Source organism: Singulisphaera rosea, from assembly GCF_054877945.1.
The window spans coordinates 1-53,998 of sequence record NZ_JBTYIP020000032.1; the positions used below are offsets into that span (position 1 = coordinate 1).

The 53,998-nt window shown below is 63.7% G+C and carries 64 protein-coding genes, 1 tRNA gene and 1 pseudogene; 39 read left to right on the plus strand and 27 right to left on the minus strand.

What is annotated here, in order from left to right; all coding sequences use genetic code 11:
- Positions 1-82: 82 nt before the first annotated feature.
- Positions 83-421, minus strand: a complete 339-nt coding sequence (locus tag ACYOEI_RS34165; protein WP_462854830.1) for a pentapeptide repeat-containing protein — start codon at positions 419-421, stop codon at positions 83-85.
- Positions 422-772: 351 nt separating this feature from the next.
- On the opposite strand from ACYOEI_RS34165, the gene ACYOEI_RS34170 reads away from it, so the two are divergent.
- Both ACYOEI_RS34170 and ACYOEI_RS34175 read left to right on the plus strand, forming a co-directional pair.
- Entirely contained in the window at positions 773-1,078 is a 306-nt protein-coding gene (locus ACYOEI_RS34170; RefSeq protein WP_462854633.1) for a toxin-antitoxin system protein, read from the plus strand.
- Positions 1,035-1,397, plus strand: coding sequence for a type II toxin-antitoxin system PemK/MazF family toxin (locus ACYOEI_RS34175; RefSeq protein WP_462854635.1), 363 nt, complete (start codon positions 1,035-1,037; stop codon positions 1,395-1,397). Before ACYOEI_RS34170 ends, ACYOEI_RS34175 begins: the two co-directional genes overlap by 44 nt.
- A 237-nt stretch (positions 1,398-1,634) precedes the next feature.
- Here the strand turns inward: ACYOEI_RS34175 and ACYOEI_RS34180 are convergent, their stop codons facing one another.
- Positions 1,635-2,021 carry a hypothetical protein gene (locus tag ACYOEI_RS34180; protein WP_462854637.1) on the minus strand — a complete coding sequence of 129 codons (387 nt, stop codon included), beginning with the start codon at positions 2,019-2,021 and terminating at the stop codon, positions 1,635-1,637.
- Positions 2,022-2,088: 67 nt separating this feature from the next.
- A complete protein-coding gene (locus tag ACYOEI_RS34185; protein ID WP_462854639.1) occupies positions 2,089-2,559 on the minus strand; it encodes a helix-turn-helix domain-containing protein in 471 nt (156 codons plus the stop codon).
- Positions 2,560-3,077: 518 nt separating this feature from the next.
- On the opposite strand from ACYOEI_RS34185, the pseudogene ACYOEI_RS41535 reads away from it, so the two are divergent.
- Both ACYOEI_RS41535 and ACYOEI_RS34190 read left to right on the plus strand, forming a co-directional pair.
- A pseudogene (locus tag ACYOEI_RS41535) lies at positions 3,078-3,335 on the plus strand (hypothetical protein); the annotation flags it as partial.
- A 502-nt stretch (positions 3,336-3,837) separates the two neighbouring features.
- A complete protein-coding gene (locus tag ACYOEI_RS34190) occupies positions 3,838-4,497 on the plus strand; it encodes a hypothetical protein (RefSeq protein ID WP_462854642.1) in 660 nt (219 codons plus the stop codon).
- Positions 4,498-4,499: 2 nt separating this feature from the next.
- Here the strand turns inward: ACYOEI_RS34190 and ACYOEI_RS34195 are convergent, their stop codons facing one another.
- Positions 4,500-4,958: a hypothetical protein gene (locus ACYOEI_RS34195; RefSeq protein ID WP_462854643.1), complete on the minus strand. Its 459-nt coding sequence runs from the start codon at positions 4,956-4,958 to the stop codon at positions 4,500-4,502.
- A 171-nt stretch (positions 4,959-5,129) separates the two neighbouring features.
- Here ACYOEI_RS34195 and ACYOEI_RS34200 point away from each other — a divergent pair, with 171 nt between their 5' ends.
- Positions 5,130-6,044 (plus strand): hypothetical protein, encoded by a 915-nt coding sequence (locus ACYOEI_RS34200; RefSeq protein ID WP_462854645.1) that lies wholly within the window; start codon positions 5,130-5,132, stop codon positions 6,042-6,044.
- Between the two features lie 114 nt (positions 6,045-6,158).
- Here the strand turns inward: ACYOEI_RS34200 and ACYOEI_RS34205 are convergent, their stop codons facing one another.
- From ACYOEI_RS34205 to ACYOEI_RS34310, 22 genes are all read right to left on the minus strand, one after another.
- Entirely contained in the window at positions 6,159-6,452 is a 294-nt protein-coding gene (locus tag ACYOEI_RS34205) for a hypothetical protein (RefSeq protein ID WP_462854648.1), read from the minus strand.
- A gap of 47 nt (positions 6,453-6,499) precedes the next feature.
- Positions 6,500-7,000, minus strand: a complete 501-nt coding sequence (locus ACYOEI_RS34210) for a DUF1643 domain-containing protein (RefSeq protein ID WP_462854649.1) — start codon at positions 6,998-7,000, stop codon at positions 6,500-6,502.
- A 515-nt stretch (positions 7,001-7,515) separates the two neighbouring features.
- Positions 7,516-8,667, minus strand: a complete 1,152-nt coding sequence (locus ACYOEI_RS34215; RefSeq protein WP_462854652.1) for a hypothetical protein — start codon at positions 8,665-8,667, stop codon at positions 7,516-7,518.
- 19 nt (positions 8,668-8,686) lie between these two features.
- Entirely contained in the window at positions 8,687-9,448 is a 762-nt protein-coding gene (locus ACYOEI_RS34220) for a deazapurine DNA modification protein DpdA family protein (protein ID WP_462854654.1), read from the minus strand.
- A 10-nt stretch (positions 9,449-9,458) separates the two neighbouring features.
- On the minus strand, positions 9,459-9,791 hold the full coding sequence (locus tag ACYOEI_RS34225) for a hypothetical protein (RefSeq protein WP_462854656.1): 333 nt from the start codon (positions 9,789-9,791) through the stop codon (positions 9,459-9,461).
- A 1-nt stretch (position 9,792) separates the two neighbouring features.
- Positions 9,793-10,770 carry a DNA methyltransferase gene (locus ACYOEI_RS34230; RefSeq protein ID WP_462854657.1) on the minus strand — a complete coding sequence of 326 codons (978 nt, stop codon included), beginning with the start codon at positions 10,768-10,770 and terminating at the stop codon, positions 9,793-9,795.
- Between the two features lie 2 nt (positions 10,771-10,772).
- Entirely contained in the window at positions 10,773-12,407 is a 1,635-nt protein-coding gene (locus ACYOEI_RS34235) for a helicase-related protein (protein WP_462854659.1), read from the minus strand.
- Between the two features lie 4 nt (positions 12,408-12,411).
- Positions 12,412-13,833: a phosphoadenosine phosphosulfate reductase domain-containing protein gene (locus ACYOEI_RS34240; protein ID WP_462854660.1), complete on the minus strand. Its 1,422-nt coding sequence runs from the start codon at positions 13,831-13,833 to the stop codon at positions 12,412-12,414.
- A gap of 26 nt (positions 13,834-13,859) precedes the next feature.
- The gene (locus ACYOEI_RS34245; RefSeq protein ID WP_462854661.1) at positions 13,860-14,171 is read right to left on the minus strand and encodes a hypothetical protein; all 312 of its coding nucleotides are present in this window, start codon (positions 14,169-14,171) and stop codon (positions 13,860-13,862) included.
- Positions 14,172-14,254: 83 nt separating this feature from the next.
- Positions 14,255-14,734, minus strand: a complete 480-nt coding sequence (locus tag ACYOEI_RS34250; RefSeq protein WP_462854664.1) for a hypothetical protein — start codon at positions 14,732-14,734, stop codon at positions 14,255-14,257.
- Between the two features lie 464 nt (positions 14,735-15,198).
- A tRNA-Met gene (locus ACYOEI_RS34255) sits at positions 15,199-15,271 on the minus strand.
- 53 nt (positions 15,272-15,324) lie between these two features.
- Positions 15,325-16,524, minus strand: coding sequence for a DNA polymerase III subunit beta (gene dnaN / locus ACYOEI_RS34260; RefSeq protein ID WP_462854666.1), 1,200 nt, complete (start codon positions 16,522-16,524; stop codon positions 15,325-15,327).
- 14 nt (positions 16,525-16,538) lie between these two features.
- Entirely contained in the window at positions 16,539-16,847 is a 309-nt protein-coding gene (locus ACYOEI_RS34265) for a hypothetical protein (RefSeq protein WP_462854669.1), read from the minus strand.
- A 310-nt stretch (positions 16,848-17,157) separates the two neighbouring features.
- Complete coding sequence (locus ACYOEI_RS34270; protein WP_462854672.1) at positions 17,158-18,468, minus strand: AAA family ATPase; 1,311 nt, start codon at positions 18,466-18,468, stop codon at positions 17,158-17,160.
- 39 nt (positions 18,469-18,507) lie between these two features.
- Positions 18,508-19,131 (minus strand): hypothetical protein, encoded by a 624-nt coding sequence (locus ACYOEI_RS34275; protein WP_462854674.1) that lies wholly within the window; start codon positions 19,129-19,131, stop codon positions 18,508-18,510.
- A 130-nt stretch (positions 19,132-19,261) separates the two neighbouring features.
- Positions 19,262-19,561: a helix-turn-helix transcriptional regulator gene (locus ACYOEI_RS34280; RefSeq protein ID WP_462854676.1), complete on the minus strand. Its 300-nt coding sequence runs from the start codon at positions 19,559-19,561 to the stop codon at positions 19,262-19,264.
- Positions 19,558-19,869, minus strand: a complete 312-nt coding sequence (locus tag ACYOEI_RS34285; protein WP_462854679.1) for a hypothetical protein — start codon at positions 19,867-19,869, stop codon at positions 19,558-19,560. The genes ACYOEI_RS34280 and ACYOEI_RS34285 overlap by 4 nt, the downstream gene beginning before the upstream one ends.
- 552 nt (positions 19,870-20,421) lie before the next feature.
- Positions 20,422-20,853: a hypothetical protein gene (locus ACYOEI_RS34290; RefSeq protein WP_462854681.1), complete on the minus strand. Its 432-nt coding sequence runs from the start codon at positions 20,851-20,853 to the stop codon at positions 20,422-20,424.
- Positions 20,854-20,882: 29 nt separating this feature from the next.
- Positions 20,883-21,716 (minus strand): macro domain-containing protein, encoded by an 834-nt coding sequence (locus ACYOEI_RS34295; RefSeq protein WP_462854683.1) that lies wholly within the window; start codon positions 21,714-21,716, stop codon positions 20,883-20,885.
- Complete coding sequence (locus ACYOEI_RS34300; RefSeq protein ID WP_462854684.1) at positions 21,713-22,210, minus strand: hypothetical protein; 498 nt, start codon at positions 22,208-22,210, stop codon at positions 21,713-21,715. The genes ACYOEI_RS34295 and ACYOEI_RS34300 overlap by 4 nt, the downstream gene beginning before the upstream one ends.
- A gap of 51 nt (positions 22,211-22,261) precedes the next feature.
- The gene (locus ACYOEI_RS34305; RefSeq protein ID WP_462854685.1) at positions 22,262-22,633 is read right to left on the minus strand and encodes a hypothetical protein; all 372 of its coding nucleotides are present in this window, start codon (positions 22,631-22,633) and stop codon (positions 22,262-22,264) included.
- 94 nt (positions 22,634-22,727) lie between these two features.
- A complete protein-coding gene (locus tag ACYOEI_RS34310; RefSeq protein ID WP_462854686.1) occupies positions 22,728-23,234 on the minus strand; it encodes a hypothetical protein in 507 nt (168 codons plus the stop codon).
- Positions 23,235-23,517: 283 nt separating this feature from the next.
- Between ACYOEI_RS34310 and ACYOEI_RS34315 the strand changes: the two genes are divergently transcribed.
- The 34 genes from ACYOEI_RS34315 to ACYOEI_RS34480 all read left to right on the plus strand — a co-directional run bounded on the left by ACYOEI_RS34315 (position 23,518) and on the right by ACYOEI_RS34480 (position 52,024).
- Positions 23,518-23,799, plus strand: a complete 282-nt coding sequence (locus tag ACYOEI_RS34315) for a hypothetical protein (RefSeq protein ID WP_462854688.1) — start codon at positions 23,518-23,520, stop codon at positions 23,797-23,799.
- Positions 23,789-24,301 (plus strand): hypothetical protein, encoded by a 513-nt coding sequence (locus ACYOEI_RS34320; protein ID WP_462854690.1) that lies wholly within the window; start codon positions 23,789-23,791, stop codon positions 24,299-24,301. Before ACYOEI_RS34315 ends, ACYOEI_RS34320 begins: the two co-directional genes overlap by 11 nt.
- Positions 24,276-24,581: a ubiquitination-like system serine protease family protein gene (locus ACYOEI_RS34325; protein ID WP_462854693.1), complete on the plus strand. Its 306-nt coding sequence runs from the start codon at positions 24,276-24,278 to the stop codon at positions 24,579-24,581. The genes ACYOEI_RS34320 and ACYOEI_RS34325 overlap by 26 nt, the downstream gene beginning before the upstream one ends.
- Positions 24,582-24,712: 131 nt before the next feature.
- The gene (locus ACYOEI_RS34330) at positions 24,713-25,171 is read left to right on the plus strand and encodes a hypothetical protein (RefSeq protein WP_462854696.1); all 459 of its coding nucleotides are present in this window, start codon (positions 24,713-24,715) and stop codon (positions 25,169-25,171) included.
- Between the two features lie 185 nt (positions 25,172-25,356).
- Positions 25,357-25,611, plus strand: coding sequence for a hypothetical protein (locus tag ACYOEI_RS34335; RefSeq protein WP_462854699.1), 255 nt, complete (start codon positions 25,357-25,359; stop codon positions 25,609-25,611).
- Positions 25,608-26,369 carry a hypothetical protein gene (locus ACYOEI_RS34340; protein ID WP_462854701.1) on the plus strand — a complete coding sequence of 254 codons (762 nt, stop codon included), beginning with the start codon at positions 25,608-25,610 and terminating at the stop codon, positions 26,367-26,369. Before ACYOEI_RS34335 ends, ACYOEI_RS34340 begins: the two co-directional genes overlap by 4 nt.
- A complete protein-coding gene (locus tag ACYOEI_RS34345; protein ID WP_462854704.1) occupies positions 26,366-26,899 on the plus strand; it encodes a CAP domain-containing protein in 534 nt (177 codons plus the stop codon). Before ACYOEI_RS34340 ends, ACYOEI_RS34345 begins: the two co-directional genes overlap by 4 nt.
- Positions 26,896-27,468, plus strand: a complete 573-nt coding sequence (locus ACYOEI_RS34350; protein ID WP_462854706.1) for a hypothetical protein — start codon at positions 26,896-26,898, stop codon at positions 27,466-27,468. Before ACYOEI_RS34345 ends, ACYOEI_RS34350 begins: the two co-directional genes overlap by 4 nt.
- Positions 27,465-27,782 carry a hypothetical protein gene (locus tag ACYOEI_RS34355; RefSeq protein ID WP_462854709.1) on the plus strand — a complete coding sequence of 106 codons (318 nt, stop codon included), beginning with the start codon at positions 27,465-27,467 and terminating at the stop codon, positions 27,780-27,782. Before ACYOEI_RS34350 ends, ACYOEI_RS34355 begins: the two co-directional genes overlap by 4 nt.
- A gap of 57 nt (positions 27,783-27,839) precedes the next feature.
- Positions 27,840-28,238: a hypothetical protein gene (locus ACYOEI_RS34360; protein WP_462854711.1), complete on the plus strand. Its 399-nt coding sequence runs from the start codon at positions 27,840-27,842 to the stop codon at positions 28,236-28,238.
- Between the two features lie 129 nt (positions 28,239-28,367).
- Positions 28,368-28,985, plus strand: coding sequence for a ParB N-terminal domain-containing protein (locus ACYOEI_RS34365; RefSeq protein ID WP_462854714.1), 618 nt, complete (start codon positions 28,368-28,370; stop codon positions 28,983-28,985).
- A gap of 3 nt (positions 28,986-28,988) precedes the next feature.
- Entirely contained in the window at positions 28,989-29,303 is a 315-nt protein-coding gene (locus tag ACYOEI_RS34370; protein ID WP_462854716.1) for a hypothetical protein, read from the plus strand.
- Between the two features lie 13 nt (positions 29,304-29,316).
- Entirely contained in the window at positions 29,317-29,967 is a 651-nt protein-coding gene (locus tag ACYOEI_RS34375; RefSeq protein WP_462854718.1) for a hypothetical protein, read from the plus strand.
- Between the two features lie 3 nt (positions 29,968-29,970).
- On the plus strand, positions 29,971-31,527 hold the full coding sequence (locus ACYOEI_RS34380) for a terminase large subunit (protein WP_462854720.1): 1,557 nt from the start codon (positions 29,971-29,973) through the stop codon (positions 31,525-31,527).
- Between the two features lie 288 nt (positions 31,528-31,815).
- A complete protein-coding gene (locus ACYOEI_RS34385) occupies positions 31,816-33,231 on the plus strand; it encodes a phage portal protein family protein (protein WP_462854721.1) in 1,416 nt (471 codons plus the stop codon).
- Complete coding sequence (locus ACYOEI_RS34390; RefSeq protein WP_462854724.1) at positions 33,228-34,808, plus strand: hypothetical protein; 1,581 nt, start codon at positions 33,228-33,230, stop codon at positions 34,806-34,808. The genes ACYOEI_RS34385 and ACYOEI_RS34390 overlap by 4 nt, the downstream gene beginning before the upstream one ends.
- A gap of 87 nt (positions 34,809-34,895) precedes the next feature.
- On the plus strand, positions 34,896-35,360 hold the full coding sequence (locus ACYOEI_RS34395; RefSeq protein WP_462854726.1) for a head decoration protein: 465 nt from the start codon (positions 34,896-34,898) through the stop codon (positions 35,358-35,360).
- Between the two features lie 137 nt (positions 35,361-35,497).
- On the plus strand, positions 35,498-36,613 hold the full coding sequence (locus ACYOEI_RS34400) for a hypothetical protein (RefSeq protein ID WP_462854729.1): 1,116 nt from the start codon (positions 35,498-35,500) through the stop codon (positions 36,611-36,613).
- A gap of 59 nt (positions 36,614-36,672) precedes the next feature.
- The gene (locus ACYOEI_RS34405) at positions 36,673-37,077 is read left to right on the plus strand and encodes a hypothetical protein (protein WP_462854730.1); all 405 of its coding nucleotides are present in this window, start codon (positions 36,673-36,675) and stop codon (positions 37,075-37,077) included.
- Between the two features lie 51 nt (positions 37,078-37,128).
- The gene (locus tag ACYOEI_RS34410; RefSeq protein WP_462854731.1) at positions 37,129-37,623 is read left to right on the plus strand and encodes a hypothetical protein; all 495 of its coding nucleotides are present in this window, start codon (positions 37,129-37,131) and stop codon (positions 37,621-37,623) included.
- A gap of 45 nt (positions 37,624-37,668) precedes the next feature.
- Entirely contained in the window at positions 37,669-39,978 is a 2,310-nt protein-coding gene (locus ACYOEI_RS34415; protein WP_462854733.1) for a DUF1565 domain-containing protein, read from the plus strand.
- Complete coding sequence (locus tag ACYOEI_RS34420) at positions 39,978-40,406, plus strand: hypothetical protein (protein WP_462854735.1); 429 nt, start codon at positions 39,978-39,980, stop codon at positions 40,404-40,406. The genes ACYOEI_RS34415 and ACYOEI_RS34420 overlap by 1 nt, the downstream gene beginning before the upstream one ends.
- A gap of 13 nt (positions 40,407-40,419) precedes the next feature.
- Positions 40,420-40,839, plus strand: a complete 420-nt coding sequence (locus tag ACYOEI_RS34425; protein WP_462854736.1) for a hypothetical protein — start codon at positions 40,420-40,422, stop codon at positions 40,837-40,839.
- A complete protein-coding gene (locus tag ACYOEI_RS34430) occupies positions 40,840-43,053 on the plus strand; it encodes a hypothetical protein (RefSeq protein WP_462854738.1) in 2,214 nt (737 codons plus the stop codon).
- Between the two features lie 22 nt (positions 43,054-43,075).
- Positions 43,076-43,615: a hypothetical protein gene (locus ACYOEI_RS34435; protein WP_462854739.1), complete on the plus strand. Its 540-nt coding sequence runs from the start codon at positions 43,076-43,078 to the stop codon at positions 43,613-43,615.
- Positions 43,616-44,007: 392 nt separating this feature from the next.
- A complete protein-coding gene (locus tag ACYOEI_RS34440; RefSeq protein WP_462854741.1) occupies positions 44,008-44,463 on the plus strand; it encodes a hypothetical protein in 456 nt (151 codons plus the stop codon).
- Positions 44,464-44,484: 21 nt separating this feature from the next.
- Positions 44,485-44,928, plus strand: a complete 444-nt coding sequence (locus ACYOEI_RS34445) for a hypothetical protein (RefSeq protein WP_462854742.1) — start codon at positions 44,485-44,487, stop codon at positions 44,926-44,928.
- A 25-nt stretch (positions 44,929-44,953) separates the two neighbouring features.
- On the plus strand, positions 44,954-45,343 hold the full coding sequence (locus ACYOEI_RS34450; protein WP_462854743.1) for a hypothetical protein: 390 nt from the start codon (positions 44,954-44,956) through the stop codon (positions 45,341-45,343).
- Positions 45,344-45,363: 20 nt separating this feature from the next.
- A complete protein-coding gene (locus tag ACYOEI_RS34455) occupies positions 45,364-46,053 on the plus strand; it encodes a hypothetical protein (RefSeq protein ID WP_462854744.1) in 690 nt (229 codons plus the stop codon).
- Between the two features lie 216 nt (positions 46,054-46,269).
- Positions 46,270-46,914, plus strand: a complete 645-nt coding sequence (locus ACYOEI_RS34460) for a hypothetical protein (protein ID WP_462854746.1) — start codon at positions 46,270-46,272, stop codon at positions 46,912-46,914.
- On the plus strand, positions 46,901-47,512 hold the full coding sequence (locus ACYOEI_RS34465; RefSeq protein ID WP_462854748.1) for a hypothetical protein: 612 nt from the start codon (positions 46,901-46,903) through the stop codon (positions 47,510-47,512). The genes ACYOEI_RS34460 and ACYOEI_RS34465 overlap by 14 nt, the downstream gene beginning before the upstream one ends.
- Before the next feature lie 847 nt (positions 47,513-48,359).
- Positions 48,360-50,615, plus strand: a complete 2,256-nt coding sequence (locus ACYOEI_RS34470; protein ID WP_462854750.1) for a hypothetical protein — start codon at positions 48,360-48,362, stop codon at positions 50,613-50,615.
- Positions 50,612-50,944 (plus strand): hypothetical protein, encoded by a 333-nt coding sequence (locus tag ACYOEI_RS34475; protein ID WP_462854752.1) that lies wholly within the window; start codon positions 50,612-50,614, stop codon positions 50,942-50,944. Before ACYOEI_RS34470 ends, ACYOEI_RS34475 begins: the two co-directional genes overlap by 4 nt.
- 909 nt (positions 50,945-51,853) lie before the next feature.
- Complete coding sequence (locus ACYOEI_RS34480) at positions 51,854-52,024, plus strand: hypothetical protein (protein ID WP_462854753.1); 171 nt, start codon at positions 51,854-51,856, stop codon at positions 52,022-52,024.
- 62 nt (positions 52,025-52,086) lie between these two features.
- Here the strand turns inward: ACYOEI_RS34480 and ACYOEI_RS34485 are convergent, their stop codons facing one another.
- The gene (locus ACYOEI_RS34485) at positions 52,087-53,664 is read right to left on the minus strand and encodes a pilus assembly FimT family protein (RefSeq protein WP_462854754.1); all 1,578 of its coding nucleotides are present in this window, start codon (positions 53,662-53,664) and stop codon (positions 52,087-52,089) included.
- Positions 53,665-53,998: the final 334 nt, after the last annotated feature.

Here is a 53,998-nt window from a genome sequence, read left to right on the forward strand (position 1 = left end):
CACTGCTCGTCGCTGAGGTCGGAGGGATAGGACTTACGCATGGGAATAATCCTCGGACAGATGTCGATCGGCCTGACTCCTTCTACAGGCGTAGGTTACGAAATTTTCGGATTACCGGATAGCCTCTAAGATTAGCCACACCAAGGTTGGCCAAGCTTAGGTCAGCCTCACTTAGGTTGGCCTCAGTTAGATCAGCCACACTAAGGTCGGCGAAGCCCAAGTTAGCCCGGCTAAGATCGGCTCCGCTAAGAATGGCTCTGCGAAGGTTGGCCTTGCCTAAGTCGGCCCCACACAAGTCGACCCGACTGAGGTCGGGACGCCGAATTGATACATGGTTATCATTATCTGATTGCCAATCGTTCCATCTGCGAATCCCTTCGAACCCGCCCTTGAGCAGCTTTAGCGCTTCCTCGCAATCCATGACGCTGCCCTCAATACGTCGCTCACCGTCGATTCCACCAGGACAAGCTAGACGGTCGGGACGATACGTCGACGGCAATCAGAACGTCCCAGACGAAGGGCAGGGGGCTTGATTAGGTGACAGGAGAGTATACAATCCAGTCGTTGCTCAAGGCGACATCTTTGCGATGCAGCCTAAGCGACATCCGAACTTCGTTCGGACAACCCATGAGATGGGGAATCCCAAGGGTAGCTCTCTGTGGCTCGGACCTTGGCGAGTCCAGGCCCATTACGCTCGAAGATACCCGCATCCGGAGCTGGGAGTAACCGAGCGTAGGGACGCACAGAGGGCGTCATGGCAAGGAGTGGGCTCATGCCTGATTCGAGTTTGACAATTCGGGTCAGCCGGTCCACGCATGAACTTCTACGCGATCTGGCCTCCAAATCGAACGCCACCATCACGGCGGTGGTCGATGAGGCAGTCCATGATCTCCGGCGGAAAAAGTTCTGGGCGGACTTCAACGCTGCGTGCGAGGCCGCTAAAGCCGATCCTGTGGCGTGGGCTGACCTCCGACATGAGGACTCAGCGTGGGAAGCAACCCTCGCCGATGGCCTCGAACAGGAGAAGCCGTCCGATGAGCATCAAGAGCAGCCCAGCGGCAAAGCCCGCAAAAGGTGAGATCTGGGACGTTGATCTGGACCCAACGGTGGGACGCGAGCAGTCGGGCATCCGGCCCGCATTGATCGTTTCCGCGGACCTTTTCAATATGAGTCCTCGGGACCTGGTCATTGTGCTCCCGATCACTGGCACTCACCGTGGTATCCCGAGTCAAGTCCCAGTCAACCCACCGGAGGGCGGCCTAACCAAACCTAGTGTCATCATGACAGAGAATATCAGATCCGTCTCGACATCTCGACTCATCCGCCGCCGCGGTGTGGCGTCACCGGGCACGATGAACATGGTCAAACTGGCCCTCGAATTCCTGCTCGATTTCTGATAGACGCCCGGCAAACAAACCAAGTATTTGAAGGCCTTCCTTGCCCCGGCAGGGGAGGCCTTTTCGTGCGCCAGCGGAAAGGGTTCGCTCGATGGTCAAGTTGAACGTCCGATTTTGGGAAACATTATCAGAGACGTAAGTCCAAACCTCACAATGGCTCCCCTGCTCTATATGGTCGGATAATGGCTGTTATGTTCGATTGAGTTTATTTTGTATCGATTGCACGGAATGTTCGGGTTACTTAGGGCGTTGCCCATTCAGTTCTGCCGAAGCATCCCGCATCATCTCGCTCAGGATCGCCGCATCGAGCCTGGCGAGTTCCCGATCGGGGTCGTCGTCGATCTTCCCCTGGACCGCGAGGTCACGGGCCAGCCGGTCGAGCTTATCCCGGTCGAGAGGGCTGATCGGGATCATGTAGCGTTGGGGTGCACGCCGCTCAAGCCGGAAGTTAGGACCGTCGGCTACGAACGCTTTCGGGTACGGGACGCTGGCGTCCGCAGAGACTATAGGGCGGAATAGCCAGTCAGCCTCCGAGCCGCGTCGTTCCAGTTCCGCGAGGACTGACGCGATCGACCAGGTGGACTCGGTGGACTTGCGGGACTCTCCGAGCTTCTCATCGCCCATGACACACGTCTCCCACGGATTGGTTTGGATCGGATACTACCAGGCCCGCTGAACCTGTAAGCACGGCTTACGAGTTGACCTCGAATCGAATCGAGACGGAAACACCCTGCTCCGCGGCACGCTGGGCCAGGTAGGTCCAGGTGGCCGGGGACGAGCCGAGCTGGACCCCAGACACTCTCAGGTCCTCGAGGAGCGAACGGAGCAACGCGAGGTCTTCGGCCGACCGAGGGACCAGGTCGGTGGGTCGGCTCGAGGTCTCGTCTCTCACGAGGCGGAGCTGGCGGACCGGTCCCGAGGTCTCGAGGATCCCCCCGTCGAGCTCCGGGGCCGCGAGCTTGGGATCGATCCGCAACTCGGCCGCCCATCGGCAGCGTTCCCGCAGGCTGATGCTGGCGGCGCCTCGCTCGACGCCCGAGACCCGTTGCTTGTGGACCCCCAGGCGAAGGGCGAGTTGATCCTGGGTCAGACCAGCCCTGCGCCTCGCGTCGCTCACGAGTTGTCCGAATGAGGTCGTGGCCGATGGGCCGGATTCCGGCATGGTCGCTCCACCTCTCCTACTGAGGCCCGTACGGCGAGAAAGCGATCGTCCCATCCAAGGTAAATCGTCCTGTTTACCTTGTAAACCACAATGTTTACATTGAGGCTGCGCCTCATCCCGCACTAGGGATAACGATCCTCGTCGCAACCCGCTAAATCTTAAGGGTTAGCGGCCGATCGATGTGCGTGGCGTCGTTCGCATACGGGGTCAACTGTTCGTAACCCCTTTGCATAACGGCTTTTAGGAGTGGACGGGCGTGTGTCGGTGTGGTTAAATTCAGGGATGCGAGCCTGAAATCGTTTCCGATCGGCCGGCCTTCGTCGGTGCAATCGGGATGATCGGCTCGCGGAGACGGACCAATGAAAAAGCCCGCCAGCGTCTGAGGGACGCGGACGGGCCTTGATTCGATCGCGAGGGGGCACTGGGTTGGCGCCCAGATCCCCGTTCACATTCGTTCGCTTGGACCTGGGTTGGCGCCCGGGGCCAAGTCTTCATGCACTCGAGGAAAGCACCCTCCAATGCACAGCGATCAGTTTACGCGCCCACCGGGCGAAGTCAAGGCGACCGGACCCGAATGGAAGGCCCCGGACCCCACCCTGCCCCGCGAGATACTGTTCGATCCGAAAATCCCCGACCACCTGAAGTTACTGCTGACGGTGCTGAACTCGTTCGCCTGGGGTCGGAAGGCCGTCTGCAACCCCTCCGTGCGGACGGTGGCCCGATGCCTCAACTGCTCGGTCGGGAACGCTTACCGAAACGTTGCAAAGGCCGACGAGCTCGGGCTGATCGCCCGGATCGACGAGGGATTCGTCCTGCTCTGGAAGCTCAGGGGGACTCGCGCCGGCGCGAATGGGGCTGGCGCATCGGCGCAACAAACTCCGTCGCGCCAGCGCGAACAGAACTCTTATAAAGGGGAGAAAAAGAAAAAAGAATCGCCGGCCGTCGGCCAGGCAGCCCAAGGGCCGCCGCCGACCGGCTCCAAACCGACCCAATACGGCTACTACCAGCCCCCTGCACCGCACGAGCCCACCCTGGCCCCCGCGTCGGATGACGTCCCGTTCTTCCTCGAGATGATGTCGTCCGGCGACGAGACCCGACGTCGCGTGGGTCTGGCCGGTCTGCGCCTCGCGGGCTGGACTGACGAGATGATTCTGGCGGCCACGGGCGAGTCCAACGATCCAGGATCAAATCCTGAATTGAATTCCGGATCGGAATCAATTAGCCTCGAATCGGATTCCGGAACGACCGACCAAAGCCTTGAGGCAAGGGGCGAATCAGATGGGGAAACTGGACGGGACGGAGCGGATCCTGGGGTCGCCAGCGGAGGCACTCCGCCAGGCGGGTTGGTTCAGCGGCCTGCTACTGGACATGCCGAGAGTCGAGACGATTCTCGAGCACCTTCTCACGGAGGCGACGTTCCGCCCCAGGACCGAGCAGTTGGAGCGAGATTCGACCTGGAAGCAACTCATCCCCTATGGGGTCTTAACCTCGGGCGGACGGGTCTTCGCCTATCGCCGAAGCAAGATGGGTGGCGAGGCGAGGCTCCATGCGAAGGCCTCGATCGGCATCGGCGGACATGTGAACCAGGTCGACTCAGAGTATCCCGACCTCTTCCAGAACCGTATGACGCTTCACAGCGGCATGGTCCGCGAGATCGCGGAGGAGATGGCGCTTTCGTCGAGTTGCGAGCTACGCTTGATCGGCCTCATCCACGATGACACCGACGAGGTCGGGTCCGTCCACCTGGGCGTCATCTATGAGGTGCGAGTCGCGTCCGAGGAACCGGCCGGGATGGGCCCGGAGATCGCGCCGATTGGATGGGTCGATCCACGGGACCTGGTGGATGCGAAGGGGATGAACTGGGAGAGCTGGTCGGGCCTTCTGGTTGACCAATGGATCCCGACCTTGGCCGCCTCGTTGGCTCAATCGTCGACCTGATCCTATTCCACCCAGGCGGATTCGAGTCGTTCCCCGCAGAACGGGCAGTATTCGATACCGATCTCGACGAACCCTCCGGATGACACGACGGGCTCGCCCGCGAACGTGGTCTCGACCCCAGTCGTCCTGAGGTGGAGGCACCAGTCGTCGGGCCCGTGCGCTTGCCCCGTGAGGGGATCGGTCGAGATCTGGATGAGCTGCCTCGCCCTCACGCAGCACGTGGGGCGGATCTCGGGTTCGATCTCGTCCTCGGGCCCGGACCAGGCGTCTTGAGGGGAACCGAGATTCAACTTGGCGGCGGTCAAGGCGGTGACGCTGCCGTGTGCGCTATCGGCCATCGGGGCGAGCTGCTTGGCGAGATCCTGGAGCATGGAGACGGCTATCGGAAATCGTTCTCCGAGGAACGTGGCCGCCTCGCTGATCTGCTCGACGAACTGGCGTGGGGTCGGATTTGCAGACATGGGTATTCCTCCTTTGGAACACCCGTATCGTAGCATGCGTACACCGGACAAGCAAATACGACAAAATCCCGCCGTTCCCCGCCCTGCCGTAAGAGGGTCAGGCTTGCCTTGGCGGGATTCCGTCGGCAGAATGGTGGACCACGATACTAAACATCCATAAGGAGGCCAGAGGTGGCCAAGAAGACGTCGAATACACGCCCCAAGCCATACGTATTCGTCCTAATGCCATTCAAAGCTGCATTCAACGACATTTACAAGTTGGGCATCAAAGAGGCGTGTAAAGGCGCAGGAGCTTATTGCGAGAGAGTCGACGAGCAGGTTCACGAGGGGACTATTCTCGATAGGATCTACAATCAAATCAATAAAGCAGATCTTATTGTTGCGGATTTGACTGAATCGAACCCGAATGTCTTTTACGAGACTGGATATGCTCATGCTCTCGGCAAGCCAACCATCTTATTGATTCAGGAAGCGGACAAGATCCCATTCGACCTCAAGCAGTACCCATTTCTTATATACGAGGGCAATATCGAGAAGCTCAAAAATCAATTGCGATCGCGTGTAAAGCGGCACTTGGAGGAGAAATCAGACTCCTCAAAGATCGATCCCACCGCGTTGCTGGTTCCTCACCTTCAAGGATTTCCGATAACAGCGAATTGCTCTGCTACGTTCCGAGAGAAGGATCATGATAGACAGCACGGATACATTATTCAGTTCTCAGTCCACAATCCGACCAACTTGCCGATTCCGATGCAGGAAGTTCAATTTGGTTTTGTGTTTCCGCGAGAAATGGGGAAGCCAGTTCTCGCAAGTGACAGCAAATTGGTGCGAGTTTCGGAAGATCGGCTGATGATGGTGCTCAACTCCTGGCTCCCAGGAGGGAGCCTGTATCCCAAGGGATGGATTCAAGATGTTATCAATATTGCGATTCCCGAGTTCCTCAGTCGATCCGGTTCTCTGAAAAAAGAGGCGTTTTGCAGAGCACACGTATGTGAGTGTATAGCATTTTCCCAATTTGGCGCCCGAACAATTCCATTTACAATTTGGATTGAGGGCGAAGAAAGAGTTCCTCCTTCGTCTACGTAAGGACGATAAAGGTCGACACAACTCCCGCTTGGCCGCTGCAATGACAGCGTCAATAACCTCGGTCTCAGCGTCAAAATCGAACTCGTCATTATCTCCTGTAGTTCCTCCCTCAGGTTAGTGGGTATCCTCGCAACCGACATAGTTCTTGGGTGCCCGACTGGCCTTCGATTTTAGGGATTCGATCCACTCCCGATGTTCTCCGATCCACTCCCGATGCTCCTCTGCGGAGTGCCAACGCCATCGTCGCTCGGCGGACTCGCGTTCAAGACGCAGCAAGACGTCGACCTCCCTGGGGTCGGCCGACGTCGGGTTGATCGCCTCTATCGCCCGCAAGGCGACCAGGGTCGCCAAGAAGACGGCGGCGAGCAACACCACGATCAACCACGGATTCTTTGAAAGGTTCCCCATCTCAGTCATCCTCCTCGATCACCATTGCCAGGTCTGCGAACGGAGCATCAGTTGAACCGTTGGGGCTTCAGGTCTGCCCTGAGCCGCAAGGGATGGGACGGGTATCCCTCCTTCGTCATCGAGAGGTAGTTCAGCGAAATCCGTTCGGTGGCAAACATCCTCATGACCTGGCGACCGCGATCGCGGTAGGAGCCGTGATTCCCCCACGCCGCGACAACCAGTCCCGCCTCTCGGGCGACCTCCATCACGATCCGATCGTTCTCCGGGCCAACGGGATCCTCGGCTCGCTTCATCTCCCGAGGATCGGTCGCCCGGAACGCGAACAGGTTCGTGAGGACGATCGCCCCGTAACCCCAGGCTTTGGCGTAGTTAACGCACCGCACCATCGTCGGATCGCTCCGGCTCGCATCCGCGACCGAGGGGTTGAGCATCAGCCAGTTGACGTAGGGACCGTTGTCCCACTGCCTCGTGAGCGTGTAGCGGTACAGACCGCAGGGCGAAAGGAACGCCTCCTTCACGTTGCCATCTATGAAAGTCGTTTGAATCACTGAAAAGTCTCCTTAACTCCCGCGAACAGCGGCATCCACTCCCCAGCCGGATGTGGCTCCGGCATGTCCTGCGGAAGTTGCTGGTAGACTATTAGCCCACCCTTTGTCCGCTCCTTGAGTTGTGTCCAGCCCGCCTTACGAAAGCATCTGCCCGGATCTCGCTTCCTCCGAACCTTCTCCGGATCCACGAAAGTCACGATTCCGATCGCCGGTGGGTCGCCAAGTTCGAAGCGAGTGGCTGCAACGGCAGAGCCGATCAACTCGCTTGAGAGGGTCGGTCCCTCGTTCCGGAAGAGTGAGCATAACCATGCCCCAGGCCACGCATGCTTCGTGTACTCGGGTCGCTGACGGATCGTCACCCAGAGTGCGTCGGCTGCGGGCGTGAGCAGGACGACAGGCTTCGAAGGGGCCACGAACTGAGGCGTTCCCGGCTTCTGGCGAGAGTAGTGCCGATCGGCGAGCGGAAGAGCGCGATGATCGAAGCGATGCGATAATTCCCAGAGCATCGAGAGTCCTCACGACTGCGGACCCGTCTCACACACCGGGTTTGGTTGGCCTTTAACCCAGGGAATCCAGCCCCTGATGGTGTGGAAGCCCCACGGCCTGACCTTCCGCCCGACGAAGACGAGGGACCAGGGCCGTGTCCCAGGCTCGAGCTCGATGCGGTGTGCATCTTCGGCCCGGCGGACCAGGATCGAGCCAGGCCCTCGCCAGTGGCGCCCGTCGGCCATCTCCTCCCAGTAGCCACCGCGCAGTATGACGGAGACGAACGCCCACGGATGATCGTGGAGGCACCGGTCATTGTCGGATCGGAAGAACTGGTGCAGATAGATGCCGACCCATGGCGTAGGTATAAGCTTCCAGCGACGAAAGAATATGTCGCCTCGTCCATCACCGACGTCGAAGTGGGGGATGCGATCGATCAGGCGTCTCAGCCCCGATCGCCACGGTGTGTCCTCGTCACCGGCGGACGATTTCGCCTCGATGACGGTGCCCGCCGTGGACGATGCGGGTGCTCCGGCTTGCGTCGGGGTCCAAGTGTCGGCCCGGCCGTCTTTGTGTGCCCATGCCCAATCCCGGCAGTAGGCGGCGGTCCCCCGATGCCAGCCCCGGATCGAGCCGAGAGCGAGTTGCGACTCCACGTAGGCGGAATTCGGCTCGCCCTTGTACTTGCCCGTACCGCCGCCGATCTTCTCAATCATGTACTCCTTGATCTCCCCACTGAGCATGACCCGGGGCAGGTACAGCCACCACGGCTCAAGGTACAAGGCAAGCTTGTCCGCCACACAGAGCTCGGAGTAATGGCGACCGTCGCGGCGACAGTAGAACCGCGAGTGATACATACAGAGGTCGTGCCAGTAGGACGTGTCCCGCTTTGTGGCGAACCGCATCCCGAGGTGAGCGTCCTCGCCGAAACGTGCGGTATTGAAGCGAGTATTGTCGAAAAGCCTCCCCATGACCCTGGCGGCCCACTCCACGTGTCGCTCGCCCTCGGGGCCGTCCATGTTGGGCGAGCCCCAGTAGCCGAGGTCGTGGAGGAAGAACGCCACCCAGAGTCGAGGATCCCAGGGGAATCCGTAGAGTTGCCACCAGGCGAGGGCAACGAACCACGGGTGGATGAAAAAGCAGTGGGCGCCGAACAGGACAGATTTCGTACCGACTTTCATTGTTGAAGCTCCCTGGGGTTTACCAACCGAAACAACACTGGACCGGGCCTCGGATGACCCGGACGACGTTCTCGCGCCAACGCAGCGCGAATCTCAGGCAGTTGGCGCAGCTCTTGTGGCGGCATCCCGGCAAGGGTGGCGACCTCCTGGCCCGGAAGCTCCACGCCATCGAGTCGGCTGATGCGAGCGACCTTGCCGAGTTCCGCAAGCCCTGCACCTTCAGTCCGAAGCCGTGGCAGCGGATCCCGATCCTCGCCAGCTCTCCGAAGATCTCGGTTGCCTCTGCCGTCGCCTGGCGCCGGCAGACCGATCCAACCCCGACGATGGGCAGTCGACTGAGGTCAACGCCGGCGGCGGCATACTGCTGGACGTGGTCGACGTAGTCGTCGATCCGCCATCCCTGGAGGACTGGCGTCCAAGGAATCTGGGGTGCGAGCGACTTCAGGTCGAAGTAGCTCTGGATTGTCAGGGCCTGATGCTCGGCCACCGATCGTCCGGTCTTCTCGAGCATGTGTGGCTCGCACATCCAATCCTGGACCGCCGCCCACTGCATCCCTCCGATCTGGTCCCTCCACAGGCTGACCTCCTCCGCGTAACGCTTCGGCTCGGTACGCCAGGTCCCGTACTTCTGGAGCTCGGTGAAGCCGCCCGAGTCGAGCGCCCACACGCCCCTCGCCACCGGGAGTTGTTTGAGCCTGGCGAGCCTTCGTCGCGAGACGAACAGAGGTACGTTCGTCCTCGAAAGCCATGAGGGTTCGTGCGTCCCAAGGAAGAAGGTCACGCGGATCCTTTCAATCGAACATCGAGCCCTGGGACCTCGGCCCATCGTCACACCGCCTCGATGGCAGGAGCTCCGCGAATGGCACCGGCGCGGGAGCTTCCGGACGCTTCGGCTCGATCGCGACGTAAACGGGCTGGGTTAGTTCGGGCCGTTGAAGCGACTTCACCTCGGCCACGTATGCGGCCGTGTTCGCGTGCGCCTCGACGGCCCCGACGAGCTCGCGACCGAGGGCCGAAATCGTCGGGGGCTTGTGCCGAGGGGTCGTGCCGCCCCACGCGAGGAGAACTGCGGAGACATGGCGGCCCGTGTGCTTGGCCGTGTAGAGACGTTTCATCACGCCCATCTCAGGCCTCGACGGGGGAGAACATGTCGGCCTGGGACTGCGACTTCTCCCGCCGCTTCGCCTCGGTGCGTGCGCGGGCGACGTTCTTCACGGCCGTCCGGTGGTACGACTCCTTGAGCTCGAAGCCGATGACGTTACGCGGCGATTCGATTGGGCCGTCGTGGACACGTTCGCCCCCGAGGCAGACGTAGGCCGTCGAGCCGATCCCCATGAAGGGGTCGAGGATGGTGACGTCGGGTTGGATCGAGACGGGGTTCGAGTAGAGCCTGACAAGCCGTCGGATCAGGCTGAGCTGGAGCGGGCAGACGTGCTTCTCCTGGTCCGTTTCCTTGGCCTGCCTAGCACCGTCGAGGACGTCGATCTCGAGGATGTCCGTCCAGATCCCGTGGGCGTCGCGGATCCACTCGTCGGTCGTCACCCATCCGGTCGGGTTCGTCGTGTGGACCAGCGGCCGCACGGGCGTCGAAGGGGTTCCCGGCTTGTGGAAGATCAGGACGTAATCGTTGACGGCGGGCGCGAGGAGCCGCGAGTCTCGCCCGTAGCCGGTCTTGAACTGGAGCGAGTGGAGGTTGAGCCGTTGGGCCATCGTCTGCGGATCCTTCTGGATCGCGAACTCGCCCTGACAGAGGAACCCACCCGCCCCGAAGACATCGATCATGGCGCCGCGGAAGTCCCGCCGACCCATGAACCCATGTTGGTTTTTGTAGGCGAGCAGTTGTTGGATGTGGACGCAGACGTTGCAGCCGGGGTGGGTGACCCGGAATAACTGCGAGGCGACGAACCTCATGTTCAACGCGAACCGGCCCGCCCGGATGTCGACGGTCGACCCGTTGTTGCCGACGTCCTCGACCTTCCCGCTGTAGGTGAAGAGCTCCTCGAAGGGTATCGAGGTTACGGTCAGGTGGACCGACTCGTCGGGCACCCGCGTCGCAAGGCCCGCGATGCAATCCTCGCCCCAGATCTCGGCGCGTACTCTCATGGTCAGGCTGCTCCCCTGATGAACCTCGAAGCCGAAAGGTAGTTCCGCTCCATCTCGGCGATCGCCGCCTCGTGGTCCGACTGTTTCCGCCACAGGTTCTCGAGCATGTCCCCCTCGAGCTCGTTCACGACCGGGAGGTGGACTCGCAGGCGACGGAGTTGGCCGTAGCGGTAGGCGCGGCGGATCGCCTGGTAGAACGACTCGTAGGAGTCGTTGAACCCGCTGAAGATCATGGATCCGCAGTTCTGGAAGTTCATGCCGTAGCCGAGCATGCTGGCCCTGGAGACCAGGACCTTGGACTCACCCCGACGGAACCGCTCGAGGATATGGAGCCGATCCTTCTCGGCCGTCTTCCCGGTCAGGAGGTCGAGCCCCTCGAAGCCGGCCAGCCGTTCGGCCAGGATGTCCGCCTCAGCGTCATAGATCGTCCAGACGAGGACCTGGAGGCCCGCCTCGGCCTCGGAACGGATCAGGTCGGCGACGAATCCTGGCTTGAGCGAGTCGACCCGCTCGACCCGTCGCGAGCCCTTCGACTTCCCCTTGCGGTAGCGGAACCCCTTCGCGACTTGGCCGAGCCGGTTCCGCTGGATCGCGTTGGTTTCCTTGGTGCCGAACATCAGGCGTTGGCCCGACGGCTCCGCCGAGAGCTCGCCCAGGTGGGAGCGTTGCTTGTCGGTCATGGGGAGCTCGTGGACGAACATCTCCGGCGGCGGCACCGGCTCCATCCCGGCCCTCCACCCGTAGCGGCGAGGGTCCCTGACGTAGATGCTCCAGCCGGCCATGAACTCGAAGAACGCCGCGCGGGCGTGGGGCCGTACGGTCCACCGGTGGGTCTTCGGGTCGCGGGTGAAGTAGGTCCAGAGGATCTCCCCCTCGGACCGCATCTTCTCGAGGAACGACGCCTGCGAGGCGAACTCCATCACGTCGTTCGGCGCGGGCGTTGCCGTACACGAGAGCTTATATTCGATCCCTCGACAGCTCTTGATGAGGGCCCACTTCTGCTTTCCACCGCCGGTCTTCAGTCGCGACGACTCGTCGAGCACGATCCCCGCGAGCTGCCGGGCCTCGGAGACGACCTGACGGGCCAGGTCCTCGGGGTTCCACTTCTCGTAGTTCACGATCGCGAGGCCCGACCCGGACCCCGCGCACCACTCCCGCATCTCCTGACGCGAGGTGATTCGGTGGATGGGTAGCGAGTCGCCGTAGAACTGCCGGGCCATGTCGATCGTCTGGGGCACGATCTCGTTCATGGTCACGATGAGCACTCGGCCGCCCGTGCGGTGGATGACGTGCCGGGCCCACTCGAGGAACACGACCGTCTTGCCCAGGCCGCAGTCGCTCCAGACGGCGAACCGTTTCGCCTCGAGCGCCATCCGGACGATCGCCGCCTGGTCGTCGAACAGGAACTTCGAAGGCTGCAGATCCTCTCGCCCGCCGACCGGCCGCTCGACGCCCAGCATCGAGGCGAACCTCGCCGGCGCCGTGATCGAGTAGGTCTCGTCGTCGGGGTGGAACTCGACCTGGTATTCGGGGAGTCGCTTCACGCGGAGGAAGAGGTCGTAGCTCTCGGTGTCGAAGCGATCGAACCTCACCGCGAGCTGATCATCTCGGAATGCAATCTCGGGGGTGGCGACCACGGGCTCAGGCTCCGAAGTAGGTGAGTTGGACCGTCCCGTCCGAGTGGGTCTCTCGGTACGGTTGGTCGGCGCGGGGTTCGTCGCCCGACCATCCGTTGGGCCAGGTGTTGGCGTCGATCAGTTCCTCGATGCGGGCGACCTCCTCGGGGTTGAGGGTGTCGTATCGAGGCATGCCTTTGGGACGAAGGCTATTCACGGCGTTCTGGATATCGAGCACCGCCGCGAGGCCGAGCCGTCGGGCCTCCATCGTCAGGGGGCCCATGCGGTTCTGGTTTCGGGACAGGGTGCCGTCCCCGCGACGTTCACCGCCTGGTTTGCGGAGGCGGTTTTCGGGGAGCTTTAGCCACCGAAATAAGGGCCGGAGCCTCTCGAGCGGGGCGAGGTAATCCCACCGTGGCTTACCACTGAGGTTCTCGAGGGCACGGTCACGGGTCGCAAGCGGGCAACCGTTACAACCAGTGCGGGTGTCGTTCTCGGCATCGCTGCCCTCTTCGCTGAGTCCGTACGCCTCTGCCACCATCGAGGTCGGGTAGCCGTGGCGGTACTCTGGCGACAGGGCCCCGACGAGCCAATCCCAGACAAGGCATTGCCGCCAGTGGAGGATCGGGGCGAGGGTGTCGGTCAGGTCCTCGGGGAGCGACTCCTGATACCAGCCCTGGCCGCACTCGGCGCCGGCCTTGCCGCACGACATGACGATCCGCTGGTCGCGGACGGCGCTCTCGCCCTGGCGGACTCCGGTAAGCATGAGCACCCGGTTTGGTTTCGGGACGACTCGGGCTGCGATCGTTCTGAGTTCCGCCTTCAGCGATTCAATGGCATGGTTCGATGAAGATGCGACCCCGAACAGGAGTGGTGCCGCCTTTTCGGCTTTGAGGGCGGCGCGAAGCCGCTTCATCGTGTCCAGGTATTGCGGATCGGACTCGAGGGAATCGAGGTCGAGTGAGCGATACTTGCCGTCAACAAATCGCCCGTACCCAGCCTCGACCGCCATCCGTTGGAGCTCGGCCACCATCGGCTCGACCTTGAGCTGGCCAGTACACCAGCGGAAGGTGTTCGAGGGCGGCGGCACGCCTCGCCCGAACATGTACACGAAATAGCGATCGTCCATCGCGGGCATGACGACTCGGCAGTCCCATCCTTCGCCGCGGAGAACGTCGAGCATCCCCCTGGCGGCATCCTCGAGGGGAGGGAACTCCATCCGAGTGTCGACGTACAGGACCGTCAGACGTTCGGGCCTGCGAAGGCGTCCAGTCCGGAAGAGGTGTGCGATCAGGGTCAGGAGGGTAGAGGAATCCTTCCCCCCCGAATAGGCGACCGCCCAGTGACGGTAGCGGTCGCCGTACGCCTCGAGGGACTGGATCGTCAGGCCGATCGAGTCGGAGAGGTCGATCCGATCCGACTCGAACATGGAGGCTTGCCGTCTCATCGTCGGTGCCTTTGGTATGGAGTCGATCAGACCGACGACGATTGATTGAGCGAGGGGACGATGTGGCCGCGCATATGATCCCAAGCTCCCCTGTCGAGCTTGCCGCCGGCCCGGACGAATTCGCGGTACAGGGTGTCGTTGCCCGGCGTCGCCTCTGCATCAACCGCCAACGCCTCGAGCCTCTTGGCGACAGCCAAGGCAGGCTTCCCCGTGAGGGACATGGAGTGATCCGCGTACCTGATGACGAGCTTGGATTGGCCTTCCTTCGTGCGCCCAAAGGTTGCGGTGGTGAATCCGGCGAGGTTCACAAACAGCTTTCCGTTCCTGACCACGTTCACGAGTCTGATCCTTTCTGGTGAGGGAGGAATGGACTGGTGTGGGATGTTGGCCGGGCGGCCAAGTGGCCGCCCGGAAAGGTAGGTCAGGCGTCGTGGCCGGGCTGGCCGCCGATGGTGTCGTCGGAGTCGCAGCCTCGGACGAACTCGGCGAGCTCGCCCCGGTGGAGCGATGATGGAGGAGCCAGGGGACCGCGGTTGGCGACCCGGCGAGGCATGTCCCCGTATGCGTCTTCGACCCGAGGCAAGACCGGGCCCGATCGGTAGGTCAGGAGTCCGTGCACGGTCAGCGCCCGGATGTGCTTGCACCCTTCCGGATCCTTCCCGTCGCGGTTGAAGACGAAGTCGGCACACGTGCATTCGCACCCGTGGGCGTGCTGGCTCACGTGGTACGGCTCCTGGCCCGACCGCTTGACCTCCCAGCACACCTCGGCGGCGTGGGCGTCGCACGGAACCAGGCGGAGTCCGTAGGCGGTGCCGTTGATGTGGAGGGTGAGTCGGGTCGACCCGCTCGGGGCCTTGGGGGCGGACTTGACGCGGACCGGGGATTCCTGCACAGTTGCCATCGGTCGGGCTCCTTTGCCAGCTCGGCCACCGGGCTCGCGATCGTGTCAGCGGTCGCGGGCCTTTTTCGTTTCCGTAATGGAATAATACCGGAAATGATTCCTGTTTCAATCCCGAATTGGAATTTTATTCTGAGTTTGATTCCAGTGTGGCGCAAGAGAACGGCCCGGCCGTCCCTCGCGGGATGACCGGGCCGTCTCGGATGCTAGGCCATGGGGTGATGCGATTACGTCGAAGGTGCAGCCGACGGCGTCAAGGGCAGGACCCGGGCTTTCGCATATCGTGACCCTGGACGCCCTTCGCGGCGGCCGTCCAGGGTGATTTGCCCCTCGTTTCACGCTCGGCCACCGCTTTAACCAATCCCCCGCGAGGGAAGGGTCGGCGGTGGCCCACGGCACTACGAATGGGGTTCGGCATCATCAAGGGGTAGTACCCGTAAGACTTCGCTTGGCGGAAAACTTGAGAGTCGCGGCGGGCGGGCTCGAACCGCCGACCTCCGGGGTATGGGCCCGGCGAGCTGACCACTGCTCCACGCCGCAAGAATCAATCTAGGTCGATGTGGAATCGATGTCAATCCCGAATCGGAATCGTTTTATTTCTCGACCATTGTCAGCGGCATGATGACATACGTGTAGCCGTCATCGACGTCGAACCGGCATGGCATGCGGTCGTCGATCAGGCCGATGCGGATCGAGAGTCCGGGCTCGAGGGTCTTCAGCCCTTCGAGGAGGTAGGGACCGTCCAGGCAGATGCCGACGTCGCCGCCCTTCAGGATCAGGGGGAGCTCGACATGCCCCTCGCCCCGGTCGGCCGCCTGGGCGTCCAGCGTCACGAGCCCCTCGCCGCCCTTGTCGCGGCCGAACACGAAATCGACGCCGCGGCTTTCCTTGCCGTTCGTCGCGATCACCGCCTGCTCGACGGCTCCTCTGAGCTCGCCGACCGTGACGTCGGCTGTGGACTTCACGTCGGTCGGGATCGCATCCACATACCTGGGGAATCGACCCTGGACGAGCGGACTGTGGATGACCGCTCGCTCGGTCCTCACCACCATTCCCATCGGGACCGACGATCCACCCTGCGTCACGATCGCCAGGTGGACCGGCGGCTCGGAAGAGGCGTCGCCGAGGATCCGATCGACCAGCTTTAATGCTTTCATGGGGAGGACGGCGCCACCGCCCTCGGAGACCGCAGCCCCCGTCCCCTCGATCTCGGCCGGGGCCTTCTGTATCGCGAGGCGTCGGCCATCGGCCCCCACGAGCGAAACACCGGTTCGGGTCGCCTCGAAATACGTGCCGCCGAGCGCGTATCTCGTCGAAGCGGCGTCGCACGCGACGATCGTCCGCCGGATCATCTTTTGGAAATCCGCGGCGACGATGATGTGATAGTTCGTTTCCTCGAAGTCCTTTACCTGGGGGTAAAGGCCGGGGTCCTCGGTCGAGAGCGTGAACCGCCAACGGGCACCCCGGATGACCGCCCCCGGTGTTTCGTCCTCGACGGTGATCTCGACTTCCTTGTCTCGCGAGGCCGAGAGGATCGACTGGAGGTGGCGGGTCGGCAGGACGAGGTCGAGCGGTTCGTCGGACTTCACGCCGAGGACGCGATGGCGGATCCCGACCTCGAGGTCGGTCGCCATGAGCTCCGTCCCCTTCTCGGGGTCGATCTTGAGGTAGACGCTCTGGAGGATCGGCTTCGGGGTCCGGGATGGGATCGCCGCGGCGACCGCCCCGAGCGCGTCATGGAAGGCGGCTCGGTCGAGCATCACGGATCGGGTCTTCGTCAGCAGGGAGGGCATGGGGGCCTTTCGTCTCAGGGGGAGCAGTTGTTCGTCAGTGCGGAAAGGTGGGGGCAAGGATCGTCGGACGTCAGCGGACCGAGGTCGGGGCGCAGTCCGGCCCTTATCTCCGCGTGGAGGTAGTTGATGTTGATCTGATTCGGATGGTTGCCGGCGCGGAGCTGGCCGAGTTGAATCGTCGCCTCGGCCGGATAGGACCCGGCGACAAGCCACCAGGTGCGGCCGGCGTCGTCAGGTGATTCGGCCAATCGGATCGCATGGTCGAGGTCGTCGACCTCGGTCAGCCGGCTGCCGCGACGTTTGATATAGAGGATTGGTCGCACTGGGCCCTCGGAGCTCGTGGTGTGTAGGTCGTGAGGAGTCGGTGGTCCCGAGGCTTCTCGGTGTCGGACAAACCGACCCACCAGTTTTCGTGGGGGTCGAGGGTGACGCGGGTCGATCGGCCGAGCTTGTCGGCCAAGGACATGGCCAGTCCCTTGGCGTGCTCGGCGCATGTGGGGACGCGGATCATTGGATCGGTCTCGGTGGTTCTCGCGGCGGGTGTGCCGTTTCGGCCCTGCTGGGGGCCTCATCGGGGGGCGAGCCTCACGCCCCGACGGCGAGGGGCCGGCGTGGCCCCTGCCCCGCTCCGAATCAGGCGGGGGCCGGCTCGTCGAACATGCTCGGGACCTGCGAGCTTCGTGCCCGTCCGGACGTGGCCCGCAGCCCCACCGCCTCGCGGACCGACCCCTCCTCGATCACCACGCCAATGCCGATCGTGGCGTTCGCGACCCGCTCGACGATCACCTGGTAGCCCCGAGCGGCCGCCCACTCGGCCACGTCGCGGAGCGTCGTCTCGTCGAGCAGCGACCCGTCCTTGATCACGATCAGGCCGAGCTCCGGGTTGAGGGCCGCGGCGATCGCCAGGCTGACTCGGATCGACTCCGACGCGGAGACCTGGTCGAAGGGGACGCCCCGGTAGGTCACGACGTCGCCGTCCACCGACAGCCCTTCGACCGGGAACTTCGCCTCGTCCAAGATCCGGTATCGCCGATCCTCGGCGTCCTTGATCTTGTCCTTCAGCCGGTCCGACTCGTCCTGGCTCTCCCTCAGTGCGTCCTCGAGGGACTGCCGCTCGCGATAGGCGCGGGCACGGTCATTCGTCGCCCAGGCAGTGTTGATCTCCTCGTTGATCTTAGTTGTGTCGATGATATCGACCATCGAGGACTCGAGCCTGGCCTTAGCAGCCTGGGCAGCCTCAAGACGTTGCTTCGCCTCAGCGAGATTCGCCTCAAGGTTGGCGATCGTCAGTAGCAGGCTGGTAACCTCGCGGGACTTGTCGTCGGCCCGATCATGGATCGTCAGTTGCCGGGAGTTGTGAACTGAAGCCTCACGGTACATGGCGTTCAGTGCATCGATATCGACCGGCTCGGTCGGCTCGACCTGGGGCGTCCCGGCCAGCTTTGCCTCTTGCTGCTTGATCAGTCGGGTCAGGTTCGTCCGATCGGCCTTCAGCCCGGAGATCTCCCGGTCGATCTCTCCGAAGTCCAGCCCGGCCAGGTCCCGCAACGTCTCCGCCTGATCTGCCTGTTTCAGCCTGGCGAACGCGGCTGGGTCGATGGATCTGCGGTCGAACAGCCGGTCGAGGACCTCCTGGGGCCGGCTGATCTTCGAGCCCTCCTTGGCCGTCACGGTCAGCTTGGAGCCGCCGGAGTCCCAGGTCCGGACCACGAGCAGGTCCCCGAGGTCGACGGTCGACCTGGCCCGCAGCGACCCCTCGCGGATCGGCTTCGTCGGGCTCTCTCGGAGTCCACCGACGGCCGCACAGATCGCGTCGATCACGGACGACTTGCCCTGGTGGTTGGCCCCGCACACCTCGACGACCCCGCCGGTGTCCGGGAACTCGATGGTGACGGCCCGGACACCCTTAAACGACTCGACCTCTAATTTGTGGACGTGAAACATCAGTCATCCTTTCGATGGATTGTTGGAACAGGATCGGGATTAGGCATCGAGGAGGTCGGCGAACTCTTCCAGGAACTCAGAGAGTTGGCGGAGGTCGGAGACGTTAAGTCCGACCACGGCGAGCGACAGCGAAGAGTTGACGATGCACAGTTCCGCGCGTCGGTATTCGGCGTCGTCACTGGAGGTGCTCACGCGGCTCAAGAAGAGCGTGCAGCGTTCAGCGTCCCCCTCAATCAGGCCGACAGACCGCTCCAGGGAATCGGGCCTGGTCGGCTTTACCTGCGTGCTACCCGAGGCGTGGTCGAGGTTGTCGAGGATCGGGACGGCCGCCTCCTCCGGGCTGTTGAAGTAGCTCGTCTCGTCGTTGTCCCCGCGGAGGGGGACTCGGTTGGGCCAGAATGCGATGTACTTCCCTCGGCTCGAGGGCTGGATGACAGATCCGTCGGCGAACTGATACCGACCGTGCTGATCGGGCTCGGGCAGCCTGAGTCTGGCCGCCGCGACCTCCGGAGGCTCCGCCCGTTTGATTGCCTCGAGGATCGGCTTCGCCGCCTCCTCGGGAGTCCCGAAGATGCCCTGCTGGCCGTCATCAATGCGGACGCGGGTTGCGTCGGGCCAGAACGCGATCCATTTCCAGCCCTCGGTCGTCCACTCGGGTTGCACCCAGGATCCGTCCGCGAATCGATAGCACCCATGCGGGTCGCGTTTCGGAAGGCCATTCATCATCGTTCCTCGGATGTGATGAAGCGATTGCCGCCGCTCATACTGATATTATCCCGGAAATAATTCCAAATCAAGATTCCATTTCGGAATTATTTTCCGATTCGGAATCAGTCTCGGCGACACGGACGCGATCGGCCGCTTCGAGGATTGCCTCGTGCGGGAAGAAGTGTTCGAGCGGCAACCCCAGCCGGAGGATACGGACGAATGTCTCCCACCTGGGATTCGCATCGGTCTCGAACCGCCAGTAGGACGCCTGGGCGATCCCGAGGGCCTTGGCCGCCGCCGACTGGCTCCGGAATCCGGCCGCCAGCCTGGCCACTCGGAGCCGTCGAGCGAAGTCCGACCCGGCCGACGATCGGAGCGTCCTCACGGGGAGACCTCCCAGGATCCGGTTCCCGCGACGCACCGATCGGCCGGCACGGCCTTGCCGGCGATGTCCTCGACGATCTTGCAGAACTCGATAGCCTCGGCCGGATGGATCCCCCGGGGAGGAGGGCCGCCGTGGAGGATCCATCCCCGCAGCTCGGCCGCCACTTCGCGGGCCTCACGACACCACCCGGCCGCGAAGTAGACCCGGGCCCGCAAGTACATCACGTCCGGGTCGGCCGGCGCCCGGAGCTGATGGGCGAACCTCGCCGCCGCCTCCGGACCCATTACGATCACCTTGGCCTTACTCACCGTCGTTACCTCCGGAGCTACTCGGGCACCCACAGCGACTGATCGCTACCACGGCTGGTCAACCTGGACCATCGATAGGCGGTCAGTTCACGTTCGCTGAAGCGAGAGAATTGATTCCGTATCTGATCCCGCATCGGATGCGAGAGATCCCGCCAGACGTGCCGGAACGGACTACACCGATTCGCATCCTCCGGCCTCAGCAAATCCGCCATCGTCAGACCCTCACAAGTCGTGCTCACCCTCGGGCAATCGACGGGCAGATCAGGGGCAACGCTCCCCCTGCGCCAGCCGTCGAAACTACCAGCGAACCTGAGAGAGCCAAGCTGACCACCCTCGAACCGAGCATGATGCGTTGGAGCGGCCCTGTCCTTGGCCGACGCGAGAGACCGACGCCCGATGCCATCGCGTACCCGGACCGGCACCCGGACGGAGAACGCCCGAACCTGTGAGAATAAGTCCCGCGTTTTCGATGTGGAACCTGGGCACGCCGTTTTGGAATGAGCGGGCGGCCGTCGCGACTTATCGGTCGCGGTCGACGCGATCAATCGGCCATCAGGCGGACGTTCTGGCCTTCGCGATCGCGTCCCTGAGCGACTCCAGTTCGGTGCCGTCCGAGTTGTCGTCGATGAAGCTGTCCCACGGTTCGGGCTCGCCGTTCAGGTGCCATCCGTAGACCTGGAGATTGGTCCCGTGGAAGCTCATCAGGACATCGAGGAGCTTCTCGACCTTCACGGCCGCCGCGAGCAGTTCGGGGGCGGCGGCGACCAATCGGGCGTCGGCCTCTCGCTCGAACCGAAGCTCGCAGCAATCACTCGTCGGCGGTCCGCTAACGCAGATCTCGCCGACCTCGTGACACTCGTGGCATCCGTCCACTGTGCAGCAAGAGCCGCAGGTGCCGTCGCACGGGTCGTAAGTAGTCCAGGGCCCAGGCGTCGGTTTATCCGGGGCGAGGATCGGCTCGGAGCTCTCATCAGACGGCAGCATCGGTCGATTCTCCACAGAGGGTCAACGGATCAGTCGAACATCGAGGTCTGGACCTTGCGGCCCGTGGCGAGCGGGGTTGTCGGTTTCGGAGCGGGTTCGGGACCGGCGTTCGGCGAGGGCCCGTAGATTAGCGTTTCAACCCCCGGGATCGTCCCGATAAGCCGCTCGATCATGAGGAGGACGACACCCCAGGGCAGTCCACCGAGGCCACAGCCGAGCGCTGGTATGGCGACCGACGTGATGCCCAGGGTCTTCAGTTCGTCCGCAAGGGCTATGAGCCCCGCCTCGATATCCTCGAGGCTGGAGGGGTCTTTCCAGTGCCGCTTGGTTGGGAAGTTGAGGATATATCTCGGCTTGGCCGTCGCTCCGCGGTCGTGGACATACACCTGACCAATCTTGACCCATCCCGCCTCGCAGGCGATTCGATAGGCGTTGAACATCGCGGGGAACGTTTGCTTGAACTGGAGAGCGAGGCCCTTGCCCATCACGCCGACGGTGTTGACTGGGTTCACGAGGGCCTGGACGTTCGCCTCAAGGATGTTGCCCTCGACGACCCTGGAGCCTGCCCTGATGGGAGTCGGCGGGGTCGGCGACCCGTAGAACGCCACAACCTCTCGAGAGATCGATTCCGGATTGGAATGGTAGGCGGCCCCTACCCGCTCGATGATGGCGGCCCGATCCTCGGCCGAGTCGGTGGCCTGGACCACGCAGGCTCGCCACCATCTCGGCGGCGTCGTCTCGGCCGCGGCGCGGACAGTCCAGGCGACGGGCCCAGCCTCGACGGCACATGGCCGACGTTCCCTCCGGGCCCGATCCCAGGCGACATGAACTGCGGTACAGAGTTGGCTGTCGAAGGGCGTCATTCCCCGATCGCCTCCTGGGAAAACCCGATACGTAGTAGCTCGACGCACTCCGAGCAGAGTTCGTGCATGCGAGGCCAGCCTCCACTCTCGAACCGCTCTGAGACGGAGAAGGAGACGGGCTTTCCGCACACCGTCTTCTTGTCGTGGGTCCAGAACTCTTGGGTATATCCGGGGCCGATATAGAGCTCTCGCCGGTGTGCCTTCGAGGCGCAGACCCAAGGGAAGCGAGCCGTGAACACGTAGAAGTAGTCTTGGAGGCGAGGGGCCGCCGGTTGGTCCGATCGGCGTGGCCGGTAGGTCGTAAGCTCCGCTTCGAGCGAGTCGGCTTCGTGCCTGGCCCCTATCGATTCGCGAATAGCGTTGTCGGCCATCCTGATCATGCCACGCATGCATTCCTCGGCGATCTTCCAGTTCCCTCCAGCGACCGCCCTGTCGAACAGTTTGCTAGTCTCGAGGATGCCCGCTCGAACGTTCTTCGCGTGCAACTCAGTCATGCGTCCTCCTGGCCGAAGGATCCTGGCGTATCGATCGGCGTTCGGCTTCGCTCATCGATCCGCCTCCGGCATCTCGAGCCCTGCAATCCGGAACATCCTGGCCAGCGTCTCCGGCCGCATGGGGTTCCCGACGGCCGTGCTGATGGCGATGACCTCGACCTGGTAATGCGGAACGCACACGCAGCCACCCTCGACGCTCCTCCGTGCGGTCTCGGCGTACCCTGCCTGAGGGTAGCCCTTCTCGCACTCGGCCAGCTCGCGGACCGTCTGGCGGATCGTCATCCGGCGAAGGTAGACCCTCTCCTCGGAGTCGCCGCGGTCGTCGTAACGGATCAGGGTCCGGCTGACGTAGAGGAGGGTCTGGGGTTGGGTCGGGATCCGGAGCGTACGGACGGGAGCGGGCGGACATGCTAGACTGGTCATCGGAAACTCCTCGTGATCGTGATGGGTCCCAGGGGGCTTTCCACTCGGGCCGTCTCCCGCGCCAACGGGGGACGGCCCTGCTTCATTGCCAGCCTCAGCCTACCTTGCGATCGATGCATCCGACCCGCACGGCCGACTGCTTGACCGACCGGATCCTCCCGACGATGGAGGCGATGACGTCGCCCTTCGAGCGGCCCGCCATCCCCTCGAGCCCCACCGCCCCGGCCACCGTCACCACCTTGGCCCTGAGGCGGCACGCCAGGCGGACGCACAGGGCGTCGATCGCGTCGAAGCTCACGGCGTTGGTCGTCGCCTCGGACAGCATCCGGACGGCCACCGTGCGGAGGTCGTCGTCCGAGCTGCTGGACTCGGGCTCGTCGACCACCTCGGCCATGCCCATCGAGTAGATGTCGCCCAGCAGCCGCTCGAGGCGGTAGGTCAGGTCTCGCACCCGACCCTCGGCCCCCTCGACGTCCAGGTTCGCGTCGATGATCTCGAGGGCCAGTTCGAGGGCCAGGTCTTTGGCGACCTGGAGGAGCGGCGACTTGCGGAGGATCTGGGCCTTCTCGGTCGCGGTCAGGCTGGCGGTCGTCGTGGTCATCGTCGTGATCCTTTGGTTTGGGTTTGATTCCGAATCTGAATCAATAATAGCTCCTGCGCAGGAATCGTCAATCCGAATTGGAATCTTTTCCGGAAATTAATTCCGATTCGGAATCAATCCGCGTTGTGAGTCCAGGGTTCAGCCCTTACAGTGGAATGACGCGGTTCCGCTTCGCGGAATATTCCGGCGAGACCTAAACCGAGACAGCGTCCCGCCGAACCCGCATCCCATCAACGATCACCGTGGCGAGAGGTTCCGTTTCACCCCAGAGGGTCGAATCGCGATGCTGGCGATCCGCTTGAACGGCGAGGTGGCCGATGTGAGTGGGCCGAAGATGGCGACGAGGGGGCGAACCCTCAGTGACGCGCAGGGGCGACGGATCAACGACCTGCTCTACGGGCTGCTCCTCGCGTCGGGGTTGTCGCCGGCGGACGCCCATCGCGTGCTCTCCCTGGAGCGCACGGATCGGCAGCGACGGAAGCGACACCGACAGATGACGGACCACGCCCCCGACGTCCTCGACCGGATGGCCACGATCCTGGGGGGGGCGCGACATGCCCGCTGATTGGGCCAAGCCGAAGGTGGCGACCGAGACGCCCGATGGCGAGCCGAAGGATCCCAAGCCGAAGTGGCGGGGGTCCGACAACTACGCCTCCTCCGACGACTTCCGCGAGTGGCTCCGCGAGGCCCGACCGTCCCTGGTCGTGCCCGAGCGGGAGATCGTCCCGATGTTCACGTCGGCCTCGCGACCCGAGACCGACGGCGAGTGCAGCCACTGCCGGGGGACGATCGAACCCGGCTCCCTGCTCTACTGCCTGAAGTGCCACACCTCGGGGTTCGACGGCCAGCTCGCCGCACAGCGTCGGATCGTCGGAGTCCCACCGGCCGACCCGCCGAAGCGGAATCCTACCGACCCGATACCCCTGCCGGCGCCGGCAAAGCGGCCGGATGTCCAGAAGGCCAAGCCGGCCACGCCCGAGAAGATGACGCGACGAGAGGCGAGGGCGATCCGCTACTCCGAATCACAACGGGGTGACACCCATGGCGAAGCTCCGGAAGGTCGATAGGCCGCTCGGTGGAGACGAAGGCCACCGCTACCAGTTCGAGTGCCCGGGCTGCGGTTGCCTCCACTCGTTCGACGTGCGGACCGACGGTGGCCGACCGAGTTGGCAATTCGACGGCGACATGGAACGGCCCACGGTCACGCCATCGATCCACTACACGAGTGCCACCTACTCTGTGTGCCACTTCTTTCTCACCGCTGGCAAGCTCCAGTTCCTGCCCGACTGCCAGCACGCCCACGCGGGTCGGACGGTCGAGTTGCCCGAGATCGAAGATGAGGGTTGATCGCTGGCAAGCTCACGCCATGAGGCGATCCATCATCGAGGCGGCATGTGCCGTGGTGGCCATCGCCTCCGAGACCGTGATCATCTTCCTCGCGATCAGCGTGCCGTTCTGCATTCTCCACAGGTGACAACATGAGCGTCGCGACATCCAGTGGGTTCGTTGTCACCGAAGGCGTCCCCATCCGGTTCCTCGCATTGCAATGGTCGGAGGGCTGGGAGTTCGATCACCCGACCGTGCTACTGGAGCCCGTCGTCCGCTACTCGCCGTTCGGCGTCATGTGCGAACGCATGATCGAGGAAGTGGCCGTAGACATCGCGATCGACGCTGACGACGACCCGACCACTGTCATCCGGGATGCCTTGGACAACGACGGGGTTCGGCAGGAGTTCGAGTGGCGTGGCTGGAGTATCGCCAACCTTCGCCGCGTCGCGAAAAAGGCCCTCGCCGGCAAGCGGTTTCCGCAGAAACATTACCACGCCGAGGAGCAGTGGTTGGTGTTCTTCCGCACGCCGCAGGATGGCCTGATGTTCCGAGACGCCACGCCTGAAGAGGTTGAGTCACACCCACACCGCTCAAGCACGGGGTCCTGACCGATGGGCTACAACGGCCCTTCCCCTCGCGGCTCGCAACCGAAGCCGTCTGCGTCCCCATCGCCCCCGCCTCCACGCGATGTCGGCGACCGACATCGCCACTCGCCACCGGGCGAAACATCGAACCAACCGAGCAATGCCCGATGGTGGATCCTGTGGGCGTTGCTCCTCCTTTGAGAGCGACCATGGACCTGTCTCGGTGGCTCCCCTCGAACCAACCCCCGCCGATCCCGCCTGAGGCCGTCGACTGGAAGGTCCGGGCCGTCGTCGGCCGACAGGGTGCCGCGCAGCTTTGGCTCGACTGCTGGAACGGCGGCGTCGCGGCCGGCCGCATCGAGGGCGTCGTCGGGACGCTCATGGTCGTTTTCGGGGTCTCGATCGTCGTCGTGTTCCTGATCCTCGGCACCCGGTGGGCCATCGGCCAGAGGGACCGCAGATGACTCGCTTTCGACTCGCCTTGAGTTGCCTCGCCCTGGCCTTCGTCCCGATGGTCGCGAGGGCCCAGCCTCCGAACTTCGGCGGGGAGATCGCGACCCGCTCGACGACCTATCAGGGCGTCCGCGCCAACGCCCCCACCGACCCGAGGAACCACACGCGGAACCTGAACCCCAACCTCCAAGGCTGGGGTGGATGCGTCCCGTCCGCCACGCGGACCGCGGCCCTCGACTCGGGCATCCCTCGCGATCAGGTCGACGCCTACTGGGCCCTCGCCCAGCGACGGGTCGGGGTCGGCGGAACCGACCCCGGTCTCCAGGCGTCGATGCTCCACGAGTCGATGCCGGACCAGAATTGGATCAGCTACGTCGGCCCCGACGAGGGGGCGCTCGAGCGACTCTCGGCCAGCGGCCGCCTCGTCTGCTCCACGATGAGCTGGGGCGAGCTCTACGGGAACCGGCTGATCGCCCACTGGGTGAACGTCAACCATATCAACCGCCGGCAGAACCTCGCCTGCTTCGAGGACAACAACGACCCGCCCGGCGTGTACCGGTGGACCACGGCGACCGAGTTCTTCAAGCGGGCCTATTACGGCGGCCAGGCGTGGGTGTTCGCCTTCGAGCAGAAGGCCCGGACGCTCGCCGCCTCGAGCCACTACCTGATCATCCTGGCGGCGGCCCTGCTCCTGCTGGCGACGACCGTCGTGGTCCTGGCGGGCGGCGTGTACGTGTTTCGGATCGCACCTTCGAGGGCCCTCGCATGAGCTTCCGACTCGTCGTGACGATCTTCGCGGCCATCGGGACGTTCGTCGTCCTCGCGGTCGGCGTTGGCGCCGTTGCCGTGATCGCGGTCGTCGAAGGTGTCCGGATTCGTCCGGGGCCGTCCGTCGACCCGTCTGTCTCCCGGGCCCTGGCGGAGTTCAACCGGATCCGGGTCTCGAAGTACCGGCCGGCCCTCAGGATCGACGAGCGGCTGCGAAGGGCCGCCCAGGTCCACGCCGACGCACTCGCCGAGGACGGGGCGAGGCCGCACGAGGGATTCCCCGGCCGGATCTACTCGGAGGGTATCCCGAGGTCGGTCCGGATCAGCGAGGGCGTCTCCTGGGGCACCGACGATCCGGAGAAGGGTATCGCGATCCTCGACTCCTCTCCCGACCCGAACGAGGGCCATCGTCGTGACTTCGAGGATCCGCGGTTCACGCATGTTGGCATCGGCAATCGTGGCAAGTGGTGGGTCGTCGACTACGGCGAAATCCGCCGGGCACGGCCGCCACGTTTCGGAGAGAGCGAATGAGACGCACTGCCTTATCCGTTGCGGTGGCACTGACGCTGTTGGGTTCGACCGCGATGGCGGACGGACTCGGGCGATGGGTGCCATTCACCGCGAACCCGTCGTACGAAGTGTTCGGGGCCGAGGATGCGACCGGCTGGTTCCGGTACACCCAGTCGCGCCTCCGGGCGGTCTCGCAACCGGTGCTCAACCTCGGGGTCAACCTCGCCCCCCAGGCGTCCGGCGGCCCTCGGGAGTCGATCCTGGGGCCGGACGCCGAGGGGGCCCAGATCGTGCTCGACCGGCCCACCGTGGTCGGCGACCCGCCGCCACTATCACCGAAGGCCTCGGTCTCGGCAGCCTCCTCGGACTGCGACGATGGCTCCTGCCAGCGTCACCATCCGCTGGACGATCTCGAGGACGAAGCGACGGAGCTCGAGCGTATGGCGAAGTTCGCCACGTGCGCCAAGGCTATGGCCGTCGTGACAGCCGTCATCCTGTTCGGGTTGCTCGGACTCTCGTTCCTGGCCGGCGTCATCTATCTCCTGCGGAAGCCGCCTCCCCAGTCGCCTCAGATCAGGACTCAAACTTGAGCGAATACATCGCCTACGCGGTCCTCGGGCTGGCCACCCTCGCGGTGTTCGGCGCGTTGGGTCTGCTCCTGTTGCTGTGGCTGCTGGGCCGACGTCGGTCCGCTCCGCAGGCGACCACGCTGTTACCACGGGCCCAGGCCGTCGAGAACGATGACGACTTCTTCGACCGGATCGACACCTCGGCCAACCGCGAGGCCCACCGGATCCTCATCACCCGCACGGCATCGGCCCTCGCGAAGCGTCGCGTGACCGAGCTCGCCGACGCCCTGAAGGATGAGCCGGCCGCGGCCCCTGCCCCACCCCCAAACGCCTGAGGCCCCGCTTGGGGCCGATGACGATCTTCTTGCCACCACTCCTCCAGGAGGCGATTGATGCGTTGGAAGCTAAGCACGGCGACCGTTGACTTCACCCCGCCCGGCACGCCCGTCGTGACGCCGACGACCCCCACCGGGACGGTCCCCGCGAAACAGGATGTCGATGTCACGATCGCATCGGTCGACGGATGGACCGCGAACGTCGCGTTGCCCGCCTACGACCTGAACACGTTCAACAAGCTCCTGGCGATCCGGGCCTACCTGGTCCCGAAGACCCAGACGCCGCCCGCGGACGCGGACACCTACCTGACCCCGCCGTCGTCCGACCAGGCGTTCCCCTACGGAGAGTTCGACGTCTCGCCCTATCAGGGCGGTGTGAACGTGCCGATCGCGCTCCCCCAGGCGATCCCGCCCGTCCCGCACTTCCTCCAGATCCTGCTGGGATTCGACGCCTAACCGATCCACTCACGCCCCCCGTGAGTCTCCCCGTCGTCCGGCCCGTCCGGGCGGCTGGGAGTGACCGACGTTTGGCAATACCTCTTGGATCCCGACGAAGTCCCCCACCACCCGTGTCGAGCCGATCTGATGGCCACTGAAGTCTGGAAAGGCCCCAACGATCTCCGGCCGCTGCTCCGCCCGATCGACCTGCTCCACGAGGATCCGGCGAACACGAACACGCACGACGAGGAGTCGATCCGCCGGATCGCCGCCTCGTACGCGCGGTTCGGCCAACAGAAGCCCGTCGTGGCCGACTCTGGCGGCGTGGTCCGCGCCGGCAACGGCCAGCTCAAGGCGGCGGCCGCCCGGCTCGGCTGGACGCACCTGGCGGTCGTCGAGAGCGACCTCGAGTCCCCCGACCTGGCCGCGTACGCACTCGCCGATAACCGGACCGCCGAGTTCTCGTCCCGCGACGAGCTCAAGGTCGGGGAGCTGCTGCGGTCGCTCGGGTCGGATCCGGACTACCCGCTCGAGGCGACCGGCTACACCGACGAGGAGGTCGATCAGCTCCTCGAGCGGCTCGGCTCGGACCTCGCGGGCGATAGCGACGAGCCTGAGGAGTCGGACGACGACGATGAGGTTGAGTCCTACGTCGTGCGTATCGAGGTCTCCAGGGGCGTCGGTGACGACAAGGACTTCCGACTCGAGCTCGAGTCCTTGTGCAAGGCCTACGGGGCCGAGTTCACAATCAAGCCGAAGGGTTGACCGATGCCGACGATCGAGGATGCGGTACGAGTGCTGAACGAGGCCTACGAGCGTGACCCCGAGGCCGTCGCGAGGCTCGTGACCAGTCGGGTCTCCTGCAACGAACACCTCGCCGATCATCCCCTAATCCTCTCCGGTAAGGACGAGGATCAGCGTTCGGTCGTCGGCATGATCGGGCTCCTGAACGGCATCTTCGGGGACGCGAAACAGGCGGTTGGGGCCAGTTACGAATTCGATGGCGACGGGTCGCTGACGCTGGTTGGGTTCTGCGTTCTCAACCATGCGGTCGAGGTCCCGGACGCCTTCAGCGACAACTGAGACCAGGTGAGCCATGGCCGAGAAGATCGAGGCCTGGGACCAGCAGCCGAACGAGTCGAACCAGGCTTACGCGGCCTTCCGGATCTACCTCGAGCTCGGCCACAGCCGTGCCCTCGTCACCGCGTACCGCAAGGCGACGGGCAAGCCTAACGTCGAACAGGCCTCGGGCCGGTGGCACACCTGGGCCAAGGTCCACAGGTGGGCCGAGCGGTGCCACGCCTTCGACGCACGGATGACGGCCGACCTCCTCCGCGGCGCCGGCATCACGATGGCCGAGCGGTACACCCGGATCCTCCGCGAGACCGCCGACCGCTCGATCGAGGTCGGCGAGAAGATCATGGAGCGTGGTGCCCGCTACCTCGAGTTCCCCACTGCGACCGTCACAAAGAGCGAAGACGGACGGACCACGGTTGTCGAGGCGGCAGGGGCCGAGGTCCACCTCCGCGGCGCGGCCCTGGTCGAGAAGGGACGCAGCCTGATTCTGAACGCCTGCCGCGACGCCCTCGAGCTGCTCCGGAAGATGGACGAGTCGGCCCCCGAGACGGGCGACGTCATGGGCTCGAAGGATCGGGCAGACGCCGAGATGGCGACCTGGCGTGCCGAGAAGCGGAGGGAACTCCTGGAGGTGCCCACGGCGCCGCCCGGCGACGACGATGAGGCGTAACCCGTGGCAACCGCAACCCTGGAAGCGGACGAAGCGGAAGACGCTGTCGACTTCACGTTCGACGCCGATGCCGAGTTTCTTAAATGTTCCGCCGATTGTGCGTACTTCGTCGACACCTATGGGGTGATCGACGACTCGCAGGGGTTGGGAGACGAGCCCACCGGCACGACGCCGTTCAAGCTGTGGGCCTCGCAGGTCCAGCTCCTGTGGGCGTTGATGACCGAACGCCTCGTGGTGATGTTGAAGGCCCGACAGCTCGGCATGAGTTGGGCCGTCTGCGGGTACGTGCTCTGGCGGTGCCTCTTCCATCAGAACCAACTCATCCTGATGTTGTCGAAGGGGCAGCCCGAGGCGAACGAGCTCCTTCGGCGGGTGAAGGCCCTCTACCTCCGACTGCCGGAGTGGCTCCGGGAGCGGCTCCCGCAGATCGCTGACAAGGACAACACTCGCGAGCTCGCCTGGACGAACGACTCCAGGATCTTGAGCCTTCCTCAGACGAAGAACGCGGGGATCTCCCACGCCGCCGCCGTCGTTGTAATGGACGAGGCGGGGCACATGAAATACGGCAAGCAGCTCTTCCTCAACATCAAGCCGACGATCGACGAGGGTGGGCAGCTCATCATGCTGTCGACCGCGAACGGGGTTGGGGACCTCTTCCACTCGATCTGGACTAAGGCCTATGAGGGGGTGAACAACTTCCGGGCCATCTTCCTCCCGTGGTGGGCGAGGCCGGGCCGAGACCGTGCCTTCTACCGCCGGATGGTGGCCGAGGCCGAGGATCCGAAGCTCACCCCGCAGAACTACCCGGCGAACCCGATCGAGGCGTTCCTCGCCAGCGGGAACGCCCGGTTCGACTCCGGATGGATCTCTGCCCAGCACGCGAACATCCGACCGCCGATCCCGCGCGAGGACCTGCCCTCGACGCTCCGGGAGATCGACGGTCTGAAGGTCTGGACGCTCCCCGAGCCGGGCCGGCAATACGTCCTCGGGGCCGACGTCGCCGAAGGCCTAGAGACCGGCGACTACGACGGCTGCCCAGTCTTCGACGCGGATAGCTGGGAGCAGGTGGCCGAGATCCACGGCCACTTCGAGCCGGATGAGTATGCCGATAAGTTGATGGCCGTCTCCGACGCCTACAACTTCGCCGAAGTCGTCGTCGAGCGGAACAACCACGGCCACTCGGTCTTGCTGGCGTTCAAGCTCGCGAAGGATGAGAACGGCGAACCCTGCCCGTTCGAGTCAGTGGCGATCGGCCACGACGACAAGCCGGGCTGGCTGACGAACGTCAAGACGAAGGCGCCGGGGATCGACATGATCGCCGAGTGCCTCCGAGACGGCCTCATCACGATCCGGTCGGCCGCCCTGCTCCACGAGCTCCACACGTACAAGCGGCTCAAGAAGGGCAAGCTCGGGGCGCCATCTGGGTTCCATGACGACCTCGTCATGGGGCTCTGCATCCTCCTCAGCTACCTCCGACTGCGAGGCCAGAGGGGCACCGTTCCGGTGCGTGCTGCGGGTCCGCCGCGTACGCGAACCCAGAATTACCTGGGCTCGCAATGATCGAAAGGTAATCAGAAATGCCGCTTATTGCCAGAGTCGAAACCATCGGGCCGTCCATTGGTGAAGCTATCTGCACCGTGATGGACCGGTCCCCATCGGTGGCCCCGATATGGATCCGAAGGGAACCCGTGGTCCGCATCCAAATCGAATGGCTCGCGGCGGCGCGTAACCTGGGGGTAGGCGACCTCGTCATCGTACATGAGGTCCGCCACCCGAACGGCAACGTGACCTACGTCGCCCAAGTCTGACGGCTCCCCAACCGCCCCGTTCGCCTACTTCGAGGACTCGATGAGCACACCGGCAACGGTCGTCGACGGGACGCCCGTCGTCACCCCGAATCCACGCGAGGAAGTGATCGTCGGCGGACCCTGGGCCGGCGCCCGCTCGGGCGGCGTCATCGTCAGCCGCACCATCGACGAGGTCGTACGACGCTTCGGCATCCGTGTCTATGAGCTCATGCTCTATGACTCGGCCGTCGCCTGTGCGTTCGAGCTCTGGAAGGCCGGCGTGCTCAGCGAAGGTCCGGTGCTGTCGCCGCCCGAGGTGGTGAAGCCGGGCGAGGTCGCATCGAAGCGGAAGCAGAAGGCGGACCAGAAGCTCGCCCAGGAGATCCGCGACCGGGCCAAACAGATGCTCGACGGGCTGGCGGATCCGATCGAGGATGTCCTCGACGACATGCTCCACGCGCACCCGTTCGGTTGCATGCTGGCCGAGCAGGTCTACCAGTGGGGCGAGGGCGACGACTCCGGCAGACAGATGCTCGTCGACCTGGTGCCGAAGCCTTACCGCTCGTGGGCGTTCCGGGTCGATCGCTTCAACCGAATCCAGGCCATCCGGGGATGGACCGGCGACAGTTGGGTGGACTTCGATCGCGAGCACTTCGCGGTCCTGTCGTGGCGTCCCCGGAACCGCGACCCGCGCGGCAGTTCGGGGTTCCGAGCGGCCTATAACCCGTGGAACCTCAAGCTCCAGCAGCAGCCGAAGTTCGCCGACTTCCTGAACGAGCTCGCCGACCCGCTCCTCAAGATCAAGGCCGGCACCGGTGCGACGTCGGTCCGCGAGACCGACCCGTCGACAGGCCGCGTGCGAGTCGTCCCGGTCGAGGATCAGGTCGAGCGGGCCGTCGCCAACATGCGTCACCGACGGGCCCTGATCCTGCCGCCGGGCTATGACGCCGACGTCTTCGGCGGGAAGTCCGAAGGGGGCGTCCATCACGCCGCCTTCGAGCGGTGGGACATGGAAATCTTCCGGGCCATCCTGTTCAACGCCCGGGCCGTCCAGGAAGCCAAGCACGGCTCGAAGGCCGACAGCGAGACGGCGGTTTCGCTCGTCGCCCTATCGTTCCGCCGCGGCCGGATCCCGCTCCAGCGGATGCTCCAGTTCGACGTCCTCAAGCGGTGGGTCACCCTGAACTGGGGCAAGGACGTCGCCGCCCGACTCACTCCGCTCGTGACGTTCGGGTCGGCCGACTCGGTGACGGCCGACCTCCTCAACGCCTATGCGAACGCTTATCAGAAGGGGTTCCTGTTCGAGTCCCAGCTCCCCTTCCTGTACGGCCAACTCGGCCTGCCGGCGGCGTCGGTCGACGAGATCAAGGCCAGGGCTGCGGCGAAGGCGGCGGGAGGGGCGTCGGCCGCGAACACCGAGGCGGATCCGGCCAAGCCCGACCAGGACGACACCGACAAACCCGGGGACGACGAATGAGCCATCCCAAGACGTTCGACCGCGATCGATGCCAACGGCGGAACGCCCACGCCGCCCTGCGGGGGTTCAACGCCGTCCCCTGGAGGTTCTCGGCCAGCCCTCCAGATCTCCCCGAGGGCTCGAGGCTGGTGAGCTCGCGGGGATCGATGCCCTCGAGCGACGCCGACGCGGTCGGCCGGATCAACGCCGCCGTCAAACCGAAGAAGCCCCTCGAGCAGTCGGACGTCCATGTCCACTACCTCGAAGCCGCGAACACGAACTACGTCGCGGACCGCTACATGTTCATTCACAAGTCCACGCTCAAGAACGTCGCCAACCAGGCGGAGCGTGGGTTCGCGTTCATGAACAGCCACGCGACCGGCGGCATCAGCCATGACGCCCAACTCCCGTTCGGCCGGACGTTCGCGGGCCGGTTCGAGACCTGGGAGCAGCCGGACGGCAAGAGGTTCTCGAGGAGCGTCCTCGGGGTCTACATGCTGGCCGGGAATGCGCCGAACGGTGCGAATGGCCCGACCACCGACGACCTATCGGCGTCGATCGACGGGGGTACGGTGTTCGACGTCTCGATCGGGCTCGACTACGGCGAGAACGGCCGGATCGTCTGCGACGTCTGCGGCCACGACAGCGACGCCATCGACGACCAGGGCCGCTACGTCTGCAACCACGTCCCGGGCACGACCCGGAGGATGACATCCGAGCAGGTCCAGGCCCAGAAGGATCGGGGCGTCCCGTCCGGCTACGCGACCGCCTCGTTCGTCGACTGCGGGGCCAGCGAGATCTCCGCCGTGTACGACGGGGCCGTCCCCGGCGCGGGCTTCCAGAAGGCGATCCAGATGGCCCGGATGGGGCGGCTCGATGAGCAGACGCTCTCGCAGGTCCGCCAGTCCTACGCCGAGCTCTTGAAACCTGGCGGGGCCGCCCGCCGCGTCCTGAACCGCGGCCGAAAGGTCGCTCCGCTCCACTCCCAATCGAAAGGGAAACCCATGGCCCTCTCTCTCCGGAAGCTCCTCGGGATCACCGACGTTGACGTCGACCTCGACGATGAGGATCAAATCCAAGACGCGATCGACAGCGCCCCGGCCCGGTCGTCGCGACCGGCCAATCACGCCAATCGAGGCTTGAAGGGCTTCGCCCAGGGATCGGCCGCCGATAGCGAGGCCGAACCTCAACCTGACCCCGAACTCGTCCAGCTCCGCAAAGATCTAGCCGACGAACGTGCGGCCCGCGAGGCCGACAAGCGACTGGCCAAGATCGAGGGGTTCGAGGCTTCGGCCAATGCCACCGTCGCCGAGCTCAAGGCCAAGGACGTACTCACCGCGAACCAGGCGACCCAGTTCTGTTCGGCGCTTCGCCAGGCGGCGATCGACGACCACGACAACCCAGTCAAGGACTTCAGCCGCCTGGCCGCGCTGAAGTCGCTCATGGGTGAGGCGAAGCCGCACGGCAACGCCAATCCGAAGGTCGCGGGCGGCGATCCGCCCGAAGTCCCCAAGACCCTCCAGGTCAACGACCAGGGCGACCGCGAGGATCCTCGCGAGTGGGCCCGCAAGATCAACGACGAGCACTTCGGGGCCTAGGGTCGACGGGGGGTCCGACCGCCCCGCTCTGCCATGATCTGATTCATCCACAACCTCGGAGGGGCGGGGCAACTCGCCTGCATCGCAATGTTTGGCAGGAAGGTCATCGGGACCATCGGGTCCACCATCCAACTCCTCGCCGACGGCAGCGGTCGGCACAAGGTCGGTGGCGTCACCATCGACTGGTCGACCGTCGCGGCCGTCTCCGGCTCGGCGGTCACACTGTACGACGGGGTCGTCATCCCGGTGGGGGCGAAATATCTCCGCTACGGCCAGGTCCTTACCAAGATTACGGCGACTGGCTACTACGGTCCCTACGATCCCACCGCGTCGGACGGCCGCCAGACCCTCGCGAGGGGCGACTGCTACCTCGTGAACAGGACCGTGAACGGCGACGACCCTCGGTCCGATTACCCCGAGGTCATCGACGGAGGCCGGGTCTGGTTCGACCGGCTGATCCAGGCGGGGACGTCGACCCACTCCCTCACACTCGGACCGACCCGGGCCGAGCTCGAGGCGGCATTCCCCACCCTCACGTACGCCACGAACTGATTCGGCCGATCGGCCAAACCTATCACAAACCAATCACGCCCCGCGAGTTGGCCTATCCGCCGGCTCCGGGGCGTGCCCGTTCGTCGGCCGCGCAAGGCCGACCCGACCGACCCATTCTCACGACGAGGTGACGACCCATGATTTTGTCCGACGGGCAAGTGCTCGATTCGGTCCGCTTCAACGCGCTGGTCCAGGACCAGTACACGCGATACCAGCAGTCGCTGCCGCTCCGGTTCCTCGACCGTTGCGAGATCACCCCCGCCGAAGACGACGAGATCACGGCCTACTTCACGGGCTCGGTGTACGTCGCCGACATCATCTCCGACGACAGCGAGGCGGCCACCTACGAGGCCGGCCAGCTCGAATACGTCACGAACGTCATCCCGAACCTGAAGATCGGGCGACGTTTCAGCCAGTCGATGATCAATCGGCTGAACCGCATCCGCCGAAACATGGGCGACGTCAAGGGCGACGTCACCATGTTCACAAACTGGCAAGTGCGCACGGCCCAGGAGTTGATTCGCAGCATCAAGGAGCGGATGAACTCCCTGGTTTGCGGAATGTTGCTCGACTCGGTCACGTACGACCGCCTCGGCATCAAGATCACCGGCTCGTGGGGCATGCCGTCCGACCTGAAGGTGACGGTGTCGACTGCGTGGGCCGACGGCAGCGACGTGCCGAACGTCAATGCCACTCCCGTCACCGACATCCTCACCTTCAAGCAGTACGCGGCCAACACCTACGGCGAGGTGTACGATCGGCTCACGCTGAGCCAGGCGGACTTCATCGCGATGGTCTCGACGACCGAGTTCAAGTCGTTGCTGGCGGGGCTGGTGACCTCGCCGATCGCGACCTCGGGCTGGAACCCTCGCGACGCCCGCATGCCCCAGTTCGCCTCGACACTCCTGAACATGGAGATCGAATTCGAGGATCGACTCATGTTCTCCCAGGGGACCGACGGCAGCCGCTCGAATAGCCGTGTCTTCCCCAAGGGCAAGGTCCTGTTCTCGAACAAGAGCGACGACAAAAACGCGATGGCTTACGACTTCGGTAACGCCATCGTCACCGAGTCGCAGGTCGCGGGCCTTGTCGGAGACCCGGACAACGTCCCCCAGGGCGAGCAGTTCGGGCCGTTCAGCTACTTCACCGGCGTGCCGGACCTCAACCCTCCGCAACTCAAGGCCTGGAGCGTCGCCCGGGGCTTCCCGCGAAAGCTCCGCAAGACTTGCACGGGCGTCCTGACAGTCCGATAAGGCCGTCACGGTCGACTCGCCGTCCCCGTCCGACCCACCACTATCCGAAAGGGAAACGTATGTCGAATCCGCGATTCCAGCGTCGCCGCCGATCCGAGATGGAGGAGATCATCCGGTCCGGCGGCTCCATCATGCACGAGGGGCAGGTCATCACGCGGGTCGAGGACCTGCCCACCGATGCCGACCTCGCCGAGGGCGATCCCGAACTCGAGGCGTCGACCCTCGAGGACATCGACTCGCAGATCGCGAAGCTGAACGCCCAGCGCGATCGGCTCAAGACCCCGGTCGCCGACAGGCCCCCAAAGCCGACCTCGGCCGCCTCGCCCCAAGCGGGCAAGGTCACCCCGCTGGCCGGCAACGCCACGACTCCGTCGGCGACCCCCGCGACCTCCGACAAGGATGCCGCCCGGGCCGCGCTGCTCGCCGGTCAGGAGACCGCCTCCTCGGATGGGGACGCCAAGTAACCACGCCGGGCATCCGCCGGATGCCCGGCCTCCCCCGTCACGGTGAACCCCATGCTCACAAGGCAACAACTCGAGGCGACCCTCGCCGGGACGGGTCGCCTCGCCACCGCGCTCGCGACGCTGGGACGTTCGACCGCCTCCGACGGCACAAATCCGGACCTGAATGACCCGATCGCCTCGGCGCTCGAGGATTACGGGATCCTGCCGGCGGACCGGTCGAACGTGTCAGACGACGACCTGTCCAAGATCGACGACTCGATCCAGGGCCAGTTCGTCGACTGGACCGAGATCCGTGCGCTCGAGGCGTTCGCCAACGACATTGCGTTCAAGCCCCGCTACCAGCAGTGGGACGACTACCGGGTCGACCGCAACAACATGCTCGAGGCGTTGCGGGGCATGATCAAGGATAAGACCCAGCAATTCAACACCCGGCATAACTCGATGGGATCGCTGCGGGCCGTCGCCATCGCGCCGCCCGTCGAGGGGATCCTGACCTCGCACCCGAGGCATGACCGCCGAGGTTACCTCGACGTCCGCGACCTGTAACGGACCGTCCCAAGGCTGCCGACCGAGGCTCCCGGAGTAGCTGAAGTGCCCACGTACTACGTCGCGACGACCGGCAACGACTCGACCGGAAACGGCTCCCAGGCCACGCCCTGGCGGACCATCAACAAGGCGTACCTCGCCGCCGCAAACGGCGACACGATCCTCGTGGCGGATGGGACGTACCAGGAGAACAGCGGAAGTGGCTGGCTCCAGCTCTCCCGCCAGGACGCCGCAATCACGATCGCCGGTCAGAACGGGACGTCGTCGAACGTCACCGTCCAGGGCACCTCCAGCGCCCAGGAGGTGATCTACCAGGGGACGAACCTGACGTTTAAGTACGTGAAGTTTGTCGGACGGGACGGCAACACGACGCGCATCATGCGTTTCAATGGCGGTGGCAGTCTCACCCTCATTGGCTGCACGTTCACCGTCGTGAGCTCAACCGTCCAGACGAATCAGTGCTTCGCCAGCGGCCTGAACACGACGGGGAGCTTCATCGGCTGCACGTTCGACGGCTGCACGTTCAACCAGGTCGGTTCGAACCCGGCGTACGGCATCTACATCCTCTCACTCGGCCCGACGAGCGTCATCGACTCGTTCACGATCAAGAACTGCATCGGGATCGTGAATAAATGCCCGTGCTCTCTCAACAACGCAACGAATGTCAATGTCACCAACAATCTTTGGATCTCGACCGACCCGACCGTCGGTTACGGGCTGATCCTGGGCCAGGATTCGAGCATGAGCGGCTCGAACGTCTACGCGGCGTCGGGCACGATCGCCGGCAATATTATCTGGGCCCAGGGGGGACACGCTTGCCTGATCGGTGCCGGTGTGACGGCCGCGTTGGTTCAAGGAAACATCATCATTGGAGGGTCGAACGCCTCCAATGGTCAGGGACTGGTGATCAAGGAGGGCTCCAACATTGTCGTCAAAGATTGCGCCATCTTCGGCGGGTATCTCAACGGCATGTACATCAAAGGAGCCCAGTCGCCGACACTGTTGAGGAACACGGTCGTCAACCTTTTCGCAACCGCCACCGCATTCCGGGTGAACGCCAACCAGACCGATCCCGGCGCGAATTGGTCGAATGCCTTATGTCAATACAATTATATCATCGCTCCCCTGGGGACTGCGATTTTCATCGGGCTGGCCAACGCCGAAACGGGGTCAAGCTCGGTCATCGACTCGAACGTGTACGACGTCCGCGGGTCGGGGACCTGGGGGACCGTTCGGGGTACGACACTCACGGGGTTCGCGAGCCTGGCAACGGCCTGGACGGGTTACGGGACGGCGGGGAATGACAGCCATAGCCTGGCGGGCGGGTCGGCGAACGCACACGTCTATCGCCACTCCTCGACGACCACGTTCGACGCGGTCACTCCCAAGGTCGGGCCGTTCCTGTACCGGGCCGTCTTCGACCGTGTGGGGAACGTGTGGAACGGCACCGGCTTCGTCCCGTTGGTCGCAGCGAACTGGTATCAATACGTGAATTATCTTGTCGAGGCGACTCCGGGCGGTTACCTGTTCACGGCCCCGGTCTCCCTGAACCTCCCCTCGGGCGATTACCGAGTGACGATCTTCTCCCAGTTGGGTTCCTCCCCTGCACTCGGAGATACGGTACTCACGACCCAGGACCTGACCTGGGACGGAAGCCAGGCGGTGCGGTTCGGCTCGGTCTACTCGCGGCTCGGGACGCCCAGCGGCGGTAGCCTGGCGGCGGACGTCGCGTCGGTGAAGGGGGACACGACGGCCACGACGACGATCGTCCCGGCGATCAAGGCCAAGACCGACAACCTCCCCGCAAGCCCGGCGGCCGTCGGCTCGGCGATGGCGCTGGCCGCCGGCACGATCGGCTCCGCCACCTTCGCCAACGGCACGACCTTGCCCGCCGTCGCCTCGGTCGCGTCGGCGGTAACGTTGCCGGACACGCCCCCCGCGGGATACGCGTCGCCGACCACGGAATCGATCGCGGCGAGCATCCTTGCCGACCCGACGAGGCCGATCGCCACGAACCCCGACGGCCACACGCTCGCCGACATCCAGACCCTGGTCGGATCGAGCGACGCCGCGGCAAGCCTGCTGGGCCAGTGCCTGAGCTCCGTCGGGGGCACCGTCTCCGGGACCAGCCCGACGGGAGCTTCGTTCGAGGCGACGGGCCTGGACCAGCCGAGCGGGTTCTTCGCGAAGCCGGCCTCGCTCCTGGCGTTCACGAGCGGGGTTAACCGCGGAAAAACGGCCAAGGTGACCAGCCATACCAACGTCAACGGCGTGGTTCGGTTCGGATTCGCACTGGGCTTCCCGAAGAATCCGGAGCCCGATGACACCTTCATCCTCATCGGTTACAGCAACTGATGCTGATCTATTATCTCGCGAGCCAATTCTCGGTCGCCCCGATCCCGTCGGGGGCGGACCCGGACTTCGTCGAAGGGTTGAACTCATTCTGCCTGGTCGAGTTCGACGCCAACGCCGAAGGGGCCAGCAAGGGCGAACGCGGCGATCGTCTCGAGGACTGGACGCCGCTCGCCGACCCGTATGCCTACCGGTGCCGACTGGTCCAGGCCCGGAACCCGCGATCACTCCAGCTCGCGGACAAGCCGTCGGAGACGCTCCGGTGGCGGGTGCTGTTCGGGCAGTTCGTGTCGGTCGACATCCGGAATCGGCTCGTAATCATCGATCCCGACGACGGGACGTATCGGTATCTCTACATCCTCGGAAAGATCGTGAACGCACACCAGATGGGTCACCACTGGTACTGCGACGCCATCGAGTACACAAACTGACCGGGGGCGGACCATGGCGACTGATTTCCTGTCCGCGCTCCGCGAGCTCGTCGAAGCGACCCCCGACCTGATCGGCCAGATCCCCGGCGGCTGGCACCTCGACGAAGGGGCGATCGTCGAGGAATACCCCTATGCGGTGGCGAAGCTGCCGAAGTCCCCGCTCAGGCTCGAGACCTCCACCTCGAAGGTCGACGACGCGACCCTCAAGGTGAGGATATACGCCCCCACCACGGGGCCCGCGATGGACGCGGCCAAGACCTTCACCGCGATCCTGGAGGCCGCCCCCGGCCTGTCGTGGCCCGGGGGATGGTCCACGCCCCTCAAGCGTGTCGACCTCAACGAGGGCAAAGGGACCACGCGGCTGCCCGGCAACCGTGGGTTGATCCGATGGGCCGAGCTCTCGTTCCTGGTGCGGATCCGGAGGAACGGTTAAGTGCCCGACAAGACATACGCAATCAATTACAAGTCGGACAACGCCGACTGCCTGTCCAAGACGAACCAACTGATCACGGCGCTCCAGCAGCTCGACGCGGTCGCCACGGCCGTCAAGCCGAAGCTCGCCTCGTACGCCTCGGGATCGAATCGAGGGGCGAACGCGACCGCGAAGGCCGCCCAGGCTCTGGCCCAGGCGCTCCAGCAGATACAGGCGGTGGCCACAGCCTCGAACGCCGCCCTGACGAACCTGGGGGCCGGTTCCGCAAAGAACCTCGGGGCGACTGCGTCGGCGGCCAGGCGGCTCGATGTTTCATTGGGCAGGGTCAACGCAAACCTCGCCACGGCTTCGAAGTCCCTGAACGGATTCGCCGCCGGATCCTCGAACCGGATCAGCGTCGCGGCCACGGAGGCGGGTCGCCTCGCCTCGAACGTGAAGAAGGTCGAGACGTCCGCCAACGGCGCCAAGCAGGCCCTCAACGGGATGGCATCGGCCGCCGGCCAGGTGAACCAGCAGGTGAATGCGTCGAGGCGGTCGGTCGCCTCATTCCTCGAAGTCGCGGCCGGCCTCGCCCTGGTCCGCCAGACGTTCCACGCGGTGATGGAGGCTTCCGCGGAGATCGAAGATCGTTGGAAGAAGCTCGCCCAGGAGGCGGCCGAGTTCCGCGACGACCTCCGCGAGCTCGCGAACATCAAGGGCCAGAACGGGCCGAACAACGCCGTCTATGCGGAGACGCTCCGCCTGGCCCTCGAGACCGGCACCACGCCCGAGCAGGCGATGGAACTGGCCCAGAGCTATGAGAACGTCGGGCCGACGGTCCGCGACAAGGGCCACTACCAGCCGAAGCAAGGGACGCCGGCGGAGCTCGAGCACGCGATCCTCGCGGAGACGGGGCGGACCGCTCGAAGGTTTGGCATCAGCGAAGGCGCGGCCGGCGAGGCCATCGGCACGGCCGGCCTCTTCCACTCGTTCGACTCGAACGAGTCGGCGATGGACCAGCTCGGCATGGCCCTCAGCGGGCTCTCGATGGGCAAGCTCCAATACACCAAGGGTGTGGTGGCGCTCAACAAGGCGGCGGCCAAGCTCGTCGACCCCAGCGACGCCGCCGAGGAGGGGGCGAAGCCGGGTCGGGTCCAGAGCTACGGCGACGCGGGCATCTACCTCGGGGCGATGTCGCTCGGCACGGGCACGGCCGACCAGGCCTATCACCGGATGGTCCAGATCAGCCGAACCCTGAACCCGGTAGACGAGGACAAGCAGAAGGCGCTGGCCGAGGCGGGCATCACCGACAAGATGGACGACCCGGCCCGGCTGATCCAGCTCGGCGACTTCTTCAAGGCAAACCCGAACCTCGACCCCGTCAAGTGGATGACCGAGCGGAACATCGGCTCCGAGGCCACCCGCGAGGCCGTCACCGCCGGCATGAAGGTGTCGGACGTGCTCAAGCAACGCCTCGAGACGGCCCGGGCAAAGCTGAAGGGGAACCAGTTCGGAAAGCAGGTCATCGCGGAGAACGGGGCGGCCCGGGCGAACGAACGGGTGAACGTCAACGCCGAGGCGAGGTCGATCACCGAGGTCGTCGACAAGGCCGAAGGGGCCGGTGTCGAGACCTTCGAGACGGCCAAGAAGTTCGCCGAGGAGCGGATGCGGCTCAACGACTCCGACTACCGCAGCCCGTTCCGGAGAGTGCTCGAACTGGCATCGTCCCCGATCAGTTACGCCGTCTCCGGAGTCGGCGGTTACGACAACACCCGAGAATCGCACGCGATCTACGGGGCCATCCCCAACCTGCGCCGCGAGGCCGAGCGGGTCGGGATCAAGGACCTTGGGAAGCGATTCCCCGGGCTCGGGTCGGGTGATTACGAGACGAGGGCGCAGGCCTTCGAGGCGGCGTCGAGGGAAGTCTCGGCCGCGGGCGGCGACCCCTTGGGCCGGAAGGCTGCCATGGCCGGGGCGTTGCGGAAGGTCGATCAGATCCCAGGTCAGGCCTCGGTCCCCGTCGCCCCTCCGGGCGTCGCGGCGATCCCTGGTGCGACCGTACCCGCAGCCCTGCCCAACCCCGCCGGCGATCAGGTCCAGCGCGAGCAGCTCCGCACGCTCCAACAGATCCGCGACGCCGTGAAGGCACCGGCGGGGCCGAGGGGCGGAGACCCTGCGACTCCCCCGCTCGGCCCCGCTCCCGTCCCAGGCGGCCCCAGGCGGGTCGGCGGATAACCCCAACCACGAGGTCCAACCGATGACCGATCCGACCCCGACGCCCGAGTCGAGGCGTCGCGTCCCGTACCCCCAGGGCGTGCCCGCCGTGCTGTCCGACAAGAGGACATGGATCCTCGCGCACGGCGGCCTCGCCCCGACGCTCCTCAAGACGATCGACCGGCTCTATGACGACCGGGCCATCCGCCACCAGGTCGTCATGGGCGACGTACTCATCGCCGCGTGGGCCCTCCTGCTGGCCAACTACGAGCTCACCGACGAGGAGATCACCACGCTCCTCGAAGGACTGCCCAAGGAGCAGGAGCAGGCCTTGGCCCAGGCGGTGATGGACTCCCTGTTCGGGTCCCAGCGTAACCACCGGACCTATTCCGAGTGGGCCCTCGCGTCGCTCTACGCGGCCGGCATCGAGCCCTCGATCGTTCCGCCCCAACTCCTCCCGGACGTGCTCGACGTGCTGGTTATGAGCCGGCGGACCATCCCCGCGAGCCAGTTCATCAGCTCGAGCGAGGCGGCGGCGAAGCGCTCACGGCTGCTCCAGATGGTGACTCGAAAAGATCCCTGAGGCGTCCGCAGAGACTGATCCCGACCAGGGACACGGCGAGACAAACCCAGGCCCCCTGGATGCTCATGGCCGACCTTAGATGATCGACACCCTCGGCGGCCTTGAGATCCTTGATGCCTTCGAGGTCATTCTGGGATTTCAAGTAGACGATCTGCCTCTTCCGCTCGACGTCCCTGGATCCTTCGTAGAAGGGCGTAGTCGCAATCCATATAAGCGATATTCCGGCAATTACATAGATCATCGTCTCTGTAAACGTCGTTTTCCGGCTTTCCCTGAACATCGTCGATACTCCCGGACTATGCGAGGTGTGGGATCGGGCCAATCTAATCTCAATCCGAGCCAGCCGACAGTGGAAGCGTTTGTTCAGTGATGCCAACAGTTGGGAGTGACCGATGTCGGCCCAGATGAACGCGATCATCCGGGATCTCGAGCAGGTCCCGCATATCTTCGACTTCGACCGGGACGGGTTCGGCGAGGAGGTGGCCGAGGCGACGGCCGCCGCGATCTTCGAGTACATGGACGCCGAGACGAGTCCCGATGGCGGCCAGTGGATCGACCTCGCTCCCGCCTACCAGGCCTGGAAGGAGAGGCACTATCCGGGCCGGAAGATGGGCGAGCTCGAGCTCAAGATGAAGGATCCGATGCAGCTCCGGGGCGAGCCCAACATCACCCCGAACGAGCTCGTCCAGGAGTACGGCACCGACGAGGATGCCAAGCTGGAGGCCGAGTGGTTCCAGGAGGGGAACGAGGAGCAGAACCGCCCTCCCCGGAAGTTCTACGCGCTGAACGACCTGGCGCTCCACGACCTCGGCAATCTGTTCGACCGCCGATTCCAAACGATCCGTTAACCCCACCAGGGAGCCAGACTCATGGCCGATCCGTCGAACCTGTTTATCAGCTATGTCAACACCGCGATCGTCTCGATCTCCGGTGGAGCATCGCTCGCCATCGACGAAGTCACCGACATCGACTTCGACGTGTCCGGCGAGGAAGAGGAGTGGATGGCCGACGGCTCCCTCTTCCCGAAGCTCGTCGTCGCCCAGCGGCAACGTCGGCGAGTGAAAGTCTCGGGCGGCGACGTCCGAAAGCTCCTCAGCCTGCCGTGGAACACGCCGTCCACCTTCACCACCACGCTGAGGGACGCGGTCAACGGGACTAGCAGCGGCGCCCTCAACTTCACCCTCACGCCGTGCGTGGTCATCGGGGCCCCGACGAAGGGGTCGACTGGCAAGTTCGCGACCGGCGAGGTCAACCTCACCGCGTGGGCGCCCGACGGCATGACGGACCCGCTCTCCTACTCGGTCGTCTCCTGATCCTCACACCCCTCGAGGGCGACCGATGCTGGTCATCCCGACGCCGTCCGGCGGCACGTTCGACGGCCTCGACCTCGGCCCGATCTGCGAGGTCGAGGCCTTCGCCAACCCCGTCGCCCGGCAGATCAACCGCTACCCGGGCGTGAACGGGATCGAGGTCCTGAACATGGGCACCCGCGCCGGCGGGGCCGAGGTCGAGGGCGTGCTCTGGGCGCAGGACTTCTTCACCCTCGGGACCCTGTTCGCGAACTTCCGGGAGTACCAGCTCGACGGCGGCGCCTACACGCTCGTCGAGCCGGACGGCACGGTCTGGGAGCTCGCGATCCTCGAGATGTTCCGCCCGATGGGCCGGACTTACTTCGAAGGCGGAGGCGGCGTCGTCCGCCGGTACCACGCCACGTTCCTCATCCTCTGATCCACTGGAGTGCTCTGACCATGTCCGTCCGCGACGATATCAAGTTCACCTGGACCCGCGACAACGCAACCATTTCGGCCCAGCGGACCATCATCACCGACGCCGGTGGTGCGCTCGACCTGGGTGTCCCGAACGGCTCACAGAACCTGCCCGCCGCATTCTCGATCATCTTGGCGGTGGTCAAGTCGATCTTTCTGGTCTGCGACCAGGCCGTTACCCTGAAGGCGGGCGGCCGGAATGCCGTCCAAACGCTCTCGATCTCGGGCACCCCCACTGGCGGCAACATCGCCGCGACCTTCGGCGGCCAGACCGCCACAATCCCGTATAATTCGACGGCGGCACAGGTCCAGACGCTCCTGAGGGCCCTGTCTTCGATCGGGTCCACGGGTGTCGTCTGCACCGGCGGTCCCCTACCCGCCACGCCGGTCGTGATCACGTTCGCCGGAACGCTGGGCGTGCAACCGGTCGCCACGATCACGAAGGTCGACAGCCTCACCGGCGGCACATCACCCGCCTCGACCTTCACTGCCACCACTGCCGGAGCGAATCCCGACACGACGCTCAACGTCAAGGCGAACGTCCCGCTCGCCTGGGATTCCCAGGGCTACTTCGCACAGCCTTTCGCGTCGGACGTGAGTCAGATCAGCCTCACGAACTCGAGCGGCGTTGACTCGACGCTAAAGATCCGAACCGCTTCCTCGGCGTCCTGATATTGTTCGGTACCTCGCTCTCGAGCTTGCATGCCTGCTTTTGGCGACCCCGGATCGCCAACACCAGCGGTTGGAATTTCTCGCACGTCAGGGCTCAGAGCGGGGTTCACCTAGACGCTTGATTTTGTTACGACATCGACCATACACTCTTTATTGAATGCCTCAAGAAGATCGTTGTGCGCGCAGAATCCCGTAGAGAGGATCGATATCGAGTCAATGCCAATCATACTGCCAAATTTGAGCGATACGTTTTGCGTCAACCTCGTTGCCTGTGGAACCATCGAAACTAAAGACCGGAAGGTATTGTCCCTTCTGCACGGGCGTCCACGCAGCCTTGTGACGAATTTCGGTGTCGAAGGTGCCGAATGTTGGGCGTACGCCGGGTTTGGCAGCTCCAATCCGGAGCGTCTCAGCCCGCATTTCCATGTCGAGATTGCTTCCGACCTAGATTTGATCCGAGACTCATTCGAGGGAGACGCTGTTGAGGAGATTGATCAGGACGCATTCCAATCAGCGATAAGTCCCTTCCTGAGGAAAAACATCGAGGTCGATCTCACCGGCATTTTTATACTTCCGACTTCACGGATAGCTAAAAATTCCATCGCCTCAGCCATGGTGAAAAGTCATACAAAAAAGAATTCAGAAGTCAAAACTATAGCATCTGCATTCTTTGCAGAAGATGCAATTATTGAACGTATTCAGTGCATGATTGCTCGCGATGGAAAGCATGCGAAGATTATTATGGAAACCATATTAAATGGAAAAGTGATACCTGATTACTTGGTCGACCTCATGATGTTCTTGGATGTGGCGCTACGTATCCACTTCCTCGGCGAAAGGATCAACGATGCTGCATACTGACAACCCTAAAAGAGCGGCGTTCAAAGCAAAAGCGCAGCCCAATTGGGCGGTCAAAGGAGTTCGTTTCTCAGGCCCGACTGCCGGTGCGCTACATCGCAAGCTTGAGATATTCGGATGCGCTTCATGTGTTTCTGCTAGGCACGCGGATATCGCTTCGGCCGGGTACGAATTCCCCGCATTGCTAGTCGACTTTGATGTGGATAAACAGCCTGTAGGTAAGTCGCAAGAGCCGATGCAACGCAGCCGAAAGTGGACGCAAGTGTCGCTGTCATACGGGTCCACTATCAAAGGCAATGTGCCGAAGATTTCTCGCGATGTCGAATATTTTTGCGACCAGCACAAAATGTCGACGGACACTGTGTTGGCATTTGTGGACGTGATCTCCAAGAACATTTCCATTGTGGGGGAGCCTAGCGTCATCGTTCGTGTTGATCCTGAGGATGATGACACTTATTTGGTGGTTCGCATAAAAGTGAGAGGTTCGTCGGACGAGTTCTTGGAGGAGAAGGATCGCGCCATTGATCTGGCGTTCGACCAATTCGGTTACTCCGTACTCTCCAAGATCAGAATCTTCCCCGAATTTATCGAAGGCCGCTAACAAACAACATGAAAGCACGAGACTTTCTGGCAATCGCGAAAGAGCAACTCAACAAAACCAATCCAGGTCCTGCCGAATATAGGACCTGCGTAAATAGGTCGTATTACGCGATATACAATGAACTTGTAGACTTATTTGTTGGTTTCGGTGTATCTTTATCTCAAAGATCTAATTGCCATTCACAGGTGAACACGCTACTAAACAGTATGGGGGATACCGTTTTTCTTAAAAAATGTTCGGACTACAATGATCTTAAAAACTACAGAACTGTGGCAGACTATGATTTGAGCGATCCCGCCGGTGAAACAAAAAGGCTTGCGGAAACAGCCTTCAAGACCGCCAACTTTCTATGCTCGGCGATCGATGTGTTGAAAAAAGATAGGGCTCGCTTAGGGAGTGTCAAAAGTTCGGTGACAAACGCGGCCAAAAACTTAAGATGAACGTAATACAAGAATATGGACGTCGTTATATTTTTTGCCAATTGCTGTTCTTTGATGACAGATTTGTGAGTGGCATCTACTGTAGCATGTTTTAAAACTTTTTATAATTTTTAGACGATTCGCGGTTTGTAGAATTGGGCGTTGTCCGAGTACAAGGTCTTCGGCACTATAACTTGGCTGTATCCTCTCTTGGCGGCTAGCTAAGTTTGACTGATTGCATTGCGTGACCGGATAAGCAACAGTCCTTGCAACAAGGCTGGGATCGACCACGCATCAGTCTACTTCAATTCCAACCTCTCCCACGATCTGTTCTGCATCAAGCCCGTGATGTCCGGATAAGTCTTGTTTATCAGCTTCACGGACCTGCTTCAGAACTGTCGCGTTGAACCACTCTCCGGGATATCCGAATGGCCATCAACGATCCCTGGAAATGGGACGGAGGGGATATCCCTCCTGTCCGCGTGGGAACTCCCGTCGCCGTCTACCGCTATCTCGGCGAGGGCGAAATCGAGGAGCTCCCGACGCTCCGGTGCGTGACGATCCAGCGCCATGAGGGCCCGGACCCCGGCTCGGCCGTTTTCCGCTATGCCTTCGACGAGCGGATCGGTGGGCCGATCACGGTCGAACAGGCCCTCTCGACGGCCTGGAACCTCCCCGGCACGGTGAACGTCGGGGACCGCCTGCTCGTCTCGGCCACCAGGGCCGACGGGCAGAGCGAGTGGATCTTCGACGGATACCCGATGAGCTTCGCCGGCCGTTGGGACGACGAGCTCGAGGGCGTGGCCATCTCCGCGGTCGGGGTCGCCACGCGGGCGTTCGACGCCACCATCCCCGGCCAGCTCATGCGGGGTGCCGACCAGAAGACGGAGGCGGGCAAAGACGTCCAGACCGACCTCGTGGTCCAGTTCAACCCCAAGGGCAAGTCGAACGCGACCCGTGAGGGCGACAGCGGCGACGGGGCGAAGACGTATGCCGTGTTCCTGGACCCGCTCCTCACGAGCCCTCCGGGCGACGATCCTCCCCAGCGGAAGTGGACGCTGCCGATGGCGGCACGCTACCTCTGCTTCGTCATCAACGAGGATGAGGAGTTCGTCACGAACCCCAAAGGCGCGGACCTCGATGCCCTCCTGATGGGGCGGGAGCCGATCGCCGGCGTCACCATGAACCCGAACGACGCCTCGACCTACGCGGCGGCCGACATCGCCGCCACGGACACGCCCCTCACGGGCCAGCGTTGGCCGACGGCGCTCCGCCTGCTGACCCAGGAATATGGGTTCGGCATGTCGTTCGACCTCACCACCGACGGGAGTGGCGAGCCGGTCACGACGCTCCGGATGTTTCATAATCAGGCCGGTGACGTGAAGAGCCTCTACCTCGACGCGAGGGGCGAGGACTTCGACCCCTCTCGCAACAACGTCGGGTCGGCCGACCTCGAGCGGGACATCTCCGACGTCGTTAACACCGTCATCGCCGAGGGTGGGCTCGAGCGATACGAGGTCACCCTCGTGCTCCAGTGTGGGTTCCCCAGCCAGTCGAGCGACGCCACCTCCGCCTCGGCCCTGGCGAAGTTCCGGTCGACCGACCCCGCCTTCGCAACCTCGGACAACTACGACGCCTATCGCCTCTACGTCTTCGACGAGACCGGCGAAGGCCACTACGCTCCGGGGTCGACCACTAAACTCACGGACGTCTCGTCGCTCGACGACGTCTTCGGCGCCCCCGGCGACGACCTCGAGCCCAAATACGTGGTCCGACGCCGGGTCCCAATCGGCGACCTCTTCAGCACCGACCAGTCCGGCAACACGCTCCGCTACCGGGTGGCTGTCTCGACCGACTACACCGGCCCTGCCCCGGGCCTCTGGGTTCCGGGGAGCGAGCACTGGCAACACGTCGAAGGGGGAGTAACCCTCCTGACGGACCGGCTGGGGATCCGGATCACGGTCGACGACCCGAATAAGTGGAACATCGGCAAGAGCTCAGACAGCAACGCCCCGTTCCCCGACGGTGTCGTCAAGGCGGTGGAGTGCCAGGCCAACCCGACCACCGCGAACCCGAAGTTCTTCGTCCGCCTGACCTGCGTCATCGAGGGTGACCAGTGTACGGAGTTCAAGGCGGACCGCAGGCCCTCGAGCCCGATCAACTACCCGATCGAGGAGCGGGTCGACGCCCGCGACCGCCTCGCCACCAGGTGGATCGCCGCGAATTCGGAGTTCAACTCCGACTCCGATCCCCAGAAGATCCAGGACGAGGATGACTTCCTCAAAGCCGAGGCGCTGACGGTCCAGACGGCGAAGGAGGCGGGGGTCTTCGCGGCCGAGATCACGATCCCCTACTTCACCGCCTACTACGAGATCGGCGACCGGATCGACCAGATCGAGGGCCGAGACCTCGGACTCCGCACCGACGGCGGCGGACCTGGCGTGATGCCCGTGTTGCCGGTCGTGGTCGCGAGGCGGTGGGAGCTCGACGGGGACAACCAGGTCACGCACCTCACGCTCTCCGACCGTGGCGTGAACCACCGCCAGATCGCGAAGGGACGGCCCAGGGCCGGCCGCTTCGTGAAGAAGGGCTATCGAGGGGGAGGAGGATCCGTCTCGATCCCCCACAAGCCCCCCTCGGGCATCTCCGACTACGTCCCCCGCTCGGAGCGAGACAACGCATGAGCTACACCGAGGCGGCCCGGCTCCGGATCGACGACCAATCCCAGGTCGACCAGGCGACTCGCTCCGACCAACCCGCCCCCGAGGACAGCCCCTTCGTCGTCTGCGTCACGAGCCACAAGACGACCTACCCTACCACCGCGCAGGTCTTCTATTGGGTCGTTCCCCAGGCCGTCCTCGGAACCGAGACCGAGGGCGGCGCGGCCTCATTCAGCAATGACGGTGGAGGGTTCTTCGCTGCCAACCTCGGTGACTCAGTCCCTCCCGAAGGGACGAAGGTCGAATGCCAGCGTGTCCCCCATCGCTGGATATTCCGATACACAGACTCTTGAACGCGGCATTCCGCACGAGGGACTGGTGCCATACGATCTCGATCGCGTTCGTCGCCAGCGGGTCCGCCCGACGCCTCCATCGCCTACCCGGCCCGGATTGGCCGCCGCCCTGGGATACGTAGCATCAGACGATGCTCAAATTTCAGAGGACCATTTCTTCAATTGGAATCCCGCTGAAATCCTGGGGAACGAGGTCGAGGGCGGCTCATACACGATCTCCCACGACGCCAGCGTCACTCGCCAGGCAGTCATGCTGGGGAACGACTTGTTTTCGCAAGGCGACATGGCGCTCGTCCGATTCGCTGATTACCGCTGGGTAGCAGATGGAAAGGGCAAGCGAAAGCGAGAGAAGAGTTGTGCCGACATCCCATCGACGATCACCTTGTCGGTCTCTGACAACTCCGGACACACCGGCCATTGCCCGACGATGACGCAGCGATCGAGCGGCGTCTGGGTCTCGCGCAACACGTTCACGTCATCGGACTGCTATGGGATCTTGGGGAATCCGCCAAGCCCCCTTGGCCCTGTAGCCGGGGTCTTCACGTTCACCTGTCACGGGAGCACGCCGACTCTCCAGTGGGACGTGGGGCCGCCATGTTACCCCTCAGATCCCGGTGTCAAGATTTGCAACACTTCTACTTTCAATCCCTACTTCAATAGCCTAATGGTTCTCGACTCGGCCTCGTTCGATCCGCTCATGGTCGTCTTCCACGGATGTATCCGCGGCTCGGACCCCGTCCCGACGCACCTGACTTGGACCATCTCGCTATGAAGTGCGAAGGGTGCCCGGTCTCAACCGGTTTGGTGTGCCACGGAGAACACGCCTCTCGGCTTTGCGAGTTGGCCGCAACCAGGTCCGACTATCGGCGTCTCCTGATAGGGCGTGCCAACGAAGGGACCGGACCCGCGATGAGGCCAAAGCCTACTGGCGAGGCGGAGCGACTGAAGATCGTCGGCCGCTGCACGTTCGCCCGGATCCCGTCGTGTGCGTGCCCGGACGTCCAATGCGTCGAAGGCGGGAAGCGACCCGGGCAGAAGGTCTCGATCGCCGTTTGCGAGTCGTGCCTGGAGACCTCGTAAAACGAAAACGCCCGGCCAATCGGCCGGGCGTTTCGCTGGAGCGGGGCTAAAGACGGATCCGACTACTTGGCATCCCTCACGCCGAGCTGCGATTCCGCAAACGGCGTGAAAGTGCTCGTCCCGTCGAAGTTCTCGATGGAACTCGTCGTGATGAGTCCACTCTTGGTGAATATGGTCACCAACATGCGGTCATTGTTCAGCGTTCGTCCGGTCGTATCTCCCGCATGGGGGTAGTTAAGGCTTCCCGCAGGCATGGGGAGTAAGTATGGGACTGGCGTGGTCGCACTTCTGTTGTCCACAGGCGGCACAACGTCTCGCCTGTCGGCAAGCCAGAGATGGAAAAACGGAACATTGAAACTGGCGGGCGTGGAATAGATCGTTTGCGGTACGATTTGGCCGTCCGCGTTTACCAGGATTTCGCAGATCAGACTGTTCGGGTCGATCGGAAGCCCTCGAGATCGCTCCTCCGTGGTGAGGAAGGTAGAAGCATCGATCACGACGCTCCCAGGTAGTTGCGTCTCGCGAGCCCCTTCGACCGGCACGGGGCGTCGCGTGATGGAATAGGGTAGGTCATGCGCCATCTTCTGATAGTTCACGGCGAGCCAAGTCGGCGTCGGATACGTGGTTTCCGTCCCGGGGTCAATCAATGTGGATCCGGAGGTAGCTCCTAGCCACTTCTCGACTTCCCATTCGGAACCGTAGGTGAGGGTGCCGACCGTGAACGGCATAACCTCGTCCACGTGGCCATTGTAGTTTGATGTCGTCACACCCATCACTGTCGAGTTTATGGGATTGTCGTCGATGCCGTTGAACCCTTCGTCTACATATCCATCCTTGTCATCATCTTGACCGTTGACGACGTAAAGGAATTCCGGGTTGTGCGTGGCAATCGAGGTTGCCCCAGAGGTATCGCTGTAGTAATTTCGCAGGAGAGGCGGAGTCGTTCCCGGGGGGCCAACATTCACGAAGAGCTCAGGGTTTTGGCCTGGTACAGTGTTGGGGTTAACCGTGCAGGGGCCGACAATCGTGTAAGTTGCACCGGAATCGTTTATGCGGATTTTCTCACCGACCCGGATGTTCCAGTACCATGATGTCGGGGGGTTAGGGATGGCCGTCGCTCCAACGACATATCCCCCTTGGTAGGGTGATTCCTCAAGCATGAGGACCTTTTGGGGATTCACCGAATCGTTCACGTCGGGGTAAGGGTAAGAGCCGCCCAATTTCTCCGGATAGGCCGGAGGATAGTTCGCGATGGTCGCCCCGAGCGGGGGCATTGGGGCAATTGTGACCTTGCCTTCCGAGTAGTCGCCCGGGATCTCGATATTTATGAGTCGGCTATAGGCAAGCGTATTGGAGCCTGCGGTAGCCCCGGCGCTATAGGGCGGATCGAGCAGCGTAGGGTCCGGGATGAGTCGAATCCCTCGCGGCGAATTCGAGCGGATCGCTGCATCACGAGCTCCGACCAAAGCCGCCTGGAGGATCCGGGCCGCTTCGCTCGTCTGGCGATTACTGACCGCGTTGATCACCGTCGGAAGGACGATGGCCGAGACGATCAGGACGATCGTGATCACGACCAGCAGTTCGACCAGCGTGAAACCTCGCGTCTTGCTTCTGGTACGGAGTTTCCCAATCGAACTCATAGTCGCCTCGCCATGATTTGATCTGGTATTGAATCGCTTCGCGGATCACCTGGAAGGATGAGAGTCGCCGATTCTTCGGCTGCGGTAACCCCCACGCCAGCATTGCAAGCGGAGTGGATAAGCACGCCCCGACTACCATCGCATTCAGGATTCGGTGTCGCCCAATCAGGTCGCGGATCCCGCGGCCTCTGGGTTCCTGGATGCCCTGCTCTCCTCTTTCGTTCCCCTCGCTCATTGTTCGGGTCGCCAAGAGTTGCCCTGGACGGGCAGGAGTGAGCGGAGGTTCAGGCCAATCCCGCATGACCGGCGATTTGGCGCGCACCCCAAGCTGCGA

Bases quoted from the DNA above. Each gene is read 5' to 3' on its own strand.
- ACYOEI_RS34165 (WP_462854830.1), bottom strand. From the start codon at position 421: ATGGATTGCGAGGAAGCGCTAAAGCTGCTCAAGGGCGGGTTCGAAGGG.
- ACYOEI_RS34170 (WP_462854633.1), top strand. From the start codon at position 773: ATGCCTGATTCGAGTTTGACAATTCGGGTCAGCCGGTCCACGCATGAA.
- ACYOEI_RS34175 (WP_462854635.1), top strand. From the start codon at position 1,035: ATGAGCATCAAGAGCAGCCCAGCGGCAAAGCCCGCAAAAGGTGAGATC.
- ACYOEI_RS34180 (WP_462854637.1), bottom strand. From the start codon at position 2,021: ATGGGCGATGAGAAGCTCGGAGAGTCCCGCAAGTCCACCGAGTCCACC.
- ACYOEI_RS34185 (WP_462854639.1), bottom strand. From the start codon at position 2,559: ATGCCGGAATCCGGCCCATCGGCCACGACCTCATTCGGACAACTCGTG.
- ACYOEI_RS34190 (WP_462854642.1), top strand. From the start codon at position 3,838: ATGGGGAAACTGGACGGGACGGAGCGGATCCTGGGGTCGCCAGCGGAG.
- ACYOEI_RS34195 (WP_462854643.1), bottom strand. From the start codon at position 4,958: ATGTCTGCAAATCCGACCCCACGCCAGTTCGTCGAGCAGATCAGCGAG.
- ACYOEI_RS34205 (WP_462854648.1), bottom strand. From the start codon at position 6,452: ATGGGGAACCTTTCAAAGAATCCGTGGTTGATCGTGGTGTTGCTCGCC.
- ACYOEI_RS34215 (WP_462854652.1), bottom strand. From the start codon at position 8,667: ATGAAAGTCGGTACGAAATCTGTCCTGTTCGGCGCCCACTGCTTTTTC.
- ACYOEI_RS34225 (WP_462854656.1), bottom strand. From the start codon at position 9,791: ATGGGCGTGATGAAACGTCTCTACACGGCCAAGCACACGGGCCGCCAT.
- ACYOEI_RS34230 (WP_462854657.1), bottom strand. From the start codon at position 10,770: ATGAGAGTACGCGCCGAGATCTGGGGCGAGGATTGCATCGCGGGCCTT.
- ACYOEI_RS34240 (WP_462854660.1), bottom strand. From the start codon at position 13,833: ATGAGACGGCAAGCCTCCATGTTCGAGTCGGATCGGATCGACCTCTCC.
- ACYOEI_RS34250 (WP_462854664.1), bottom strand. From the start codon at position 14,734: ATGGCAACTGTGCAGGAATCCCCGGTCCGCGTCAAGTCCGCCCCCAAG.
- dnaN (WP_462854666.1), bottom strand. From the start codon at position 16,524: ATGCCCTCCCTGCTGACGAAGACCCGATCCGTGATGCTCGACCGAGCC.
- ACYOEI_RS34270 (WP_462854672.1), bottom strand. From the start codon at position 18,468: ATGTTTCACGTCCACAAATTAGAGGTCGAGTCGTTTAAGGGTGTCCGG.
- ACYOEI_RS34290 (WP_462854681.1), bottom strand. From the start codon at position 20,853: ATGCTGCCGTCTGATGAGAGCTCCGAGCCGATCCTCGCCCCGGATAAA.
- ACYOEI_RS34295 (WP_462854683.1), bottom strand. From the start codon at position 21,716: ATGACGCCCTTCGACAGCCAACTCTGTACCGCAGTTCATGTCGCCTGG.
- ACYOEI_RS34300 (WP_462854684.1), bottom strand. From the start codon at position 22,210: ATGACTGAGTTGCACGCGAAGAACGTTCGAGCGGGCATCCTCGAGACT.
- ACYOEI_RS34305 (WP_462854685.1), bottom strand. From the start codon at position 22,633: ATGACCAGTCTAGCATGTCCGCCCGCTCCCGTCCGTACGCTCCGGATC.
- ACYOEI_RS34310 (WP_462854686.1), bottom strand. From the start codon at position 23,234: ATGACCACGACGACCGCCAGCCTGACCGCGACCGAGAAGGCCCAGATC.
- ACYOEI_RS34315 (WP_462854688.1), top strand. From the start codon at position 23,518: ATGCTGGCGATCCGCTTGAACGGCGAGGTGGCCGATGTGAGTGGGCCG.
- ACYOEI_RS34320 (WP_462854690.1), top strand. From the start codon at position 23,789: ATGCCCGCTGATTGGGCCAAGCCGAAGGTGGCGACCGAGACGCCCGAT.
- ACYOEI_RS34325 (WP_462854693.1), top strand. From the start codon at position 24,276: ATGGCGAAGCTCCGGAAGGTCGATAGGCCGCTCGGTGGAGACGAAGGC.
- ACYOEI_RS34330 (WP_462854696.1), top strand. From the start codon at position 24,713: ATGAGCGTCGCGACATCCAGTGGGTTCGTTGTCACCGAAGGCGTCCCC.
- ACYOEI_RS34335 (WP_462854699.1), top strand. From the start codon at position 25,357: ATGGACCTGTCTCGGTGGCTCCCCTCGAACCAACCCCCGCCGATCCCG.
- ACYOEI_RS34340 (WP_462854701.1), top strand. From the start codon at position 25,608: ATGACTCGCTTTCGACTCGCCTTGAGTTGCCTCGCCCTGGCCTTCGTC.
- ACYOEI_RS34345 (WP_462854704.1), top strand. From the start codon at position 26,366: ATGAGCTTCCGACTCGTCGTGACGATCTTCGCGGCCATCGGGACGTTC.
- ACYOEI_RS34350 (WP_462854706.1), top strand. From the start codon at position 26,896: ATGAGACGCACTGCCTTATCCGTTGCGGTGGCACTGACGCTGTTGGGT.
- ACYOEI_RS34360 (WP_462854711.1), top strand. From the start codon at position 27,840: ATGCGTTGGAAGCTAAGCACGGCGACCGTTGACTTCACCCCGCCCGGC.
- ACYOEI_RS34365 (WP_462854714.1), top strand. From the start codon at position 28,368: ATGGCCACTGAAGTCTGGAAAGGCCCCAACGATCTCCGGCCGCTGCTC.
- ACYOEI_RS34370 (WP_462854716.1), top strand. From the start codon at position 28,989: ATGCCGACGATCGAGGATGCGGTACGAGTGCTGAACGAGGCCTACGAG.
- ACYOEI_RS34375 (WP_462854718.1), top strand. From the start codon at position 29,317: ATGGCCGAGAAGATCGAGGCCTGGGACCAGCAGCCGAACGAGTCGAAC.
- ACYOEI_RS34385 (WP_462854721.1), top strand. From the start codon at position 31,816: ATGAGCACACCGGCAACGGTCGTCGACGGGACGCCCGTCGTCACCCCG.
- ACYOEI_RS34390 (WP_462854724.1), top strand. From the start codon at position 33,228: ATGAGCCATCCCAAGACGTTCGACCGCGATCGATGCCAACGGCGGAAC.
- ACYOEI_RS34395 (WP_462854726.1), top strand. From the start codon at position 34,896: ATGTTTGGCAGGAAGGTCATCGGGACCATCGGGTCCACCATCCAACTC.
- ACYOEI_RS34400 (WP_462854729.1), top strand. From the start codon at position 35,498: ATGATTTTGTCCGACGGGCAAGTGCTCGATTCGGTCCGCTTCAACGCG.
- ACYOEI_RS34405 (WP_462854730.1), top strand. From the start codon at position 36,673: ATGTCGAATCCGCGATTCCAGCGTCGCCGCCGATCCGAGATGGAGGAG.
- ACYOEI_RS34410 (WP_462854731.1), top strand. From the start codon at position 37,129: ATGCTCACAAGGCAACAACTCGAGGCGACCCTCGCCGGGACGGGTCGC.
- ACYOEI_RS34420 (WP_462854735.1), top strand. From the start codon at position 39,978: ATGCTGATCTATTATCTCGCGAGCCAATTCTCGGTCGCCCCGATCCCG.
- ACYOEI_RS34425 (WP_462854736.1), top strand. From the start codon at position 40,420: ATGGCGACTGATTTCCTGTCCGCGCTCCGCGAGCTCGTCGAAGCGACC.
- ACYOEI_RS34435 (WP_462854739.1), top strand. From the start codon at position 43,076: ATGACCGATCCGACCCCGACGCCCGAGTCGAGGCGTCGCGTCCCGTAC.
- ACYOEI_RS34440 (WP_462854741.1), top strand. From the start codon at position 44,008: ATGTCGGCCCAGATGAACGCGATCATCCGGGATCTCGAGCAGGTCCCG.
- ACYOEI_RS34445 (WP_462854742.1), top strand. From the start codon at position 44,485: ATGGCCGATCCGTCGAACCTGTTTATCAGCTATGTCAACACCGCGATC.
- ACYOEI_RS34450 (WP_462854743.1), top strand. From the start codon at position 44,954: ATGCTGGTCATCCCGACGCCGTCCGGCGGCACGTTCGACGGCCTCGAC.
- ACYOEI_RS34455 (WP_462854744.1), top strand. From the start codon at position 45,364: ATGTCCGTCCGCGACGATATCAAGTTCACCTGGACCCGCGACAACGCA.
- ACYOEI_RS34460 (WP_462854746.1), top strand. From the start codon at position 46,270: ATGCCAATCATACTGCCAAATTTGAGCGATACGTTTTGCGTCAACCTC.
- ACYOEI_RS34465 (WP_462854748.1), top strand. From the start codon at position 46,901: ATGCTGCATACTGACAACCCTAAAAGAGCGGCGTTCAAAGCAAAAGCG.
- ACYOEI_RS34470 (WP_462854750.1), top strand. From the start codon at position 48,360: ATGGCCATCAACGATCCCTGGAAATGGGACGGAGGGGATATCCCTCCT.
- ACYOEI_RS34475 (WP_462854752.1), top strand. From the start codon at position 50,612: ATGAGCTACACCGAGGCGGCCCGGCTCCGGATCGACGACCAATCCCAG.
- ACYOEI_RS34480 (WP_462854753.1), top strand. From the start codon at position 51,854: ATGAGGCCAAAGCCTACTGGCGAGGCGGAGCGACTGAAGATCGTCGGC.
- ACYOEI_RS34485 (WP_462854754.1), bottom strand. From the start codon at position 53,664: ATGAGTTCGATTGGGAAACTCCGTACCAGAAGCAAGACGCGAGGTTTC.